General features: G+C 57.3%; 41 protein-coding genes and 1 tRNA gene. 24 read left to right on the forward strand and 18 right to left on the reverse strand.

Going from position 1 to position 56,646, the window contains the following annotated elements; genetic code table 11:
- On the reverse strand, nt 1-1,186 hold a 1,186-nt coding region (locus JJL52_RS21215; protein ID WP_272901701.1), incomplete at its 3' end, for a copper resistance system multicopper oxidase.
- Nucleotides 1,187-1,455: 269 nt separating this feature from the next.
- On the opposite strand from JJL52_RS21215, the gene JJL52_RS03475 reads away from it, so the two are divergent.
- The 4 genes from JJL52_RS03475 (at nt 1,456) to JJL52_RS03490 (ending at nt 5,017) form a co-directional block, all read left to right on the forward strand.
- Entirely contained in the window at nt 1,456-1,854 is a 399-nt protein-coding gene (locus JJL52_RS03475; RefSeq protein WP_202050995.1) for an HvfA family oxazolone/thioamide-modified RiPP metallophore, read from the forward strand.
- Between the two features lie 95 nt (nt 1,855-1,949).
- Nucleotides 1,950-2,798, forward strand: coding sequence for an HvfB family MNIO-type RiPP peptide maturase (locus tag JJL52_RS03480; RefSeq protein ID WP_202050996.1), 849 nt, complete (start codon nt 1,950-1,952; stop codon nt 2,796-2,798).
- Between the two features lie 6 nt (nt 2,799-2,804).
- Nucleotides 2,805-3,575, forward strand: coding sequence for an HvfC family RiPP maturation protein (locus JJL52_RS03485; RefSeq protein WP_202050997.1), 771 nt, complete (start codon nt 2,805-2,807; stop codon nt 3,573-3,575).
- 290 nt (nt 3,576-3,865) lie between these two features.
- The gene (locus JJL52_RS03490; RefSeq protein WP_202050998.1) at nt 3,866-5,017 is read left to right on the forward strand and encodes an ATP-binding protein; all 1,152 of its coding nucleotides are present in this window, start codon (nt 3,866-3,868) and stop codon (nt 5,015-5,017) included.
- 111 nt (nt 5,018-5,128) lie between these two features.
- On the opposite strand, the gene JJL52_RS03495 is transcribed toward JJL52_RS03490, so the two are convergent.
- Entirely contained in the window at nt 5,129-5,671 is a 543-nt protein-coding gene (locus tag JJL52_RS03495; RefSeq protein ID WP_202050999.1) for a hypothetical protein, read from the reverse strand.
- Nucleotides 5,672-5,992: 321 nt separating this feature from the next.
- Nucleotides 5,993-6,775: a TIGR01458 family HAD-type hydrolase gene (locus JJL52_RS03500; protein WP_202051000.1), complete on the reverse strand. Its 783-nt coding sequence runs from the start codon at nt 6,773-6,775 to the stop codon at nt 5,993-5,995.
- 35 nt (nt 6,776-6,810) lie between these two features.
- On the opposite strand from JJL52_RS03500, the gene JJL52_RS03505 reads away from it, so the two are divergent.
- Nucleotides 6,811-7,899: a PA0069 family radical SAM protein gene (locus JJL52_RS03505; RefSeq protein WP_202051001.1), complete on the forward strand. Its 1,089-nt coding sequence runs from the start codon at nt 6,811-6,813 to the stop codon at nt 7,897-7,899.
- A 257-nt stretch (nt 7,900-8,156) separates the two neighbouring features.
- Here JJL52_RS03505 and JJL52_RS03510 read toward each other — a convergent pair whose 3' ends face one another.
- Nucleotides 8,157-8,807, reverse strand: coding sequence for a glutathione S-transferase family protein (locus tag JJL52_RS03510; RefSeq protein WP_202051002.1), 651 nt, complete (start codon nt 8,805-8,807; stop codon nt 8,157-8,159).
- Between the two features lie 113 nt (nt 8,808-8,920).
- Between JJL52_RS03510 and JJL52_RS03515 the strand changes: the two genes are divergently transcribed.
- Together JJL52_RS03515 and JJL52_RS03520 are read left to right on the forward strand one after the other, a co-directional pair.
- Nucleotides 8,921-9,490: a TetR/AcrR family transcriptional regulator gene (locus JJL52_RS03515; protein WP_202051003.1), complete on the forward strand. Its 570-nt coding sequence runs from the start codon at nt 8,921-8,923 to the stop codon at nt 9,488-9,490.
- A 57-nt stretch (nt 9,491-9,547) separates the two neighbouring features.
- The gene (locus JJL52_RS03520; protein WP_202051004.1) at nt 9,548-10,207 is read left to right on the forward strand and encodes a hypothetical protein; all 660 of its coding nucleotides are present in this window, start codon (nt 9,548-9,550) and stop codon (nt 10,205-10,207) included.
- A 15-nt stretch (nt 10,208-10,222) separates the two neighbouring features.
- Here JJL52_RS03520 and JJL52_RS03525 read toward each other — a convergent pair whose 3' ends face one another.
- Entirely contained in the window at nt 10,223-11,566 is a 1,344-nt protein-coding gene (locus JJL52_RS03525; RefSeq protein WP_202051005.1) for an ATP-binding protein, read from the reverse strand.
- A 230-nt stretch (nt 11,567-11,796) separates the two neighbouring features.
- Here JJL52_RS03525 and JJL52_RS03530 point away from each other — a divergent pair, with 230 nt between their 5' ends.
- Nucleotides 11,797-13,839 (forward strand): TonB-dependent receptor, encoded by a 2,043-nt coding sequence (locus JJL52_RS03530; protein ID WP_202051006.1) that lies wholly within the window; start codon nt 11,797-11,799, stop codon nt 13,837-13,839.
- Nucleotides 13,840-13,925: 86 nt separating this feature from the next.
- Here JJL52_RS03530 and JJL52_RS03535 read toward each other — a convergent pair whose 3' ends face one another.
- Both JJL52_RS03535 and JJL52_RS03540 read right to left on the reverse strand, forming a co-directional pair.
- Entirely contained in the window at nt 13,926-14,342 is a 417-nt protein-coding gene (locus tag JJL52_RS03535) for a hypothetical protein (RefSeq protein ID WP_202051007.1), read from the reverse strand.
- 112 nt (nt 14,343-14,454) lie between these two features.
- Entirely contained in the window at nt 14,455-17,892 is a 3,438-nt protein-coding gene (locus tag JJL52_RS03540; protein WP_202051008.1) for a PPi-type phosphoenolpyruvate carboxykinase family protein, read from the reverse strand.
- Between JJL52_RS03540 and JJL52_RS03545 the strand changes: the two genes are divergently transcribed.
- A complete protein-coding gene (locus JJL52_RS03545) occupies nt 17,876-18,193 on the forward strand; it encodes a hypothetical protein (protein ID WP_202051009.1) in 318 nt (105 codons plus the stop codon). The genes JJL52_RS03540 and JJL52_RS03545 overlap by 17 nt on opposite strands.
- A gap of 172 nt (nt 18,194-18,365) precedes the next feature.
- Here JJL52_RS03545 and JJL52_RS03550 read toward each other — a convergent pair whose 3' ends face one another.
- From JJL52_RS03550 to JJL52_RS03560, 3 genes are all read right to left on the reverse strand, one after another.
- Complete coding sequence (locus JJL52_RS03550) at nt 18,366-19,742, reverse strand: sensor histidine kinase (RefSeq protein ID WP_202051010.1); 1,377 nt, start codon at nt 19,740-19,742, stop codon at nt 18,366-18,368.
- Complete coding sequence (locus tag JJL52_RS03555; RefSeq protein WP_202051011.1) at nt 19,739-20,407, reverse strand: response regulator transcription factor; 669 nt, start codon at nt 20,405-20,407, stop codon at nt 19,739-19,741. The genes JJL52_RS03550 and JJL52_RS03555 overlap by 4 nt, the downstream gene beginning before the upstream one ends.
- 66 nt (nt 20,408-20,473) lie before the next feature.
- The gene (locus tag JJL52_RS03560) at nt 20,474-20,821 is read right to left on the reverse strand and encodes a PepSY domain-containing protein (protein WP_202051012.1); all 348 of its coding nucleotides are present in this window, start codon (nt 20,819-20,821) and stop codon (nt 20,474-20,476) included.
- A 611-nt stretch (nt 20,822-21,432) separates the two neighbouring features.
- Here JJL52_RS03560 and hisC point away from each other — a divergent pair.
- From hisC to JJL52_RS21720, 9 genes are all read left to right on the forward strand, one after another.
- Nucleotides 21,433-22,524, forward strand: coding sequence for a histidinol-phosphate transaminase (gene hisC, locus JJL52_RS03565; RefSeq protein WP_202051013.1), 1,092 nt, complete (start codon nt 21,433-21,435; stop codon nt 22,522-22,524).
- Between the two features lie 186 nt (nt 22,525-22,710).
- Nucleotides 22,711-23,310: a ubiquinol-cytochrome c reductase iron-sulfur subunit gene (gene petA / locus JJL52_RS03570; protein WP_202051014.1), complete on the forward strand. Its 600-nt coding sequence runs from the start codon at nt 22,711-22,713 to the stop codon at nt 23,308-23,310.
- Nucleotides 23,307-24,722: a cytochrome b gene (locus JJL52_RS03575; RefSeq protein WP_202051015.1), complete on the forward strand. Its 1,416-nt coding sequence runs from the start codon at nt 23,307-23,309 to the stop codon at nt 24,720-24,722. The genes petA and JJL52_RS03575 overlap by 4 nt, the downstream gene beginning before the upstream one ends.
- Nucleotide 24,723: 1 nt before the next feature.
- The gene (locus tag JJL52_RS03580) at nt 24,724-25,446 is read left to right on the forward strand and encodes a cytochrome c1 (protein ID WP_202051016.1); all 723 of its coding nucleotides are present in this window, start codon (nt 24,724-24,726) and stop codon (nt 25,444-25,446) included.
- 189 nt (nt 25,447-25,635) lie between these two features.
- Nucleotides 25,636-26,211 carry a glutathione S-transferase N-terminal domain-containing protein gene (locus JJL52_RS03585; protein WP_236994017.1) on the forward strand — a complete coding sequence of 192 codons (576 nt, stop codon included), beginning with the start codon at nt 25,636-25,638 and terminating at the stop codon, nt 26,209-26,211.
- A complete protein-coding gene (locus JJL52_RS03590; RefSeq protein ID WP_202051018.1) occupies nt 26,208-26,597 on the forward strand; it encodes a ClpXP protease specificity-enhancing factor in 390 nt (129 codons plus the stop codon). The genes JJL52_RS03585 and JJL52_RS03590 overlap by 4 nt, the downstream gene beginning before the upstream one ends.
- A gap of 74 nt (nt 26,598-26,671) precedes the next feature.
- Nucleotides 26,672-26,747, forward strand: a tRNA-Lys gene (locus JJL52_RS03595).
- 609 nt (nt 26,748-27,356) lie between these two features.
- Nucleotides 27,357-28,160: a hypothetical protein gene (locus tag JJL52_RS03600; RefSeq protein WP_202051019.1), complete on the forward strand. Its 804-nt coding sequence runs from the start codon at nt 27,357-27,359 to the stop codon at nt 28,158-28,160.
- 411 nt (nt 28,161-28,571) lie between these two features.
- A complete protein-coding gene (locus JJL52_RS21720; RefSeq protein ID WP_202051020.1) occupies nt 28,572-28,937 on the forward strand; it encodes a GFA family protein in 366 nt (121 codons plus the stop codon).
- Between the two features lie 204 nt (nt 28,938-29,141).
- Here JJL52_RS21720 and JJL52_RS03610 read toward each other — a convergent pair whose 3' ends face one another.
- Together JJL52_RS03610 and JJL52_RS03615 are read right to left on the reverse strand one after the other, a co-directional pair.
- A complete protein-coding gene (locus JJL52_RS03610; protein ID WP_202051021.1) occupies nt 29,142-31,094 on the reverse strand; it encodes an aconitate hydratase in 1,953 nt (650 codons plus the stop codon).
- Nucleotides 31,095-31,116: 22 nt separating this feature from the next.
- On the reverse strand, nt 31,117-32,220 hold the full coding sequence (locus tag JJL52_RS03615; protein WP_202051022.1) for an AI-2E family transporter: 1,104 nt from the start codon (nt 32,218-32,220) through the stop codon (nt 31,117-31,119).
- Between the two features lie 529 nt (nt 32,221-32,749).
- Between JJL52_RS03615 and JJL52_RS03620 the strand changes: the two genes are divergently transcribed.
- The gene (locus JJL52_RS03620) at nt 32,750-32,968 is read left to right on the forward strand and encodes a Nif11-like leader peptide family natural product precursor (RefSeq protein WP_202051023.1); all 219 of its coding nucleotides are present in this window, start codon (nt 32,750-32,752) and stop codon (nt 32,966-32,968) included.
- 79 nt (nt 32,969-33,047) lie between these two features.
- On the opposite strand, the gene JJL52_RS03625 is transcribed toward JJL52_RS03620, so the two are convergent.
- The 3 genes from JJL52_RS03625 to JJL52_RS03635 form a co-directional block, all read right to left on the reverse strand.
- The gene (locus JJL52_RS03625) at nt 33,048-34,655 is read right to left on the reverse strand and encodes a SagB/ThcOx family dehydrogenase (protein ID WP_202051024.1); all 1,608 of its coding nucleotides are present in this window, start codon (nt 34,653-34,655) and stop codon (nt 33,048-33,050) included.
- A gap of 181 nt (nt 34,656-34,836) precedes the next feature.
- Entirely contained in the window at nt 34,837-36,450 is a 1,614-nt protein-coding gene (locus JJL52_RS03630) for a PKD domain-containing protein (RefSeq protein ID WP_202051025.1), read from the reverse strand.
- Nucleotides 36,451-36,776: 326 nt separating this feature from the next.
- Nucleotides 36,777-37,163 carry a hypothetical protein gene (locus JJL52_RS03635; protein ID WP_202051026.1) on the reverse strand — a complete coding sequence of 129 codons (387 nt, stop codon included), beginning with the start codon at nt 37,161-37,163 and terminating at the stop codon, nt 36,777-36,779.
- Nucleotides 37,164-37,559: 396 nt separating this feature from the next.
- On the opposite strand from JJL52_RS03635, the gene JJL52_RS03640 reads away from it, so the two are divergent.
- Both JJL52_RS03640 and JJL52_RS03645 read left to right on the forward strand, forming a co-directional pair.
- Nucleotides 37,560-39,116 carry an FAD-dependent oxidoreductase gene (locus JJL52_RS03640; RefSeq protein WP_202051027.1) on the forward strand — a complete coding sequence of 519 codons (1,557 nt, stop codon included), beginning with the start codon at nt 37,560-37,562 and terminating at the stop codon, nt 39,114-39,116.
- On the forward strand, nt 39,117-39,881 hold the full coding sequence (locus JJL52_RS03645; protein ID WP_202051028.1) for an SDR family NAD(P)-dependent oxidoreductase: 765 nt from the start codon (nt 39,117-39,119) through the stop codon (nt 39,879-39,881).
- 71 nt (nt 39,882-39,952) lie between these two features.
- Here the strand turns inward: JJL52_RS03645 and JJL52_RS03650 are convergent, their stop codons facing one another.
- Nucleotides 39,953-40,531, reverse strand: a complete 579-nt coding sequence (locus JJL52_RS03650) for a hypothetical protein (RefSeq protein WP_202051029.1) — start codon at nt 40,529-40,531, stop codon at nt 39,953-39,955.
- 584 nt (nt 40,532-41,115) lie between these two features.
- Here JJL52_RS03650 and JJL52_RS03655 point away from each other — a divergent pair.
- Entirely contained in the window at nt 41,116-42,897 is a 1,782-nt protein-coding gene (locus JJL52_RS03655) for a glycoside hydrolase family 15 protein (protein WP_202051030.1), read from the forward strand.
- Nucleotides 42,898-43,094: 197 nt separating this feature from the next.
- On the opposite strand, the gene JJL52_RS03660 is transcribed toward JJL52_RS03655, so the two are convergent.
- Complete coding sequence (locus tag JJL52_RS03660) at nt 43,095-46,340, reverse strand: chemotaxis protein CheB (RefSeq protein ID WP_202051031.1); 3,246 nt, start codon at nt 46,338-46,340, stop codon at nt 43,095-43,097.
- A 287-nt stretch (nt 46,341-46,627) separates the two neighbouring features.
- Nucleotides 46,628-46,819 carry a hypothetical protein gene (locus tag JJL52_RS03665; protein ID WP_202051032.1) on the reverse strand — a complete coding sequence of 64 codons (192 nt, stop codon included), beginning with the start codon at nt 46,817-46,819 and terminating at the stop codon, nt 46,628-46,630.
- A 780-nt stretch (nt 46,820-47,599) separates the two neighbouring features.
- Between JJL52_RS03665 and JJL52_RS03670 the strand changes: the two genes are divergently transcribed.
- On the forward strand, nt 47,600-48,556 hold the full coding sequence (locus JJL52_RS03670; RefSeq protein ID WP_236994018.1) for a sugar transferase: 957 nt from the start codon (nt 47,600-47,602) through the stop codon (nt 48,554-48,556).
- Nucleotides 48,557-48,780: 224 nt separating this feature from the next.
- Nucleotides 48,781-56,646: N,N-dimethylformamidase beta subunit family domain-containing protein (locus JJL52_RS03675; RefSeq protein ID WP_202051033.1), on the forward strand; the 7,866-nt coding region annotated here is incomplete at its 3' end.

The following is a 56,646-nucleotide window of genomic DNA, read 5'->3' on the forward strand; positions in this document are numbered from 1 at the left end:
GGTCCGCATGGTCCGCATGGTCCGCATGGTCCGCATGGTCCGCATGGTCCGCATGCGGCGGCTGATTAGACCCGTTATCGTCCGGCTTAGCCGCCTGATGCTCGGCATGGGCGCCGTGATCGCCGTGCATCGGTCCCATGTCCGCCAGTGTCAACAAGGTACGAGGGCGCATTTTTGGCAGTTCGGCCTGCAAACCGATTTTTGGCGTCAGGGTAGCCGCCGCAAAGCCGCTTCGGTCCATTGCTTCGGCGAAGATCCGGTAAGCCCGGTCCGCTTTCGGTTCGACCAGCACATCATAAGTTTCGGCGACCGCGATCCGGAACTCCCCCACGTCGACCGGCATCACCGGCTGGCCGTCCGCTTCGATTACCCGCATTTTCAAGCCCGGAATCCTGACGTCGAAATGGGTCATCGCGGAAGCGTTGACGATGCGCAGGCGCACCTTTTCGCCGGGGCTAAACAGCGCCGTCCAGTCCATCGCCGGCGTCTGCCCGTTGACCAAATAATGATAAGTGGCGCCGGTCACATCGGCCAGATCGGTCGGCTCCATTCGCATCTGTCCCCAGGCCAGCCTGTCGTTTACCGTTTCGGAAAAGCCGCGTTCGCGAAAGTCCTTAAACAGGTCTGCGACGGTTCTTTTCTGAAAGTTATAGTAATCGCTCTGCTTTTTCAGGCGCGCGAGCGTCCGCTCCGGATCGGCCTCTGGCCAGTCCGAAAGCAGCAGCACATAGTCGCGCTCGGTTTGCCGATGCGGGCGCGCCGGTTCGATCACCAGCGCGCCGAACAGTCCCTGCTGTTCCTGCATGCCGGAATGGCCGTGATACCAGTAGGTTCCGTTCTGTTTGACCCGGAACCGGTAAGTAAAAGTTTTCCCCGGTTCGATCCCCGCAAAGCTGATGCCGGGCACCCCGTCCATCCGGTAAGGCAGGACGATTCCGTGCCAATGGATCGAGGTAGGTTCCTTCAGGCGATTGACTACGTTCAGCGTGACTTCCTCGCCTTCGTGCCAGTGCAGCGTCGGTGCGGGCAGGCTGTTGTTGGCGACCACCGCGGTTTGCGGTTTGCCGGTCAGGTTGATTGTTTTCTCGCCGACCGTCAGGGTATAGGTGTCCGCATAGGCCGCGCCGAAATACAGTTGCAATAGCCATAGCATCAAGATGAAAAAGCGGCGGTAAGAAAGGGTCATGTCAAAGCCGACAGGGAGTTAGAAAGCAAAGCAGTTAGAAAGTGATGGTTATTCAGCGTTCCCATGCCCTTAACTGGAAGAGAAGGAATCTTTCAGCACGAAGACGGGACTAAATTCGCAACTGGCGAAAACGGCGGAAAATCTGTATAGTCGGCGTTTTCGTATCTCTTTTACGACTATATTCATCTCTTATTCAGATGTCTAGCGTAGATTTACAACCGTTCGGCCAGTCCCCTGGCTGAAAATATTTGAGTAAACGAGGAGCCACAATGAAAAAAATGAACAAATCGCCTTTGGCCGCTGCGATGGGTGCTGCGATTATTTCCACTGCGACCGCTACCGCGCATGCGGAAGCCAATCCGTTCGGGATGACCGAGCTGAACAGCGGTTACATGCAGCTGGCGGCCGGCGAGATGGCCTGCGGCGCGAACATGGGCGGCATGGATAAATCGAACATGCAGCCGCCGCAAAACAAAACGGCGGAAGGCGCTTGCGCCGGCCAAAAATCCACTACCGCGCCGGCACCGGCCAAAGCCGCCGAAGGCAAATGCGGTGAAGGCAAATGCGGCGGCATGATGGACGACGGCAAGATGAAAAAAGGCATGGAAAGCGTCTGCGGCGCAATGATGAAAGGCAAGGAAGGTTCTTGCGGCGCGATGAAGAAATAATTCATCCCGAGGAAGCCGGAAGAGCGGCGGACTCGCCGCCGCTCCTTCGAGTTTGCCTCCAACGGATTTCCCCTCTGTTTTAACTCCTCCATTTTATGCCGCACTTTCATGTTCAAGGGGCGGGACTCGGACTGAGGCGTTCATTGCTCGCCGAGATCGCCAATCATCCCCCGCTGCAGGCCGTCGGTTTCTATGAAGTTGCCCCGGAAAACTGGATTACGCTCGGCGGCCAATACGGAAAACAATTCCGCTCCCTAACCGAACGCTTCGATTTCGTCTGCCACGGTCTGTCCTTGTCGCTCGGCAGCAGCGATCCGCTCGACGAAAAGCTGGTGCTGGATATAAAAGCGTTCATGGCCGAACACGGGATCAAGCTGTACAGCGAACATTTGAGCTATTGCAGCCATAACGGCCATCTTTACGATCTGATGCCGATCCCGTTTACCGAGGAGGCGGTCAGGCATGTCGCCGCCCGGATCAAGCGCGTGCAGGAGCTGCTCAAACAGCGCATTGCGATCGAGAACGTGTCGTACTATGCCGCGCCCGGCCAGGAAATGGCCGAGATCGATTTTTTCAATGCGGTCGTCCAGGAAGCCGATTGCGACATTCTGCTCGACATCAACAACATCTACGTGAACAGCGTCAACCACGGCTATGACGCCGAAGCTTTTTTAAGGGCAGTGCCGGGCCAAAGGATCGCTTACGCGCATATCGCCGGGCACTATGTCGAGGCCGAAGATTTTCTGGTCGACACGCATGGCGCGGCAGTCATCGATCCGGTCTGGAAACTGCTCGGTAAGGCCTACGAACTGTACGGCGTGTTCCCGACCCTGCTCGAACGCGATTTCAACCTGCCGCCGCTGGCCGAACTGCTCCGGGAGGTCGAGACGATCAAGGCGATACAGGACGCCTGGCGCAGGGAACACGCGAAACGCTCGGCCTGATTGACGATGGGCGCCGATTTCAAAGCCAGGCAGCAGGCGTTTTCCGCTTATCTGCGCAATCCGGAAAGCCATCCCGCGCCCGCCGACGTGAAGCCAGAACGGATGGCGATGTACCGGGAGCTGTTCTTCAACAACATCGACAACTTTCTGGCCGTCAATTTTCCGGTGCTGCGCAAACTCCTGAGCGATGCGCAATGGCGCGAACTGGTGCAGGACTTTTATGCGCGCCATACCTGCAAAACCCCTTATTTCTCGGAAATCGCCGAGGAGTTTATCGAGTACCTCCAAACCGAGCGCGACAATCCTTCCGACCCGCCGTTCATGCTCGAACTGGCCCACTACGAATGGGCCGAAATGGCGCTGTCGATCGCGAGAGAGGAAGCGCCATTCAATCCGCCTTTTTCCGGCAATTGGTCCGAAGCAACCCTGCAACTCTCGCCGCTCGCCTGGCCTTTGGCCTACCGCTTTCCGGTGCACCGGATATCGCCCGACTACCAGCCGCAGGAGCCTCCCGAACAGCCGACCTTTCTGATCGTGTACCGAGACTCCGAGGATGAGGTCCGCTTCCTCGAAATCACGCCGGTCACCTACCAACTGCTCGCTTTGAGCCAGGAACAGCCGGGCCAAACAGTCGCTGCCTACCTGCACTCAGTGGCCGAACAGCTACAGCATCCGCAGCCCGAGGTCGTTTACGAGGGCGGGCTCAAGATCGTGCAGGATTTAGTTGCCAAAAATATCCTTCTTCTTGATTCTCCAGCGAAGGATAACGAGTTGTAGGGTACGCATCGCGTACCTTTTCGGAACTTAATATCACCAAAACGTTTTGAAAATGGTACGCGATGCGTACCCTACATGGCTGGATGGAGGTGGCGGCGATTTAATGGCACTGATCATCCGATAATAAAGGGCAAGGGAACGACGAGCCTGTTGTCTTTGCGCATCGGACTGGCCTTTGCTTTGCAATTTTTCGTCAAACCCGGCAAAGCTTGCCGTAAGCTTAGGGTCAAAAATGTACTTTGCGCAAAAATCCAGATAAAATCGAAGCCACTTATGTAAGGCCGCACGAAATGAACCTTGATCCACTGATCTCCGCCCTTCTCTTTGAGGCCGAAGGTGCTGAACTCGACTTCAAGCGCGAACAGTATTCATTTGAAGGTGCGGATGACCGCGTGAAATCGGAGTTGCTGAAAGACATATTGGCGTTCGCAAATGCTTGGCGCAGGACCGACGCCTACATTCTCATTGGAGTCCAAGAGGTCAAGGAGGCCGAGTCTGTAGTAGTCGGGATCAGTGAACACATCGACGACGCAAAACTACAGCAGTTTGTGAACTCGAAGACCAATCGGCCGGTGGAATTCTCCTACACGCCCACATCGTTCCGAGGCAAGCAAATCGGGGTTATTCACATCCCTGTACAGGATCGTCCAACCTTCCTCACAAAAGACTATGGTTCACTTCGTCGGAACACCGTCTATCTCCGCCGAGGCTCCTCAACGGACGAGGCGCGCCCAGACGAGATAGCGCGCATGGGTCAGGCGGTAAGCGAGGGTCTGAAGCTACGGCCGTTACTGGTTCCGCGGCTTGCGACTGGCTCTGACTGGTCCAATTTGGTGGAGGCCGCGACTTTCGAAGCAGTGCACCTGAACCCTCTGGAGATAAAGAGCCTTCCCGACTACTCGCCGCCTGCGCCTACCGGCCCCTTCGGAATACAGATCTATTCTCCGCTCGGACACACAAACTCCGACTTCTATCGAGATCGCGCCGAGTATTTGCGCTTTGGCGCGAAACTTCGCCCAATCCGATTCGCTGTACACAATGAAGGAACCGCACTTGCCTCCGGCGTAAAGCTGACGACCCACGTTGCGGATCCCTCGCACTCGCTCGAATTCTCGTTAGGTTCAAATCGACCAAAGAAACCGCGGCGCGAGTGGTCCCCGATAGACCACATTAGGCCAGTTTCCATGAATCAGATGGCGCCAGACATTGAAATTGCCGAGACAAAAGCTGGCTGGACGATCAACGCATACTTCGGAAAGATTCAGGCCAAAGACACTAGACTAACGTCGGAGCAGTTGTTCGTGGGGATGACCCAGAGCGGAACTACAGAATTACCCGTTTCTGTTTTTGCGGATGAGCTCTCCAGTCCGGTCAACTCCTTGCTATCGCTCGATTTCGTAATTACCGAACAAGAGCTCACCTACGACAAGCTCACGAGTTAGCAAAGCACGATAGGATGGGCTGAGGTACGAAGCCCATCAATCGCGAACGATGGGCTTCCTTCGTCAGCCCATCCTACGACCCTGAGATTTAAAAATTACCTAATTGATTTTCTAGAAAGTGATCGCGCTTTTGAGAGCTTCGATAAACCGGCTGATATATAGCTGAGAGCGGTACAGCCGGACTTTAAGCCATGCCTTAACCTGTTTGAGCCTTGCCTCGATTCTCAGGTAAATAGAGCTGGATTTAATCTTTTCGATGATCGACAGGATCAATTCATAAGACCGTTTAAACCAGCCGAACGTCATCAGTTTTTCTTTAGAAATGCGGAACAGCCAGAACGTAAACGCGGCGACCGGAATTTTGCCGGTGTAGAGCATTGTCCCGGCGAGGATCTTCCCCGTGCCGATCAGTTGCAGCGCAAAAAGGCCCAGCAGTTCCACTTGGATGAATAGCACCAGAAACACCGCCAGCAGCACATGGCGGTCCAGTCCGCGGATAAACTCCTCGGGTTTTTTCAGGATTGCCAGTCCGTGGATAAACCGGTAAATTGGCTCGGCAATGTTTTCCCAGACCAGCTCTTCCAGAACGATATAGACGGTCACTAATATTCCCAGAACAATATCGAAGGCTTTGGCGAAGAATTTTTTTATCATGGTTCGATGTTAGGAAATGTTATTGTTAAATGCTTAATTGTAGAGGCTCAATTCGGTCTGGAAGGTTTTAACCATGGGACTGAAGAACTATGCCATTACCCTGAAAATTCACTTAATTGTAGGGTGGATAAGCGCCAGCGCATCCACCAATTTAGGTGTTCAATGGTGGATGCGCTGGCGCTTATCCACCCTACGCATAGCTCTATCATGAAAATACATTTTCATCTGACGGAGTAAAAGCCGATTTTTATGACTGTTAAGTTAAACTGTCATGCCGACCTATCTAACAACATTGTCCTCAGGCTGGCCTTCGCTTCACGTCTACTGTCCCGGCAGAAGGTCGGGCAATGCGGCAACGGAAGGAATGATTAGGCCCGGAACGACCAGGCTGTTTTCCGCGTAATCCTGCCGGTATTTGCCGGTTTTGACCAGGATGCCGGTCAGACCCGCGCGCTGTCCGCCGCCGATGTCGGCATCGATGTCGTCACCGACGATCGCGGCCTGCTCCGGCGGCATTTCCAGTTCGCTCAGGGCCGCTTTGAAAAAATCGGGCGAGGGTTTGCCGATGATCGTCGCCTGTTTCCGGCTGGCGTATTCCAGGCCGCTGACGAAGGCCCCGATGTCCAGCTGCAGGCCGCGCTCGGTCTGCCAGAAACGGTTTTTATGGATCGCGATCAGTTCGGCGCCGCCGATCAGCAGGTTGAAAACCCGGTTCAGCCGCTCGTACGACCAAGCATCGCCGATATCGCCGACGATCACGAAATCGGCCTTGCTGTCGGATTGCCTGAGATGCCGGAAGTCTTGCTTGACGTCGTCAGTGAGCAGCAAATGGCAGACCGGGTCGCCGAATTGCTGGAGGTAGATCAGCGCGGCGCGGGTCGCGCTGACGATTTCGTGTTCGTCGATGTCGAAGCCGAAACCGGCCAGTTTCTTGTGCAGTGAAGCGCGGGACAAGGTGCTGGTATTGGTGACGAAGCGGCAGCGGTAGCCGCGCCGCTTGATTTCGCGGACGGCTTCGATAGCGCCGTTTACAGCCTGGGAGCCGACATACAGGACCCCGTCGAGATCGATAAGGATGCCGCGAATTAACGATAAAGGAGTCATCCGAAATTCCGAAGCCAGTAGTTAAAAGATAAGCGATGAACCACGACGAGCATAATACGCTTCCTCCGCAGGCTCGCAAAGGCCGCGGTGCATTGAGCAACCGGACGGGACGCTTCGAGAGCGCAACGAAAGAGGCGTTCGACGACGGTTGGGGCGGCCTCGATGAGCTGCCGGCGCGCGTTCCGACGACGTTGGGCGTCGATACGGCGAAGACGGTGATCACTTACAACCAGTCGCCGGACGTGCCGTTCGACCGCTCGATCAACCCGTACCGCGGCTGCGAGCACGGCTGCGCCTATTGTTTCGCCCGTCCCAGCCATGCCTATCTGGGATTGTCGCCGGGGCTCGACTTCGAAACCCGGCTGTTTTACAAGCCCGATGCGCCCGAACGGCTGCGCGAAGAGCTCGGCGCCCGCCGCTACCGTGCGGCTCCGATCGCGCTGGGCATCAATACCGACGCCTACCAGCCGGTCGAACGCAGGCTCGGTCTGACTCGGCGAATTCTCGAAGTGCTGCAGGAGACCCGGCATCCGGTTTCGATCGTGACCAAGTCCGCGCTGATCGAGCGCGATCTGGACATTTTAGCGGAGATGGCTGCGGACGGTCTGGCGCAGGTTGCGATCTCGATCACCACGCTGAAAGCCGATCTGGCGCGGCGTCTGGAACCGCGCGCGGCGGCCCCGCACCGGCGTCTGCAAACGGTCGAGCGGCTGGCGGCGGCCGGGATACCGGTGTTGGTGCTGGTCGCCCCTTTGATTCCGATGCTGAACGACGAAGAGCTCGAAAAGATCCTGAGCGAAAGCCGCAAGGCCGGCGCGGTCGATGCGGGCTACGTACTGCTGCGCCTGCCGCTCGAACTCCGCGAGCTGTTCGGCGAATGGCTGTACACACATGAGCCCTTGAAGGCCGAGCGCGTACTGTACCGGATTTTCGAAGTGCGGGGCGGCAAGGCCTACGATTCCACATTCGGGACGCGGATGACCGGCACCGGCGAATACGCCGGCCTGCTCGGCCGGCGTTTTCGCCTTGCCTATAAACGGTTGGCTTTTCCCGGCTCGCCCGGCTTCGATTCGGACCGGTTCCGGCCGCCGCTTCCGGGGGGCCAGACGGACCTGTTCCGGTAAGCACAATGCCGTTAAGTTAAGAGGTTGCGTAGGCCGGATGCGTTTCGCTTATCCGGCCTACGACTTCCCCCTTTGAAAAAGGGGGATTGAGGGGGATTTATTTAAAAAAATCTCTCCCGGCCCCTCGGCAACGCAGGGAGCGGTAGCCGACGGCTGCACGGAGGCAGGAGGTAGGCAATGCAGGAGCTATATTGCCGAGGAGCAAATCTCTGCTCATGCAGTCGTCTTTTTCAAAGAGGAGAGTGACGCAGGCAGCGCTATTTTTGCGCAAAAAAAGCCTGGATCGCCGCATCCCGCCCTTCCGCGACCTGTTTCACGAAAGGCCGGCTTTCCATTTGTTTGAAATAATCTGCGATACCCGGCACATGCGCCGCGACCAGATTCTCGCCGTAAATTTTTTGCGTCGCCATTGCGATCAGGCCCAAATGTAGCCAAGCGACGATGTCGGCCGCGGTAAAGTTTTCGCCGAGCGCGTAGGGCGAAAAACGCGCCAGGCGCATCACGCCTTCGAGGCCCGCCTCGACTTTCTGTCTGACTTCGTCCTTGATTTCCTGCGAAACCGGCGTGCCGAACAGCGCCTCCCCGTAAATGCGGCGCGCGACCAGTTCCACGTTCAGCTCCAGATGCTGGATGAACTCCCGGCATTTGGCGCGTTCAAACGGATTGGAGGGATATAAGGGGCGGTCAGGATAGGTGTCTTCCAGGTATTCGAGGATTGCCTGCGATTCGGACAAGTAACCGCCGTCGGTCTTGATGAACGGGATTTTGCCCAGCGGCGAGCGTTTTAAAACGGCCGCATCCTGGGATGGCCTCACCACCTCTTCGTTGAAAGGAATGCCTTTTTCGAGCAGGGTCAGTTTGGTCTTGTTGTAATAGTTGCTTAGCGCGAAACCGTATAAGGTAATCATGAGGTTCATCTCCAGGTTGAGCGTTGAAAAAGATAGACTGACCGGTAAGTCATTTGCAATGATACAGACCGGTCGGTATAGTTGCAACTTTATTTATGTTTTCATTCTTTATCATGTCCAGCAATCTGAAAGAACGTATCTTGCAAACCGCGTCCGAACTGTTTTATCGCCAGGGCATCCGCGCCACCGGCGTCGATGCGATCGTGAAGGCGGCAGGTACCACCAAAATGAGCCTGTACCATTATTTTCCGTCCAAAAATGATCTGGTGCTGGCGCATCTGCAGAAAACCGCCGAGATAATGCGCGAGAAGATAGTGGACGGCATCGCGGCGCGGGCGTCCGAGCCGAAAGCCCGGCTGCTGGCGGTCTTCGATGTATTCGGCGAATTGCTGGCATCGGACGGCTTCCGCGGCTGCCCGTTCATCAATGCCGCAACCGAATCGGCGGCCGAGGACGAACCGTTCAGGCTGGCGTCCGTCGATTTCTACCTGCAATTCCGCCGCCGGCTGACCGATCTGGCGGAAGAGGCGGAGGCGCGGCAACCCGAGCTGCTGGCCCGGCAGTTGAGCCTGCTGATTTCCGGCGCGATCGTCGCCGAGCAGATGCAGCGTAATTCGGGCGCGATGCGGGCGGCGCGCGATGCGGCGGAAATCCTGATTAACCGCAGCCTCGATGGCGTGTAGCGGAATCGAAGAATTTTTTATAGTCCCTGACCTCCTTCCACTGCCGGAGCCAGAGCCATGTATTTTCTCCAACTCGTCCTTTTTCTATTAACGGCGGTGCCCGGTTATGCGGCACGGGCACAGGAAGCCGCTTTCGACCTCAACCAGCTTCCCCGCGAAGGCCGCACACTCGGCGATTTCACCCCGCGCGGGTGGGCGGCCGCAGACAAGGCGAATGGCGACTTGAACGCCGACGGCATTGCGGATATCGCCGCAATCCTGATTCCGTCCTCCGCCGGGTCGACAGCCGAAGAGGGGCCCCGGGTTTTACTTACGCTGCTCGGCGGCGCCGGCGGAAAGCTTCGGCCCGCCGGGCATAACGACGGCCTCCTCGCGTGTGTGCACTGCGGCGGCCTCAAGGAAAGCGCCGGCATCGAAATCAAAAAAGGCGTGCTGATCGTGCATCAATTAACCGGTTCCCGCGAGTTTACCGATCAAACGTGGCGGTTTCGTTACGATCCGACATTCCGCCGCTTCGTGCTGATCGGGAAAGATCGGATCGACGGCGACGGCGCACTCGGCACCGGCGGTAAAGTCAGTTTCAACTATTTGACCGGCTTCAAGATCAGCGAACGCTACCGCTTCGATCCCAAGCGCGACCGGGAAATCACGCTAACTTCGAAAAAAGACAAAATTCCAAAAACGGCCCCGTCTCTTGAAGATGTCGGGATGGAATGAAGAAGTAAAGAAACTTTAGGGCAAATACACGCTCCAGCTCATCCCGCCCAGCGTCTTGCTCGGCATGCCCTCCAGCTTGCCGCCCAAAAGTTCGATCAGGTCGCTGACCACCGCCATCCCGATGCCGTGCCCGTGAATGTTCTCGTCGGCGCGGACGCCGCGTTTCAGAATCTCGCTGAGCTTCTGCTGCGGAATGCCGGGGCCGTCATCCTCGATCAGCAAGAACACCGAATAATTGCGGCGGTTCTTGCGCTGGTTCAGCGCGACCTGGACCCGGACCGTTTTCCGACACCATTTGCCGGCATTGTCGAGCAGGTTGCCGATGATTTCGTAAAGGTCGCCCTCCTCGTAATACACCGGGCTGGTCTCGGGAATATTCAAGTCGAACGAAATCCCCTTATCCAGGTAAACCTTGGCCAATGAGGCGACCGTTTTTCGGATGATGTCCGAAACGTCTGAGGCGCCGACGGTTTTGGTTTCGCCTTTGGCGGCCGCGCGCTGCAGTTGGTACTCGATGATTTTGTCCATGTAGGTCAACTGTTCGATCACCGCGTCCTGGTTGCCCTGGAACGAATGCGCGCAGCCGTGCAGGATCGCCAGCGGCGTCTTCAGGCTGTGCGCCAGATCGGCCAGGGTGTTGCGGTAGCGCTCCAGATGCGCGCGTTCGCTGCTGATGAACGCGTTCAAATTGTTCGCGAGTCCCTGCAACTCGGTCGCATAGTAATGGTCAAGGCGCGTCCGCTTGCCTTTTTCGATCGATTCCAGATCCCTGACGATCCGGCGCAGCGGCTTCAGGCTCCAGCGCAGCAACGAAAACTGGATGAAGATTAATACCACGCCGATCACCAGCAGCCATGTCCACAGCGTTACCGCAAAGCGCTTGACCTGCTGCTCGACAAAATCGCCGTCTTCGACGACGGTAAACAGGTATTCGCGCTCCATGCCCGCCACAGTCTGCCAGATGACCCGGTAATGGAACGCGTAGCGGTTGCGCTTTTCCCGGGTAAAGGCCGGTTCGCCCGGCGCCATGTCGGGGAGCGGCGGCGGATCGAGGCCGATCGCGGAAGGCGAGCTCCAGACCAGTTTTTTGTTGGTCTGCCGGATGAAACCGTAGAGCCCCGAGCCCGGATTCATGAAGCGCGGGTCTTGCAGATTCTGCGAAACGGACAATTCGCCGTTGTCTTTCAGTTCGGCGGAGGACAAGAGGGAGTACACCTGTACCTGCAAACGCTCCTTCAACGCTTCTTCGGCGCTTTCGCGGAAACCCTGTTCGAGCACCACGGCGACCAGCGCGAAAAAGGCCGCCAGCACCAGGCCTTCGGAGGTCAGTAATCTAAAACTTAAGGATTTGGTACGCATTGCATTTTTTGTCGGATGGCGATTGAGAATTAAAGACTGATCGGTTTGTCATAGAGCTGTCGTCAGCGGGAATTATATTTTAATCAAAATCGCGTCACGGCTTTCGTTCGCGATCATGGGAGTGTTCAAGCGATGCTGCGCTTTGCATGATCGAGCGATTGAAAAAATGGCAGTGCAGGGAGAATTTTTTATATGTTATAATATAACATCACAACGGATGAGATGATTTGATGCAAAGACCGATTTATCCTTATATGGTCGCCTGCCTGTTTTTGCCGGCTGGGGGCGCGCAAGCCGAGGAACCGGGTAACACCACGCTGGGCGAAGTCGTCGTCACAGCACCTGCGCCGAAAGAAAAAGAGAATCCTGCACAGCCTGCGGTAGTATTGAGCGAGGATGCGTTGCGGATGAAAACCGGCCGCAGCATCGGCGAGACGCTGAAGGACGAACTGGGCATCGCCAGCCAGTCGTTCGGCCCCGGCGTCGGCACGCCGGTGATCCGGGGACAGGCGGGGCCGCGGGTGCGGGTCTTGAGTAACGGCATCGGCAGCAACGATGCGTCATCCTTCAGCCCGGACCATGCCGCCAGCGTCGAGCCGCTGCTGGCCGAACGGGTCGAAGTGTTGCGCGGGCCGGCCACGCTGCTATACGGCAGCGGCGCGATCGGCGGCATCGTCAACGTGATCGACAGCCGCATTCCGGACAAAATGCCCGACAAACCGATCGGCGGGGCGCTCGAGCAGCGCTTCGATTCGACCAGCGACGAAACCAGTACCGTGATGAAGATCGACGGCGGCCGGGACCACATCGCCTACCATTTGGACGGCTTTTACCGCCACCGCGATAATCTTTCGATCGGCGGCAGCGCGATCGATACGGCCAAGGCTTCGATCACCGACCCTTCGCTCGACATCGTCGATAACCCCAAAGGCCATCTGAACAATACCGGCGCGGAAGCGATCAGCGGTTCGGCAGGCCTGTCCTGGATCGGCGAGCCGGGCTTCGCGGGCGCCTCGATCAACCACCTCGAAAACAATTACGGAATTGCCCCGGACGGGACCGGCGAAGAAACCGTGCGTATCGCTCTCCGGCAGGACAAGTATGACTTCAAAAGCGAACTGATCGATCCGTTCCGCTTTGCGAAAAGCCTGCGCGCCCGCTTGGGTTATACCGATTACCAACATACCGAAATTGCGAACGGCGAGCCGGGCGCGTTTTTCGCGAACCGGACCTACGAAAGCCGTCTGGAAATGGATCATCAGGACATCGGTCCCGTGCGCGGCACTGTCGGTTTTCAGGTGCAGTCCAGCAATTTCACCGCGATCGAGAAGCTGACCGGTGAGCCGATCGTACCGCATTCGCTGATCGACAGTTACAGCATTTTTGCCCTCGAATCGTTCGATGCCGGTCCCGTCACCTACCAGTTCGGGATGCGCATCGATCAAACCGACATTCAGCCGGACGGCATGAAAGGGCTTGACTATACGCCGGTCAGTGCGTCCGTGTCCGCCGCCTGGAAAATCGACAAACAACACCAACTGAACCTGGCGCTCACCCGTTCCTCGCGCGCGCCGCAAGTGCAGGAGCTGTTGGCTGATGGTTTCCATGACGCGACCCGCAGCTTCGAGCGGGGCAATGTGAACCTTAAGGAAGAAACCTCCTACAACCTCGACTTGGGCTACCGCTTCAAGTCGGACTGGCTGCGCGCCGAGTTCGACCTGTTCCACAACTGGGCCGGCGACTACATCTACCAGCAGCGCAGCGGCGAATTTGTGGATGAAGAAGGTAATCCCTGCACAATCGACTGCAAGCCGGTTCTGGTCACGAGCCAGCAGGACGCGATCTTCAAAGGCTATGAAGCCAAGCTGATCTTTCCGGTGATGGAGAACCGCTACGGGTTGCTGGATCTGACCCTGTTCAGCGACTATACGCGCGGCGAATTCGTGAACGGCGGCGACGTGCCGCGGATGCCGCCGCTGCGCTATGGACTGCAGCTCGATTACAATCAGGATAAACTGTCGAGCTATTTGCGCTTCACCCGCGCCGACGATCAGCCGCATGCCGGCGACTTCGAAACGTCCACCGCCGGCTATTTCTTGCTCAACGTTGGCGTCAATTATCAACTGAAGGCTTACAAAGACGCCGAATTGATGCTGTTTGCGAAGGGTAATAATCTACTCGATCAAAACAACCGCAATTCCACCTCGTATTTGCGCAATTTTGCGCCGGAAGCGGGACGGGGGGCCGAGATCGGTTTTCGGTTGAGTTATTGAATACGCGAAATCACAACGAGTCGCTCCGGCTAGCGATAGCGTAATCGGAGGAAGGTTGCCGTTTTCCAGATGTGCGATTACGGCACCTACGGCTCTGGTGTATTGTTCTTATCGGGCAAAAAGTCCAGGTATGGAGCAGGGGCCGGGTTATGGTTATATTTTCCATCGTGAGACGCATCGCCAGAGCGAGGCGGCGATCCTGGTTTTGGCGGGCGAGGATTAATGAAAATGATCGGTTCAATGTGGTTGCGCAAAGAATAATTATCAGAATCCTCTTGCCTATTTTCGTCCTTTGAGCCGTTCGGATGGCCGGCATTTGAAATCTGTGTTGTCGTCCTTTTAACTATGGTTCCGTCGCTAAGTTCAACCTCGGTAATTTCCGCATAACTAAATTTAGAGAATGCGAATGAGAGCAAGCCTAAAACAATCGTTCTTCTAATCATTCTTTCACCTCTGATACCGGCGATAAAAGAAGCAGCGTTGTTGCGTGCATAGGATGACATAGTGAGTCAAAGGTGTCTGTTCGCGTAGGGCGGAATAGCGAAGCGTATTCCGCCGGATGCTTGTACTTCATACGGCGCAATAGGCAATAGCCATATTGCGACCTCCAGCTCTTCAGCGATGCACCCAGTCCGCTCCCAAAGTCCCGGACAAATTTTTGAGATAACTCGGTTCGCCCACTTCGGCCAGCATCCGTTCGGCGGTTTTGAGCTTTTCAGTCAAAACCCGGTGCCACGCTTCGCCCGGTTCGGTTTCGTCCAAACGTTGCCGGATGTATTCGCAGTGCCGCAGCCGGAGTGCGTATTCCCGCTGTTGCTTGATCAGCAGCCTTTCGCGGTACCAGTCGCTTTCGAGCAGCGCCTCGCGGGTGAACATCGCACGAATGGATGGATCGTCTACCGTTTTGCCTTCGTAATGCCCGTAGGCCATCACATGCAGCAGCGCTTTGAGCGGCGGGCAGGCGTCGTCGATCGAGCCATCCTTGAAATAAAGTAAGGCGACCCGTTGCTGCGCCTGGTACACGTTGTCGACGCCGTCGACGAAGTCCGTCAGACTCTGGGTTTCCGGCTTCAGCATCGCTTCGTCGAACACGGCGGTCGGATAATCGAAGACCTTGCCGAAATTGGTATGCACGAAGCGTTCGGTAATCCGATAACCCAGGCGGCTCGCGTACACGGTCCGACCTTCGTATTCGAAATCTTCGAGTTTTTCGAGATGGCCCTCTGCGATCATATAGCGGGAATCGCGCTGGTCGGCCGGCAGGCGCGACCAGATCTCCGGTATCAACAGGCTGATGTCGTGATCGATTCGCCGCTCCGAACCGATATAACCGGCCGCGGTCGAGAAGCCGTCGTAGCCGCAGAGGATGAAAGACACCAGCGCGGTGTTCAAATCGGCCGTCGCGCAGACCGCGTTGAACGGGCCTTTGGTCAGCGCGCCTTCCGAGCCCGCGCCGGTCGTGGATGGCGATTTTCCGGTCAGGCTGCAGATGAAATCCATGAACAGTTCGGGTAGTTCCTGGTAATGGATTGGGTTGTAAATCGCCAGCGGCTTGATGCCGGCCGCGCTGTCCCGCGGGTTGTTGCGGCGTCCGGGCAGGACTGCATTGACCGGAAAATGCACCGGTTGATCGACGCGCAGGCCGCGCGCCAGCCGGGTCGACAGTTCCGCCAGATAGCGCGGACGTGGGTCGATGAGGTCGGGCCGCTGCTGCAGGTAGCGCACGTTCTGGCTCGGTTTGCCGTCGACCAGGCGCGGATGGGCCGAGGAGACGAAAAATTCACCTTCCGGGGCCTCGGCGGCGCGCGCGATCAGGTTGCGCATCGGTTCGCTGTACTGATCGAAATGCACGACGTCGTCCCGGATTTCGCGGGCGTCGCCCGGCGTCAGCGGTTCGAAATTCGAAATGAAATTGTTGCCGCCGGAGAGGTCGGCTTCGGTTTGCAGGTCGGTGCCGCGGTGGACCGCGTCGTCCGGCCGCTGGAAAAAACTCATTTCGCAGTTTTCGACCAGTTTGACGCTCGGATTCGGCGTGTTCGGACTCAATTCTGGCAAGAGTCCGGCCGGGACGACGGTCGAGGCGGTAATGTCGTCTTCGAACTGGACTTTGTCCGAGGCGATGAAATCCTGCCGCAGTTTGAACACCCGCCAGGCGCCATTGCTGTCGTAGCCGACGCGCAGATAACAGGCGATCAGTTTGCGGCCGTGAAATTTCAATTCGTTGCCCGGATAACCGTTCACGACGTCGACCGAAAAATGTTCGCGCCAATTCTCGCCCCACGCCGGGTTGAAAAAGCGCTTGATGATCAGCACCAGCGCCCAGATGTGCTGCGGAAATTGTGTCAGCCATTGGTTGTAGGCGTCGGAATATTCGCCTTGCGAAGGGGTTAAGAGTTTGATCACCGAGCCAAGCGTGCGCTGGTTGCTGAGCAGCGGACGCTGATCGATGCCGTTGCGCGCCGGATCGCGAAAACGCTGCGAATAGTCGTAGGCGAAAATTTCGGTGACGGTGTCCATGTCTTTGTTGAAATCTTCGATGAAGATGGAGCCGAAAAGGATCGCGCCGGCGATCGACTTCGAAATTTCCGACTTGCCGCCCCCGGACACCGTGCTCGGCTTGTGACACAGGGTGCTTTCCGGAAAGGTGCCGATCAGCCGCCAGCTCGGTGCGTGCGGGTGGCGCTCCATGTGCACGCGGAAACCGTTCGGGTACACGTAGGTCCGGTCGGCCAGCAGTTTCAGCGTCTGCGTCGCGCCGTTTCGGCCCCAACTGACTTGCTGTCGCTGAATGTTGATTTCGGCCGTTTCGGGAATGAAAACGATGCCCGGATGGATTTTATCGGTCGCATAGCCTTCGGGATGCAGGTCGATCGTATCGCCCAACAGGCGCGGAATTTGTTCGAACGTGACGTTTTTGATGTTTTCCGGGCTCGCCAGATAAATGTCCCCCAGGCTGGCCCGGACGAACGCGAGCGCTCCGCCGGCATGTTCTTCTTCGCAGCCGCCGTACAGATTGGCCGAGTAGCTGATCTGCGATTTGATCTCTTTTTTGCTGTAGCCGAAATAATTGTCGGCGATAATCGTGACGATGACGCCGTGCATGTTTCGGCACACCAGTTTGAAAGGCTTGCCGTCGTTGTAGAGTTCGTCTTCGCTTTGCCAGCACATGCCGTCTTGGCGCTGCCGTTCGCTCGCTTCCTCGATAGGCGGCAAACCCAGGTCCTTTTTGCGGCAATGCACCAGATGCGGCGCCAGGATGATACAGCCGGTATGGCCGGTCCAGTGCTCGATGTCCAACGCGGCATCGTTTTCGGGCAGAAAGGGGTTGCCGGCATTGTCGAAGATCGATTCGACGAAGTCCAGATTGGCGACCAGGCCGCCCGGCACAAAAAAACGCGTTTCCATCGTTTTCGGCGGCGCTACGCCTGCAATGCCGGGGACCACGAGCGGCCGGATCAGCATCGACAGCCAGAGTTTCGCCGGATTTTGTTGCCGGCTCGTATAAGGCAGGCGCAGCAGGTCGTCGGGCGGGGTCAGGGCCCGGCGCAGGATTTCCGCATAAGCGCGAACCGGCACTTCGCTTTTGTCCGCTGGCACCGGCAAGCCGCCGGCCGCGATGTGGAACACGCCTTTGGTGGTGCGCCGGTCGTTTTTCGGATTGTGCAGAACGCCTTGCCGAACCCGGTACGAGTCGATGTAAGGGGAATGGTATTCGTTCGACTGGAACGGCAGCGACAGTTCCCGGGCCAGCCCTTCTTCGAGGATGAACGTTTCGCCGGGCAGCAGAATCTCGCCCTCGACGCCGTTTTCGCGCAGGTAAGTGTTCAGGAAATTCTGAATGCGCTGATCGGCGGGACACCGGTAGCGGGACAAGAGACGGCGTTGCCGGGAATAATTTTTTAACAAGCCGTCCGCGATCTTCAGATAACTTTGATCGTGTTCGACTTCGCAGGTCGGCTGCCCCAAGGCGGCTAAATGCAGATTGATCAGATGCAATTGTTCCCGTTGTTGTCCGGGTAAATCGGTAGGAGGCGAGATGACGGATGTATTCATGGTGGTAACTGTAACGAGCGTTGGTTTAGCTTGGTTTATTATTGGTAACGCCTTCGTGAAACTGACGGCTTTGATTAAAAAACGTTTTTCAACATCCTGCGCCGGGCTCTCCGTTTGGCAAAGCGTTTGCCGCTGCAAACAGAAAAATTTCTCCGCGCCGATTTCTTTGCGTAATTCGATGTTCGGGCCGTCCAGCGTACCGATAGTTTACGCGTCGTTCAAGCAAAATTTCATGTGCCCGGTTCATGGGACTTCTTCACCAGATCTACAAATTGGCATCGAAAATCCGCCGCCGGATTAATTTTTCTGGCCGGTTTTGACGATGAAATTCACTGCGAACACGGCATTGATCAGGTCGTGCTCGGAAGGGGCGTTGTCGATCATTTTGTCGATGTCGATCATCAGCTTGCGTCATGCTTAGGCATGGAGAGCGAACGGCGGCACCGAACCGAAAACTCGATCCTGAGGTAGGGTCAATCGGGTGCGGAGTTGCGTTTATGTGGTATGCCGAAGACGACTTTGAGCCCCGGTCCGTTGTCAGACAGTGTGAGCGTTCCGCCATGAAGATCGGTGATCGCTGCGACGATACTGAGCCCCAGGCCGTTGCCTTGGGTAGTACGGCTTTGTTCGAGCCGGAAAAAGCGCCGGAGCACCTTCTCCCGGTACGCTTCCGGGATACCCGGCCCGCGGTCGGCCACGGTGAATTCGAGCCGGTCGTCCGTTGCGTGCAGCGCGGCATCGATGCCCGTGCGTTCCGGCGTATGGACGATCGCGTTTTCGAGCAGGTTGAAGACCAGTTGGGTCAGCAACTCTTTGTCGCCGATCAGCATGACGTTTTTTTCGACAGCCGTGCGAATGGCTTTGCCTCGCTCTTCGGCGACCGGGCCAAGCGCATCGATCACGGACAGGACGACCGCGCCGAGATCTACCGGCTTGAAGCCGCTGCGCCGCGATCCCGATTCGATCTGCGAGATGCGGAGCAGGGCGGAAAACGTGCCGAGAATCCCGTCGATTTCCTGAATGGCATAGGCGATGCTTTCTTTGTACTGTGCCGGCGAAAGGTCTCTTGCGGCCGCGTCTTCGAGCCTGAATTGCAAATGGCTGATCGGCGTACGCAGGTCGTGGGCGATGTCGTTGGAGACCTGTTGCACGTTTTCGAGCAGTGCGCCGATCTTATCGAGCATCAGGTTCAGCAGCGACGCGAGATTGTCCAGTTCGTCACGGTTTTTCGAAACCGGCAGGCGGTGCTGCAGATCGCCGGCGATGATCGCCTCGGTCGACGACGTAATGCGCCGGATTTTGTTCAGGAAGGACCGGCTGATATAAACGCCGCCGCCCGCGCCCAACAGTATCACCAGGACAATGCCCCATAAAAACGCCCGAATGACGGCGTCGCCGGCTTTTCCGATATAGCCGCCGTCGCGGCCGACGCCCAGCCAGTATCGCCCCGGCAGCGGTACGACCTTCATATAGAGCAGCTCGCTTTCTACCTGATGAGGCGATTGGCTTGAAACCGGCCGGACAATCGTTTGCCAGCCTTCGATGGGGTGGAAGCCGCCGAAGTTGCCGCCGATCAGCCGGCCGTTCCGGTCCAGGATGCCGTAAGTATGCGACGCCAGACAATCGTCTTCGTCGATCTCTTCCTTTAATTCCTCCAGCCCGTCGGAATCGTATTCGGCTTGCAGGCGGTTGGCGTCGGCCTCGATGCCGCTTTTCAGCTGTTGTTCCAGCGTGTGCGTCGTCAGCCAATACACCGTCATGCCGATGGACAGGAAAGAAATCAGGAACAGGGCTAAATATAAAGCCGACAGTTTGAAACTGGTTGTATCGACTATCTCGGGCAGCTTCATGGGATCATATACCCCGCGCCGCGCACGGTTTGGATGATATCCGGCCGGCCGCCGGCATTCAGCTTGCTGCGCAGCCGGCTGACGTGGGTTTCGACGATATTGGTTTTGGGATCGAAATGAAAATCCCAGACGTTTTCCAGCAGCATGGTACGGGTGACGACCTGGCCGGCATGGCGGGCCAGGTATTCGAGCAGGCGGAATTCCGTCGGCTGCAGTTCGATCGTTTGGCCTGAACGCCTAACCTGCCGCTTCAGCAAATCGATTTCGAGATCCTGGACCTGCAGGATTTTCGGTTCCGACGTTTGCCGCGGGCGGCGCAGCAGAGCATTCACGCGCGCGGCCAGCTCGCTGAACGCGAACGGTTTGACCAAGTAATCGTCCGCGCCGGCATTGAGTCCTTCGACGCGGTCGTCGATGCCGCAGAGTGTGGTCAGAAACAGGACGGGGATGCCGCATTCGGCGCTGCGCAAAGTTTTTACCAGCGTCAAGCCGTCAAGGTGAGGCAGCATGCGGTCGATGATGAGCAGATCGTAATGTCCGTCCTTGGCGCACAGCAGGCCTTCGTAGCCGTCTTTCGCCAGATCGACGTGGTGGCCCGCCTCTTTCAGGCCGGTTGCCACGTAATTGCCGGTTTCGCGGTCGTCCTCGATCAATAAAATATTCATGATGTCCTAAAAAATCCGGAAAACGGCCCCGGCTAGCGAGGCCGCCTTCAATCCCGAAGCGGAGCTTCAGTCGGAGTCGTTTTCGTCGGAGTTGTTTTCCAAGGAGACTTTGAGTACTGCGCCGGTTTTGCCGTCGACCAGGACTTCATGAATCCGGCCGTCTTTGACGACCTCCACCTCGAATTGGGGCGTGCTCGAATCGTCATCCAACTCCGCTTCCAGGACTTTGCCGCCGGTTTTTTGTTCCGCCGCTTTGATTGCGTCGGACAAGGAGATGGCGGCCTGGTTGAAAAGATGCAGCTCTTTGGCTTCCTCGCCCCGAGAGTCCTCCGCTTGCGCTTCGGCCCCGATTGCGGCTACTGCCAAGATGGCCGCTGTTACACTGATCAAAAGATGGTTTCGTTTCATGTTCATGTTGTTACCCTCGTTCGCACCGGACCCGATTGTCCGATTGCGGGAAAAGCATAACCTGCCCCACATTGCACGAAAGCTTCCGAAACTATACGGTTTTGTAATGTAACTCAATTTTAGCGCGGGCAGGTCTGCAGCAGCTAGCGATCTTGACGGTAAAAAAGCAGATTTTTATGCCTTTGGGGACAATACCGTTACGTTAAAGAAGGAGTCGTCCTCTCCTGCTGGAGAGGGCGGGGTGAGGAGGATCATAAGGAAAATACTCTATTTATTCCCCATCCCCGCCTTCTCTCGGAGGTAGAAAGGGCAAAGCTTCTTGACTTAACGGCATTGGGAGACACGGATACTGCGTGGTTCTTTATTTGTCATTGCACCGCGAATGGCCTTAATGAACCCGGCGGGTATTTTTCCCGCATCATATCGGAAGTTTGAATCATGTCTTCAAAACGTCCCCAATTCGTCTTCTTATCCTCGGAATGACGCACCGAAAAAAGCCGACAGGAGCGCGGAGACCGGTTTCGGATGGAGCGAGTGAAACTCCGGCAAGACATCGGCTGAGGAATCTGGGACAATGTGGCCGAAACTCAACCGCAGCGATACCGACTTTTATAATGATGAATGTGAACGACCTGGCGGCCGGCGTTTTCCGAAAGGAAGTGCTGGCCATGTCCGCCTACCACGTTGCCGATGCGGAGGGCTTGATTAAGCTGGATGCGATGGAAAATCCCTACGAGTGGCCCGAAGACCTCAAAACCCGTTGGCTCGAAACCCTGCGTGCCTGCCCGTTGAACCGCTACCCCGATCCCGGCGCGCGCCGTCTCGCCGCGGCGATCAAACGCTCTGCCGGCCTGGATGACGATGCGCCGCTGCTGCTCGGCAACGGTTCCGACGAAATCATTCAGCTCTTGTTGATGGCGCTGCCGCAGGATTCCGCCGTGCTGTCGCCGGAGCCGGGATTCGTGATGTACCGGCAGCTCAGCCGCTGCCTGGGTCTGGATTACGTTGGCGTGCCTCTGCGTGCGGAGGATCTCGATCTCGATCTGCCGGCGATGCTGGCCGCGATCGAACGGCATCAGCCGAAGCTGATCTTCCTGGCCTATCCGAACAACCCGACCGGCAACCTGTTTGATCGGGCCGCGATCGAGGCGATCGTCGAAAACGCACCGGGCCTGGTCGTGATCGACGAGGCTTACGAACCGTTTGCCGGCGCCAGTTACCTGGGCATGCTCGGCCGCTATCCGAATCTTCTGGTGATGCGCACGGTGTCCAAGCTGGGACTGGCCGGTTTGCGGCTCGGCTACCTGGCCGGCAGCGCCGAACTGCTCGGGCAGTTGGATAAAATCCGCCTTCCGTACAACATCAACGTGCTGACCCAGGCCAGCGCCGAGTTCGCGTTGAACCACAAAACCCTGTTCGATCAGCAGACCCGGCTGATCTGCGCCGAGCGGGCGCGCGTTTTCGTCGCGCTGACCGCTATCAGCGGCCTCATGCCTTACCCGAGCGCCGCCAATTTCATTCTGTTCAGAACGCCGCCGGGCCGCGCGAACGGGATATTCGCCGGACTGAAGGAGCGGGGGGTGCTGATCAAGAACCTGAGCCCGCAGGGCGGCATTTTGGCCGACTGCCTGCGCGTGACGATCGGCAAGCCCGATGAAAACCAAGCCTTTCTTTCCGCGCTGAATCAAAGTTTTATATCCAGTCAGTGAGTCTTCTTTCGACGAGGGGAAAGCGGCAGAGAAAAAGATGCCGGTTTTCCCCTTTTTTCTCGCCGTATTTTGTTATCTCACGGTAAACAAATCGATCGAAGCACTTCAAATCGACTAGGTTCTAGTGGTATATTGCGCCGGTTAACGCGTTAGTCACGGCATAGACCGGAACAGGAGAGTTAGATAATGAATAATAAAGGCGTCGATAAGTCTAAGCGCCAGTTTTTAACCTCGGCGCTGACCGTAGTGGGGGCGGTCGGCACGGGTTATTTAGCGGTACCCTTTCTTGCCCAGATGCAGCCCAGCGTAAAGGCGATGGCAGCGGGGGCGCCTGTCGAGGTGGACATCAGCAAGATGGAGCCCGGCCAACTGCTCCGTGTGGCCTGGCGAGGCAAGCCGGTCTGGATCCTGAAGCGCACGCCCGAGGTGTTGGCGACGCTGAAAACGCTGGACAACGAGCTGCGCGATCCGATGTCCGAGGAGTCGATTCAGCCTGACTACAGCAAAAATCTCTACCGCTCCCTGAAGCCCGAAATATTCGTCGCGATCGGTATCTGTACCCACCTGGGCTGCTCTCCGACGTTCAGGCCCGAAATTGCGCCCGCCGACCTTGGCGATAAATGGAAAGGCGGTTTCTTCTGTCCTTGCCACGGTTCCTGGTTCGATCTGGCCGGCCGCGTTTACCGCGGTGTGCCTGCGCCGACCAATCTGGAGATTCCTCCCTACCGGTATGTGACCGAAAACCAACTGATCATTGGTGAATCCAGCCAAGGAGCAAGCGCATGAAACCTTCACGTCTGTCTTTGTTCGGCGAGTGGATCCTCGAACGCTTTCCGATCACTAAGATCTGGGAAGAGCACATGGCGCATTACTATGCGCCGAAAAACTTCAATTTCTGGTATTTCTTCGGATCGCTGGCGCTTCTGGTATTAGTCAACCAGATCATTACCGGCATCCTGCTGACGATGAACTACAAGCCGGATGCGGAACTGGCATTCGATTCGGTCGAATACATCATGCGCGAGGTGAACTGGGGCTGGCTGATCCGCTACATGCACTCGACCGGCGCCTCCGCGTTCTTTATCGTGGTTTACCTGCACATGTTCCGGGGGATCATCTACGGCTCGTTCAAGCATCCGCGCGAGCTGATCTGGATCTTCGGCATGTTCATTTTCGTCGCCCTGATGGCCGAGGCCTTCATGGGCTATCTGCTGCCGTGGGGCCAAATGTCCTACTGGGGCGCGCAGGTGATCATTTCGCTGTTCAGCGCGATTCCGGTGATCGGCGAGGACCTGTCGCTGTGGATTCGCGGCGATTACGTGATCTCCGATGCGACCCTGAACCGCTTTTTCGCGTTCCACGTGATCGCGGTGCCGCTGGTGCTGGTGATGCTGGTGTTCCTGCACATCGTTGCGCTGCATGAAGTCGGCTCGAACAATCCGGACGGCGTCGAAATCAAGAAACAGAAAGATGCCAAGGGCATTCCGCTCGACGGGATTCCGTTTCATCCTTACTATACGGTCAAAGACATCGTCGGCGTGGCGGCGTTTTTGATCTTCTTTTCGGTGGTGATCTTCTACATGCCGGAATTGAACGGCTTTTTCCTGGAGCATGCGAACTTTATCCCGGCCGATCCGATGAAGACGCCGGAACATATCGCGCCGGTCTGGTATTTCACGCCGTTCTATTCGATTTTGCGTGCGATCCCGGACAAATTCGCCGGCGTGATCGGCATGGGCGGCGCGATCGTCGTGCTGTTTTTTCTGCCCTGGCTCGATCGCGGCAGGGTCAAATCGGTCCGCTACCGTGGAGGCATTTATAAAAAAGCGCTGTTCCTGTTTGTGGTCAGCTTTCTGACGCTCGGCTATCTGGGCACCCAGCCGCCGACCCCCGTCGCAAGCATCATCGCACGGATCTGTACCGCGATCTATTTCGGCTTCTTCCTGCTGATGCCGATCTATACGCGCTGGGAAAAATTGAAGCCGGTGCCGACGCGGGTCACTTCTCAGCCGAGTCTTGACGACCGCCTTCAGGCGCTGAAGAAAGTCTATGAAGAGGTCACTTTTGTGGCGCCGTTGTCCAAACCGGTTGCATCGCCGCTGGTTAAATGTACCTTTTTGAGAAGACGGCTGAATCCTGCCGGCGTTCGCAGTGTCGCCAAGCGCTTTGTCAAAACCCTCAAAACGAGCCTCGATTGATATGAGAAGAATAATAACATTACTGCTGTTTTGCGCGTTGTCGGTTAATGGATACGCGTCGGAAGGCGTCGAACTGCAAGCGGCAAGTATCGATCTGTCAGATAAGCAATCCCTGCAGCGCGGCGCAAAAACCTTTGTGACTTACTGCCTCGGATGCCATTCGCTCAAATATATGCGCTACAAACGCCTGGCGCAGGATTTCGGGCTCGACGAAAAGAAGATGCTCACCCAGATCGCGCCGCAGAATGCCAGCATCTACGACAAGATGTTCACCGCGATGAACAAGCATGACGCGGAAAAATGGTTCGGCATCCAGCCGCCCGATTTATCGCTGATCGCCCGCTCGCGTGGCACCGACTGGCTGTACAGCTATCTGAAAGGCTTCTATGTCGATAAAAGCAAGGCTTTGGGCGTTAATAACGCGGTGTTTCCCGATGTCGGCATGCCGAATGTATTCTGGCAACTGCAAGGCCAGCAGCAAGCGGTAGTCAACATGGTCGAAGGCAAACAGATCGTCGAAGGCCTGGTGCTCGACAAGCCCGGCACTTTGTCCGAAAAAGAGTTTGATGACCTGGTGAACGATCTTGTAAATTTTCTGGCATATGTCGGGGAACCCATGCAACTGGAGCGAGTCAGTCTAGGCAAGTATGTGCTGCTTTACCTGTTCATGTTCCTGGGTATCGCCTATGTGCTCAAAAAGGAGTACTGGAAGGACGTGCATTAAGCGAGCGACTCGGCATAGCGGTCCCGCATACTCTGGGCGATTCGAGTTCCGCGTCGCCCAAAGCCGCGTCCTTGAATGTTATAATGCCTCATTTCAGCGTTTAGTACGTTCAAAAGAGGTTCTTGATTAGTGACCAATTTATTTAGTAATAAATCTGTGATGACTCTATTCTCTTCTCCAACATGCGCAATGAGCCATTCCGTTCGCTTTGTATTACACGAGAAAGCGATCGTCGCAGACATCGAATACTATGATCCAGCCAATCCGCCCGAGGATTTGCTCGAACTGAACCCGACCGGCGTGTCGCCGACTTTGGTGGAACGCGATCTGGTACTTTACGATTCACGGATCATCATGGAATACCTGGACGAGCGTTTTCCGCATCCGCCCTTGCACCAGATGGACCCGGTATCCCGCGCCAACGCAAGAATGCTGATCAAACGAATCGATCAGGACTGGTATCAGCTGCTCGATGAAATTTTGTACTCCGGCGAGAAAAAATCCGCCCGCGCGAAAAAAATGCTCAAGGAAAGCCTGCTGGCATCCGCGCCGATCTTTGCGGCCCGGCCGTTCTTCATGAGCGACGAGTTTTCGCTGATCGACTGCGCGCTGGCGCCTCTGTTGTGGCGCCTGCCGATGGTGGGCATTGATGTCTCGACTCCGAACGAGGCGATCACCAATTATGCCGAGCGCATTTTCAGACGCCCTGCATTCAAGCGTAGCCTGAGCGACGCCGAAAAAGACATGGCGCAACTCCCGAAATGACTCCATTGAAGCCTTACCTGATCCGCTCGATCTACGAGTGGATTACCGACAACGGCCTGACACCGTACCTTCTGGTCAATGCCGAACATCCCGGTGCGCTTGTGCCGAACGAATTCGTGGAAGGCGGGAGGATCGTCCTGAACGTGCGTCCGGAGGCGGTCCAGGGTTTGTCGCTCGGCAATGACCAGATCGAGTTCAACGCGCGTTTCGGCGGTATCGCCAAGCACATTTTTGTGCCGGTCCGAGCCGTTCTGGCGATTTATGCCAAAGAAAACGGCAAAGGGATGATCTTCGATCCCGAAGAAGAAATTGAAGACGATACGCCGCCCGAAACGCCGGATACCCGCCCTCCGACAGGCAGGCCGCGACTGAAAGTCGTCAAATAAAGCGGAAAAGATTGGAATTTATTAAAATATCCATTATAATTCCGCTCCTATTCTCTAGTTGATCAATCAACGCGGGGGGGTTAGCTCAGTTGGTAGAGCAGTGGACTCTTAATCCATAGGTCCAGGGTTCGAGTCCCTGACCCCCCACCAATTAAAACAGGATCTTATTTGACTGTCAGGCTCTTCATATGATTGAGGAGGCTGGCATGGCGTCGCTAGACGCTTAGCATCAGCAGCTTGTTCCGATTCTTCCTATTTTCAATCTTCTCTCCCTTCTTCTCCGTCAAGGTCCGGATCTGAGTTTGCCTTTTAAAAATTATCCGAGTCCGATATTGATCGGCAGCAACTAAAGTGCAGCTTATCGTACAGAATGTTTTGAATTAGCAATGCCTGTCCTAAACCGGCTGTATTCAGAGTATACGTTCATCGGCAGGGGATGGCTTACGGTTTGCACTCAGCCTCTTCCGGTCAACCTGAGCTTCAGGTTCGCCTTGCCAGATAAGTCATTTTGTTAAGCTCCCCTGTTACTTTGTGCGCTTCCGCACAGATATTTCCCTTTGTTCAGCCTAAGCTTTGGTTCAATCGCTTTTAAGAGGGTAGGAGAGACAGTTTCACAGACTCAAATCCGGCCAAAACCGGCGATTTTTACTTCATTACCAAACTTATTGAGAGGGATGGCAAGTGAGGTTATGAATCTGGATCAAGGGACAAGTTCATCAATGTCCAAGTATTAATTAGTCACATAAGGAGATCATGGCTATGAACTTTAGAGCAGTGTTACACCTATCATTGGCGATCTGCGGGTTTCTGTCGATTTTTACTTTAAGTGAAGTGCGAGCCAGTTCGGATATGGGGCAGAAATCCGGAGCGACTACGAAAAACCACCCGAGTAAAAAAGTAAAGACGGCCGTTAGTTTTACCGAAAGCTGGAATGAAAAACTCGCTTGTACGGGCTCAAGTGCCCAGGGAGATTTTGATTGTGAAACTTATTCAAATGGGAAGTTCAACGTCAAGGTAATCATTCCTGCAGCGAACTTTGGCAGTGCAATTGATCCCAGCCAGTTTAATGAGGATACGGAATTCGATATAAGATTGGGCAACTATTTGTTTAGCGCTACTTTGGGCAACGCCGACGCCTATGTACCTGGGGCTACGAAGGCTACTTTTACGCTGGCCGATGACCGATGCACTGCTGAAGATATTAACGGCGAACTTGTTTGTCCAACGAAAGCATATGAAACGATTCAAATAAAGATGAAGCCGGAGCAAGTAACTGTCTCCATCTCCGCAATCACGGGGTCGGATGCCAACGGAAATACCTTCGAAGATCCTATCGAGGCCGACATCTACGAGGATGAACCTACCGGAGCCGTGTCGGATACCATACCGTTCGAGATGAATCTGGGCAGTCTCAGCGTATTCACCGATACATTGCCGGTAGCTGGCTCAGTGGTAACCAGGGATGTGACCGACAAAAACGGATTCGAAGATACATTGTCTAAAATTCGTATTAAGGGAAAACTTCCGGCGGCCGATTTGACATCCGCCCCGCCTCTCCAATAAACCGTTTTTTAGAGGGATTTGATAGGGGGCCTCCAATGCCCGTTAAGTTAACGGCATTGAGAGGAGCTCCCTTCAGGCATTCCAGAACCGGAAATTCGGGATTTTCAAACAGTCTCTGAGGCAAAAACGAGTGATCTCTTCTTGAGTCTGAATAGTCCATAAAACAATTCGGGTACGGCAAATTGAGCTTTACCCGTTTGACCACTCACCTTCTAAATGTCCAAGTGCGCGTTTCTTTACAGTCATTCGCCCTGTATGGGGAAATGATCCCGGCTCACTTAGCATGTCTGTAATGTATACTCACCTTGAAAAGAAGTTTGAGCGGCGAACGCCAGCCTTGACAATGCGCTGTTATAAAACGTATGGTAACCGCATCCAGATCATATTGGCTAAACGAAAAGGAGAATCCCCGTGATCGAAGGCGGCTGCTTCTGTCAAAACATACGCTACGCGCTCGACGACGGCAAATATCCGTCGGCGGACTGTCACTGCACCATGTGCAGACGTATTCACTCGGCTCCGTATGTTACTTGGCTTGTGGTTCCGATAGAGAAATTCCGCTATACCGCGGGTACGCCCAAAGCGCTCAAGTCGTCCACCAACGGCACGCGATACTTTTGCCCATCGTGCGGCAGTCATATCGCCTGTGTTAACACCGAACACCCCGACATTATCGATATTCCCGTAGGAAGCCTCGACAATCCGGAAATGGCACCTCCTAGCGGAGAAATATTCGGAGATACCCGTCTACCCTGGCTTCCCCACCCTGCCGCTTAAGGATCGATATCTTCCACCCGCTGTGCAAGCGGACGTTTTTGCGCTCCATGCCCGAGGAGTAGTCCGGGTGCAGCGAAGCAAAATCCGAAAAGGCTCGACAACAAATTAGGGGTCTGCATTTTCAATATAAAGTCGCGGTGCAAAATGCAGAGCCCTACCTTAATAAATAGTAGGGCAGGATCCGGCTTTACCGTCCTCGCTAGGCTATCCCGGACTCGAACTTTTCCGTTTGACCCAATTGATCAGCCCACCCGCCAGCACCATATCGACCACCTTGGGCGCCAATGGATGCTCGGTTTCATAAGCCTCATTTTTGGTCAGATTGATCACCCGGATGCGCTTTCCCTTTTGAATCGTCGCGCGCACGTCGGGAATCGATAGCCGGTCGCCCTGGCCGATTCGTTCCCAGTCTTCCGGATTCGCGAATATCAGCGGCAGGATGCCGAAATTGCTGAGGTTCTGCAGATGAATCCGGGCGAAGCTTTTCGCGATGACCACCTTCAAACCCAGAAAGCGGGGCGCCAGCGCGGCGTGCTCGCGGCTCGAACCCTGCCCGTAATTGGCCCCCCCGACCACGAACGAGCCCTGTTGTTGATATTCCATTGCCCTGTCGTAGTAAGTTTCGTCGACTTGGCTGAACACGAATTTGCTGATGGCCGGGATGTTGCTGCGGTACGGCAGCACCCTGGCACCGGCCGGCATGATTTCGTCGGTCGAAATGTCGTCCCCGACCTTCAGCAGCACCGGTCCTTCGAGCGCCTCGGGCATCGGCTCCAAGTCGGGCAATGGTTTGATATTGGGACCTTTTTCCAGGGAATAAGATTCGGCTTCCGTTTCCGGAGCAGGCGGAACCAGCATCGTGACATTCAATATCACCTCTGCCGGCTCGGTAATGCGGGGGTAAGGCATACCCAGAGTGCGCGGATCGGTGATTACCCCGGTCAGCGCCGAAGCGGCGGCGGTTTCCGGGCTGCATAGATACACCTGGTCTTCCTTGGTGCCCGAACGGCCCGGGAAATTGCGCGGCACGGTGCGCAGGCTGATCCGGCCCGAGGCCGGCGCCTGCCCCATCCCGATACAGCCGCCGCAGCCGGCCTGATGCAGGCGGGCGCCCGCATGGACCAGTTTCGCTAAGATACCCGTCGCGGTCATGTTTTCCAGGATCTGCCGCGAGGTTGGGTTCACGTCGAACGATACGCGGTCGTGCGCCTGTCTGCCGGCGACGATCCCGGCCGCGACCGCGAAGTCGCGAAGGCCCGGGTTGGCGGACGAGCCGATATAGGACTGGTAGATTTCCCGGCCCGCCACCTCGCGCACCGGCACCACGTTGCCGGGGCTGCTCGGCAGCGCGATCAAGGGCTCCAGCGCCGACAGGTCGATTTCTTCGTCTTCGTCGTATGCCGCATTTTCGTCGGCCAGCAGTTCCCGGAAGGCATCTTCACGGCCCTGGCTTCTCAAAAATTCCCTGACCGCCGCGTCGGCCGGAAACACGGTCGTGGTGGCGCCGAGCTCAGCGCCCATGTTGGCGATCACGTGGCGGTCCATCGCGCTCAAGTGTTTCAATCCGGGGCCGTAATATTCGACGATTTTGCCGAGTCCGCCGTCCACGTCGTGCCGGCGCAGCATTTCCAGAATCACGTCCTTCGCGCTGACCCAGTCGGGAAATTCCCCGGTCAGCTTGACGCCCCAGACTTTGGGCATTTTGACGTAAAACGGCTCGCCCGCCATCGCCATGGCGACCTCCAGCCCGCCGGCGCCGATCGCCAGCATGCCGAGCGAGCCGGCCGCACAGGTATGGCTGTCCGAGCCCAGTAAAGTTTTGCCGGGGACGCCGAAGCGCTCCATGTGCACCGGATGGCTGACCCCGTTGCCGGGACGGCTGTACCAGAGGCCGAACTTCTTGCAGGCGCTACGCAGGAACAGATGGTCGTCGGCGTTCTTGAAGTCTTCCTGCAGCAGGTTGTGGTCCACGTACTGGGCGGAAAGCTCGGTTCTGACGCGCGGAATACCGAGCGCTTCGAATTCCAGCATCACCAGCGTGCCGGTCGCGTCCTGGGTCAGCGTCTGGTCGATTTTCAGGCCGATCTCTTCGCCGGCGACCATCCGGCCTTCCGCCAGATGGCTTTCGACCAGCTTCTGCGTTACGTTTTTAGCCATCGCTTGGGCTCCGGTAGGACTATCAGGGCAACTCGACCGGCTCGCCGAGCACGTCGCGCACGTAAAGCATCTGCACCAGCACCATTGTGACCACCGCCAGGGGCGGCGCAAGCAAAAGCCCGAGAATGCCGAAGCCCGCCGCCATGATCAACTGGGCCGTCAGCAGCCAGGCCGGGGCCAGCGAGACGACTTTCTGATGAATGTAAGGAGTGATCCAATAGCTCTCGAGCGCCTGGATCACGGCATAGAGAATGACTACGTACAGCGCCGTCGATCCGCTCTCGGCCCAGCCCACCATTACCGCCGGTATCGCGGAGATCAGCGGCCCGATGATCGGCACGAACGTCAGTACGGCGGCGAGCGAGCCCAGGCTGAAGGCGAAAGGCACCCTTAACATGACCAGTCCGATAAAAGTCAGCACGCCAACGACAAACATCGATGCGAACCGCCCGGCCAGCCACCAGCGCAGCGCCTGCACGATCCTGTCGAAAGCTTCATGCACATGCGCCCGGCGGGGCTGGGGAAACAGGCGGGCGATGCTGTCAAGGTAGATTTGCGGCTCGGCAGCGAAGTAGAGGCCGAGTACGATTACGATCAGGAGACTGGCGACGGCCCCGAACGCGGTCGAAAAAATGCCGGCGATTTTTCCGAGCTGCCGGGGATCGGTCAGCGCATCACCAAGCTGGGATAAGGTATCCAGAAACAGCGGCCCCCAGGCGTATTGGCCGAGAGAAGTACGCAGCCGGTCCAGGGTTGACGGCAATTTCCGGGACAACTGATAAAACCCTTCGGCGATGTCGGGTCCGTACAGCAACAGGATCAGCACAGAGCCGCCCAGCAGCGCCAGCACTACCAGATTTAACGAAACCGTGGCGCTCAAATCCGTGTTTCGGCTGATCCACTCCGCCATTGCGCGTAAGAATACCGCCGACAGAATGCTCGCAAAAATCAGCAGAAGAATCTGGGCGACCTGCCACACCATCAGCAGCAGCGCAATCACCGTGGCGGCAGCGGTCGCCACGATCAACGTTCTTTTGGTCAGCAGGCCGTTCGTGCTGCGGAGCCCGAGCGGTTCCATTTCCATGGACTCGCCGGCCGGCGCCCTGACCTTGTCCCAGAAGCTCATGACACCTTCTCCACGAAGAACAGGGGGAATTTCACTTGCTCTCTCGTTCGCCGCATATCGCAAAAAACACCCTTCCGAGCCCATGGCTTTCCGTCCATAACGCCTCCTTAGCAAACCAAATTTCAACGGGGTTGTACTCGAAAAGACCCTGCCCTTAGATTGATCGTTCCAATTTCTTCGCCTCGATGAAGCGGCGTAAAGCGAAGAAACGTCCGAGCCTGTTGGGGCTGGAGATTCCTCGGCCTCATAGCCGCCTCGCTTCCCCTGGGGCGGATCGAGGCTGGGTGAGCCGCATGCGAAGCCGGTACGGGCTGCAAATAACCTCCTTTTTTCTCTGCCGCTTTCACAATTGTCGGCATCTTTACATTTTACCTGCCGGAATTGTCGCGAAATCGCCGCTGGAGGACGGGCTCTTTTGTTAACTCATTGAAAAAAACGCAATTCCGGCTCTATCGATGTTGGCCGCTATTTTGCTTACTGAAACTGGGATTTTTTTCCCGCTGTGATTTGATTTATTACGGAGTTATCAATGTCAGTCAAGATCATCAAAGATTTTTCCGAAAAGGCCAAAGCCGAGCCCGAACTTGGAGAAAAACTCAAAGCTTGCCTCAAAATCAAGGAATTACTGGCCCTGGCCAAAGAGTTTGGCTTTGAAATAGACGAGGTATCGTTATATCCGCCCAACGAGCCGCAATTTACCGAGGATCAGCTCTCGGAAAGGCTGGTCAAGGCCTTGCTCAGAGCATAGGTTTTACGGATACGAGCTTTTCGGACGGTACCGTTTGAAAAGCGTTGACGGACGCCTTCGATGAAGGGAGCCGGAGGCGTCATTGCAAATGGCCGTAAGGCGGCAAGCTTTGCAGTCTTGCGTCTTCCAGCGCTTCGCCGACGGTAAAGTGATACAGGCTTTGCCAGCGGTCGTCCGTCAATCCCAAAACGCCGTGCACCGCGTCATCGAAGAAACAGCCGATGCCGGTGCCGCGCACGCCGGCGGCCTCGGCTTCCAGGTACAGGATCTGGCCCAGTAGGCCGCATTCCCAAAACAATCGCCGATAGCGCCAGGGCTCCGCGTCGATATTGTCGGCAAACTGCGCCAGCATGCCCAGGCTGAAGGCGCTGTCGCTGGCAATGCTTTGGTGGCAAGACAGGGTCTTGGCGGCTTGCCGGACATTGCCGGCGAACAGCCGGTATAAGGCAAAAGGCGCCGCCACGGTTTCCCAGGCATACTCCTTCGAAAACGCCTGTCGAAATGCGTCTACGTCACCGGTACCGCGAGGCAGGAAATACAGGCCCGGCTCCAGGCTTTCCACCCGGTGCACGAACAGCAGAAAATGTACCTGCGGGGCCCAGTTCCAGGCGGTAAACGGCGGTTTGGCGTTCGGTAGTACGGCCTGTATGATCCGCTGAAAATCGGGCAGCGCCAGCGCTGCGGATCGGGAATCGAAGTGCTGGGCGCTCCGGCGTTGCCGGATCAGGCGGCCGGTCGGCAGGTTGTAGCTGACAGGCGGCAGCGGCCGAACAGGCGCTTGCCAGCGTTCGGCCGGCGTGGCCGGCTTTTGCGCGGCGTGGGCTACGTCATCGATGACGGGCCAGCGGTAAAAATGATACCGGCTCAAACGTTCGGCCTTGCCGAACCATCGGGCATGGCGCAGGCACTCCGACAGTTCGGTGGGCGCAAAACGGTCTGGGCTCGTGCTTGCATGTACGCGGCAGAATAAATCGGGCGCTTCCCGCTCGTGTTCGATGAAGTCTTCCGCTCTATCCAAGCCCAGCCAGCCGGCCAGGTCGGCATCGGCGGTTTCGCCGAGCAGTTCGATCCGCCAGCCCAGGCACGCGGCGGCATAGCTTAAGGCCGCCAGGGCATGGCCGGCGTCGTGCTGGCAATAGCGGAAAGCCCGCTCGCCGTATTTCCAGGCTTCGCGCCAGTGAATCGACGACAGTCCGATGTAGAGCGCCGGCTCGCTCTTTATAGGCTCGAAATGGCAGCGCCGCTCCAGCAAATGATCGTGGCTGAGATAGTGGTACACGCCGGCCGGTAAGGCCGAGGTTCCGGTGAAGATCAGATAAGCCTCGGTCGGATGCAGGTTGCCGCTGGAGGGATTGCAGCGCAGCGCCCAGCGGTCCGGACCGTACTGCTTCCAGGCCGAGAGCCCCAGGGCCAACTCCAGGAATAGGCCCAGCGAGTCCAGGTTCAGCGTCTGGGGTACGATCTTCTCCGGCCGGTCCAGGTCGCCGAACAGGCATTCGACCTCTCGGCCCGGCAGCGGCAACGGGACGGTATCGCAGCCTTCAAAGCGGCGGAAAGGATCGGGCTGATCCTCCCAATCCAGGGACGTCGGTCCTTTGGCATACGCGTCGAGTCGATGTTTGGTCCGCTGGTGGTAATGGAATACGGCTTTGCTTGCCGTAAGGCTGCTGCAGTTTTCGTCGGGCATGGTCGCGGCGGTAAAAGTATCGAACGAGGGAAACAGCTGGATTTTAGCGTTTTTGCAAGATAATCCAAATCCCTCATTCGCTTACGAACTTATTTTCCTAACCGGAAATACCGACGAACCGTTGTTTCTGCATGCCGGACCCACGGACGATGCGATGGATCGCCGCAAGCCCTTTTTCCTTTCAACGGCCCTTGGTTTTAAGCGCGTTGATGCCGGTACCGGTCTTGACCTTGCCAACCCTTATTCCGATGGGTATCGACGTGGCCGCATCGCCTTGTTCGTCGGTCAATCTCGCGACGATCCGATAGACGCCCGGTTTTCTGTAGGCTTTGGTGAAGGTCTTGATCGACGAAGGCGGTGTATCAAATTTGCCGTCGCCGTTCAAATCCCACTCGACCGCCATCTGCGACGCATCCCCGTCGGGATCCAGAGAAGACATGGCGCTCAGTGTCACTTTCTCGCGCACTCTCAACTGGCGTTTGCTGACTGCTACAAAGGGATGCGGCGCCCGGTTCGCCCCCTCTGGGCAGGCAAGCGATACGGCCGTGGAGCGTCCACGGTTCCCTTGCGTGTCGAACGCCTCGATGAGCCATTCGCTGATTTCGCCCGGCCGGTAATCGTAGGTCGCGAGCCTCGCGGTGACCGGATTTCCGGAGAGCGGCTCATCCGCTACCACATGGCCGTCTTTGATCAAAAGTGCCCCCGCCAAAGAAGACTCCGTATCCACAGCGGAAAACTCAATTCCGCACTGGCCGTTGACGATGACCGCCTGGTTTTGCGCCTGGATAGCAACTTGCGGAGGCGTATTGTCGGTAAACGATTTTCCGTTGTTGAAGAATCGGTTGTAATTGAGCTGCAATGCCGAGCCGCTGCTCAAACGCATGTCGTCGTTCGGGTAGGTTTTGGGAAAGAGGATGCCCCGGCTTCCCCGGAAGCCGTTCCCCATTAGATTGCCGTTGAAATTGGTATCGTTGCGGAAATCATGCCAAAGTCCCAGCCCATGCCCCAATTCATGAAGAGCGCCGCCCATCGCGCTGGAGCTGGTCGAACTCAGCGTAGTTTCTTCGAAAGCGGGAAACGATATGCTCTGAACGAGCGGAAAAGGGCCTATCGCGGGAATGATCCGTCCGGCATAGGGCTGATCGTCGGTCAGAAACGTTTCGTTGAATCGGGCCAAGGTTTCCCCGGTGACGAGCCCGATTCCAGAGAACTCCGCGGCGGAACCGCCGAAAAAGGTCGAATCTTCCGTACCGTACAGAAATGAACCGTCCGGATTCTGAATTTGGGTTTCCGAGACGATGAGCACCAGTTCCCGAGGGTTCCAGAGCGTAAAACCGGCGGCGGCGACCGCAGCCAGAATTTTATTCCAGCGCTCCTGATACGGGCCCTGAAAGGCCGTATCGGGTTGCTCGACCCGAACCAGATTGATCCTTGGAATTAAAATGCTGGATTCGGTTTCGTAAATAAAACTTTTCGGGCCGTAGCCAAGGCGGGCCATTTCCTCCCTGAACCAGGCCTGCATCCTGACGATATAGCTTTGCAGCATCCGTTCCGCTCCGGGCTGAATGGACCGGTTCGACGGGACCATATAAACGGCCTTGACCCGGTAGGTACCCCTATTCGGCGGTGATGGCGGTTCAATTGGCGGACGCAGTAGCCGATGCTCGGGATTTTCGCCCAATACTTGAGGGCTGGCGGCTGCCGCGAGCCCGGCAACAGCGAGCAGTCCCGCGATCAGGATGACTCGTAAGACGCAGCCTGGAGCTTGCCTGTAATGTAGTTTATAGATAGTCATCCCTACTCTCCTTGCCTTAGGGTTCATTCTCGCCATTAAGCGCCTAACAATAATAGTCAGGGGAACTGTAATCCGGAAGTCCTTCATTTGCCGGATTTACCAGAGAGAGGTGCTGTTCATGTATGTTACGCGCTTAATTTTCTTATAATCATCCACATCCGAATTTATTAAATTTTTATTAAGACGATATCAGAAACCTTAAATCCTTCTGTGCGCTATGCCTCATAAGGATGGGGCAATCGGAAGACGCGCCGTTGGTATTGATATTACTTAACCGGATAAAATTGCCAGGGCAGAAAATGGGGCGGGAACAAAAACCTGGTTTTTCAGGACCACCGTAGATCGTGAATATCGGGATCCGCTTCGAGAATTTGCCGTAAAGCTTCCGCTACTTGATTGACTTGAGCGCCGGTGGCGATTTTTTTGAACCACCGCCTGACGAATGGCCTGGACGGCTCGATAAAACATAAAAAGTCGTGGGGCTGATCGTATTGGTGGCCGCAGCCGATCCATAGCGGGAATTCGGGATTTTCAAGCTCGACCGTCCAGCCCCAGTCTTCCGCGCCGACCGCGGTTACCTTAAAGCCATGAAGCAGGAGCCGTTCTTGAAGGTACTCAGCCAGTCGCTTTCCCCACAAGCCGGGGTTGATATCGGCTTCTTCGCCAGGATACGGCGGAAATTTGTCCGATTTGAATTCGACCCGTGTTTTCATCGTTGATTGTCCGCTTCAGTGATCGATAACTCGGCGGTCCGCATAGACGGCGCCTAGCCGATAAAGCGCCTGCCGGTCGCCAGAAAGACCTTCGGACCGGCACGCTGGCTGTGTTGCAAGCATTTTCAGAGAAGGACACCGTACGAAGGCTCGGCAGGCTGAAACCGAAGCATAGCATCATCCCGATCAGCGAAAAAGCCGCCGTCGGGGAAGCGTCGATTTCGGAACATTAGGGCATTCCGGCTGTTCGCCCGTTGCATTTTCGAGGTATGCTATGGATTGATTAGCCAGCTTTGCGAGAGGAGAGCGAGACAATGACATCTGCCGGCCAAAGGCCAATTTTTTCTGCCGGGTTTGCGCCCGGAGCCCGCTTTTACCGCGCCGCCGGCCGCCGTCATGATTGACGTCAGCCGGACACACTGGTCCGCCGCGCGCTGGGCCGAGGAAATCGACCGCCGCCTCACGGACGGAGGGCTGGAGCCTTTGGTCAACATCGACCGTGAAGACACGCGGGAGTTCGACGCGATCTTCCTGGGCGGCGGCGCGGCCGGCCGCTTCGGCGCCTCTTATCTCCGGGCGATGGGCGGACGGCCGCTGATCGTCGACCGATGGCCGTTTCTCGGCGGTTCCTGTCCGCACCATGCTTGCGTTCCTCACCACGTTTTTTCGGACGTGGCGGCCCAACTGCTGCTTGAGCGCACCTTTTCCGGGCAGTTATGGTTTCAGGACATGCACGGCAAGACCGTGTCGATTTTGCCGATCGTCGAGATGTTCCGGCGCGGCCGGACCGGGCCGCATGCCTTCATGAATTACCAGAGCAAGGAGCAGCTCGATCTGGAGTTCGTGTTGGGCTCGCCCGCTACGATCGTCGATGCCCATACGGTTTCCGTGGCCGGACAAACTTACCGCGCCAAAAATCTGGTCCTCGCGAGCGGAGCGCGCGCCAAAACCTTGTCCCTCGACGGCTCCCATCTTAAAGGCGTGTTCGACCACGCCACCTTGGTCGATTGCCTCGATTACGAGCCGGGCCCGACCGCGGTGGTCGTCGGCGGCGGCAAGACTGCGATCGAATACGCCTGCTTCTTCAACGCCACCGGGCGGCGGACGATCGTGGTTTCGCGGGACAGGCCCCTGGCGCTGATTCCGGACGGCGATACCCGCGCTTATCTGCTCGACCGGATGCAGGAGCAAGGGATGGAGTTTCTGCCGGGCTCGGAACTGATTGCGCTTGACGGCGACAGCGAAGGCCGCGTCAAATCGGTCAGAGTCCGGACGCCCTCGGGCGAGATTGAGGTCGCCACCGATTTCGTGTTCACCGCAGTGGGCATGGCACCCAATTCCGAAGCGGCGCAGCACGCGCTGGGGATTGACGTGGACGCGAACGGCTTCATCCGGACGGACAGCCGCATGCGGACCTCGGTGCCCGATGTGTACGCGGTCGGCGATCTGGTCGGGTCGCCGATGGAAATGTTCAAGGCGCGCAAGGGCGGCATGTATGCCGCCCGGAACATCATGGGCGAGGAAGCGCATTACCATGTCGGCGACTATCCGGACTTTCTGCATACGCATTTCGAGGTGTGCTGGCTCGGGCTAGGCGAGGAGCAGGCGCGCGAACGCTACGACAACGTGGTTGTGCTGAAGCTGCCGCCCGACAATCCCGACGGGATCCATGTCGCGTTGCCGGCCGGGGACCGCATGATGCTGTATGCGATGATGAAGCCGCATCTGTCCGGCTTTCAAAAGCTCGTGATCGACGGCGCCTCGCGGCGTATCGTCGGCGCGTTCCACGTCGGCAGCGGCGCGAAGGACGGCTTCCAGTATCTGGCGCCGATGGTGCGGCGCGGCCTGACGGTCGACGAACTCGGCGAAATGGACGAACTGTTCCTGAATCCGTCCTATTTTATCCAACTGTGCCGGCTGCGCGCCGGCAGCAAGGTGTTGAGGGGGATGTAAATGGCGGGACGATTAGCCGGGAAAAACGCGATCGTGACCGGCGGCGGGGCCGGCATCGGCCGGGCGATCGCCGAATTGTTCGGGTGCGAAGGGGCGCGTATTGCGATTCTCGACCGGGACTTTGAGCTGGGGAAAACGGTGCAAGCCGCGCTTCGCGCCGAAGGGATCGACGCCGAGGCCTACGGCGCCGACGTGACCGATCCGGAAGGGGTCGCGGCCGCGGTGGCCGCGTTTGCGGACCAGTGCGGCGGCAGGATTCATGTGCTGGTCAATAATGCCGGCATCGCCGAATTCTCCGATTTCGAACAAACGGCGCTCGCTGCCTGGAACCGGGTCATGGCGGTCAATGCGACCGGCACCTTTCTTTGCTCGCAGGCGGTGTTGCCGCTGATGAAACAGCACGGCGGCGCGATCGTCAACATGGCTTCCGTCGCCGGATTGATCGGCATTCCGAAAATGCCCGCCTATTGCGCCTCGAAGGCGGCAGTGATCGGCCTGACCCGGCAGATGGCGGCGGATTACACCGCCCAGGGCATCCGGGTCAACTGCATTTGCCCCGGGCGCATCGCCGGCACCGAATTGGACCGCTGGATCATGGCGATGGATAGCATGGATGCGACCCGCGCCAAAATGGCCAAGTACCCGATCGGCCGTTTCGGCAAGCCGGAAGAAATTGCGCAGGCGGCGCTTTTCCTGGCTTCGGACGAATCCGCTTTTATGTCCGGGGCGGTATTGACCGTCGACGGCGGGATGACCGCGCTCTGAATCCCGTCCTTGAAGCGGTAGGGGTGGCGACTCAGCGTATTCATACCGCCTTTTTCATAAAGCCTTGTCCGTCAAACCGACACCAGCGACACGAGGTAGTGTATGTTGAGATGCAGGATGAAGCGCACCTGCCTTAGGCTGACCGATTGGTCTAGCAGTGCGGCCTGAATTGCTTCTTGCGCGGTGCAGGGGCTGTCCGACACCGGCACGCCCACGTATTCGCCCGTATGTTGGGCGCACAATCGGTCGATGATCCTGCGTATCCCTTGAGAGGACAGCAAGTATCTGTGCCGTTCCACCGGCACGCGCACTCGTTCCGTGAAATAGCGTTCGTCGAGCGCATCTTCCCAAGGATCGAAATCTTCATCCTGGTACCGAACCGTTTTCCAGTCCCGCCTTAACCACTGCGAAATGGGAAGGTTCGTGCGCGTCGCCGAAAGCAGCTGCAGGATCGCGTAAGAGACCACCGAAGAACACGCGAGCAGCTCATTCATCTGGCAGAGCGTTTCTTCGTCCCATTCCAGCGGGATGATCAGCCGGGGCTCGTAAAAGACGCACCCGTTGATTACTTTTCTGTTTCTGGGTTGGTAAAGGCGCGCCGCCCGATGGATTTCGGACGCCGTATATTTAAGAGAAGCAGATGCCGTCATATTTGTCTCCTCTCTTCCGGCTCTGGCGGTATCGTACCGGTGGAACGATACCTGAAAATTCGCCCGTCACTGTGGAATCTGATTACTCAATTGGATGAGCTGCGGCAAACGAGAGTTCGGCAATCCCCCGATTCTTTTTTTACTTCACGCAAGCTGAAAACTTATGGCAGGCGCACCGTCGGCTAAGGATTTGATCGATCACCACTTCCCCCTTGTTCTCCCGCCGCGCATTCATCGTGATACACCCTTTGCCCGGCTTGGGTTATCCCCCAGCTCTGTAGGGTACGCTGCGCGTACCATTGGGGATGAAAAGGTACGCACTCGGCATTTGCTCCTGCATCCCTGCAGCCTCTGTAGGGTACGCTGTGCGTACCATTGAAGGTTGAAAAGGTACGCACAGCGTACCCTACAACTGAAGTTTGAATGAGCAACGGCGGTAATGCTGTGTTTTAACAGGGAATTTTTTGATTTGGCCGGGCTCTTACTTAGGTATCGACCGGTTCGCTTGCGGCGAAAAGCGAAGTCCAAAATCGGTTAAGGAATTTCGGTTGAGATATTCGTAGCTTCGGATGGGGGTATGGACAATGAGTACGCTCGAGCTTGGTGTGGTCGGCAATTGCGGTTTCAGCGCCCTGATAGACCGGCGCGGGCGCGTCGTCTGGTGCTGTATTCCCCGCTTCGACGGCGACCCCGTCTTTTGCAGTCTGATTAACGGCGATAATCCTGACGGCGGTTTCATGGATGTGACGGTCGATAATCTGGACCGCGCCGAACAGCATTACGAAGAGAATACGGCGATTCTGGTGACCCGGCTCTTCGATCGCAACGGTGTGGGCGTCGAGATTACCGACTTTGCCCCCCGCCGCGTCCATTACGACCGCGTCTACCGTCCTACGATGCTGATCCGCCGCTTGCGCCCCCTGAACGGCGCGCCGCGTTTACGCGTCAGGGTCAGGCCCACGCATGATTATGGGGCTGAACGCATGCGCGCGATCCACGGCTCCAATCATATCCGTTTTCTGGCGCCGGATTTGACGTTGCGCCTGACTACCGATCTGCCGATTTCCTACGTTCTGACCGAAACGCCGTTTCTGCTGGAGGGACCGGCCGACCTGCTGCTGGGGCCCGACGTGCCGCTGCGCCATTCCATCACCAGCGCGGCGCGCGAGCAGTACGAGCAGACCCGCAAGTACTGGCTGGAATGGACGCGCAGCCTGTCCATTCCTTATCAATGGCAGGACGCGGTGATCCGTTCTGCGATCACGCTCAAGCTTTGCAGCTTCGAGGAAAGCGGCGCCGTGATCGCCGCGATGACAACCTCCATTCCCGAAGCCCCCTTCTCCACCCGCAATTGGGATTACCGGTTCTGCTGGCTCCGGGATGCCTATTTCGTGATCAATGCCTTGAACCGGCTGGGGGCGACCCGGACGATGGAGAAATATCTGACCTACATCATCAACATCGCCGCCAGCGTCGACAATGTCCAGCTCCAGCCGGTCTACGGCGTGACGCTCGAACATATCCTCCTGGAACGGGAGGTCGAGACTTTGGCAGGCTATCGCGGCGACGGTCCGGTGCGGACGGGCAACCTGGCCTATAAGCAAATCCAGAACGACATCTACGGCAGCATCATCCTGGCCGCAACCCAGAGTTTTTTCGACCGCCGCCTGGTCCATCCGGGCAACCGCGGTTTATTCGACCGCCTGGAGCTGATCGGAGAGCAGTGCAGGCGGCTTTACGACCGGCCGGATGCCGGCATTTGGGAGTTCCGCGGCATCGCGAGGGTACATACGTTTTCTGCGGTAATGTGCTGGGCGGGATGCGATCGGCTGAGCCGCATCGCCGCCCAATTGGGGCTCGACGAACGGGCCGGGTACTGGCGCGGCGAGGCCGAAGCGATCCGCCAATCGATCTTTGCGCACGCCTACGACGGAAAGCGCAACACCTTCGTCGGCAGTTTCGGCGGCAGCGAAATGGATGCCAGCCTTCTGCTTCTGCATGACCTGCAGTTTCTGGCCGCGGACGATCCCAAATTCATCGGCACGGTCGAAGCGGTGGAACGGGCTTTGCGGCGGGGAAACCATATGATGCGCTATGCCGAACAGGACGATTTCGGTTTTCCCGAGCATGCCTTCAATATCTGCACCTTCTGGATGATCGGTGCGCTGGCGGCGATCGGCCGGTGCGGCGACGCCACCGCCATGTTCGAAGAAATGCTGCGCTGCCGCAATCATCTGGGGTTGTTGTCGGAGGATACCGATCCGCAAACCGGCGAACTGTGGGGCAACTTTCCCCAGGCGTATTCGATGGTGGGATTGATCCATTCGGCCAGGGTACTGTCGACGCCTTGGGAGGAAGCCTTCTGAATGTTTTTTCCCGCCCAGGCTCTCTCAACCTCGGCAAGGGAGGCTTCGCTCGAACGCGGCGGTGAACTCTAGAAAACGGTAATCGACCGGTTTGCCGCTCGTGTCGAAAGATCTCTCGATAATGCAAAAAGTCCTCGTCGATCGCGTCGGAAAGCGTCCGGAGCCGTTGTTTATGCTATCCGTCATGCATTCTCTGTTCACCGCCGGCTGATGTCGCGGAAGGTGACGATACCGCCCGTGATGTTTCCCTTTGCATCCCGGATCGGGCCTGCATTGCAGAGCACCGGGACGTGCCGCCCATCCTTGCGGACGATTACCCAAACTTCGTCCCGGACAGTTTCGCCGTTTCGGATCGAGCGCACCAGCGGGAGCTCGTCATCGTCAGGCTGGGTGACCCCATCGGCACGGCAGATGCCCCATTGCTCTGCCAGTTTGCCGTAGGCGACTTTCAGCTGCCTGTCCGGCTTGCCGGTCATCTCCCGACCGGTCCGGCTGATCATCCGGATTTTCGCGTCAGGGGCGTCCGCGATGACGATTCCTTCGGGCAGATATTCCATCAAGGCGGCCAGCATCCGGTCGCCTTGCTCCGCGCTGGCCAAGGTTTGGCGCAACGTCTCTTCGGTGCGTTTGCGGTCGGTGGTTTCCCAGGCGGTCGTGATCAATCCCCAGCCTGCGTCTCCGGGCAGCGCGATCCGGAATACGGACCAGCTGAAGTAAACTTTTTCCCCTGGGCCGTTTTCGGAGCTTTTTACTTTATAAAAGGCATCCGTCACGGAAAACGGTTTTCCGGTTTCCGCGACATTCAGGAAGAGCTTTTCTATCTCCGCTTCCTCCGGCCATACCTCGCGAAGGGTCTTGCCCACCATTTCTCTTTGCGGCGCTAATTCCTGATATTTCGGATTGGCCAGCAAGATGTTCATATCCGAGGCGCGCACGATGTTGACCGCGACCGGCAAATGGTCGAGAACCGTTTTCAGCAGGTTGTGCTGAGCCTGAGCCTCCTCTTCGGCCCGTTTGTGTTCGGTTATGTCGGTGAAGGTAATGGCGACGCCGGCGGTTTTGTCGTTACCGATATGAAAAGGGCCGATCCGGCGCAAATACCAGCGCCCCTCCATATTGCGCACCTCCCCTTCGAGGGGTTCGCCCGCCCGTATCACGGCCTGCACATCGTCAATGAAATGGGGATCGACAAACCGCGGCTCAAGGTCGGTAATCTGCCGGCCGGTATCGCACGGCCGCAACGGAAACAGTTCGCCGATGGCCGGGGTAAACCAGCGTACGCGCAGTTCCTTATCCAGGAACAAGGTCATCACGGCGCCGCTGCTGAGCACGTGGCTCTGTGTTTCCAGTTCCTGGATCTTGTCGCGCAGCTGGGCATTGATGTCGTTGATCTCCTCATTGCCGAGATTGAGCTGGTCATTGACGGCTCGGAGCTCTTCATTCAGCACCTGGAGTTCTTCGCGGGAGGCTGCCAGCTCTTCGATCGTGAGGCTCAGCGTATCGCACCAGCAGGTTGAACCCGGTTCGGTCGCAAAAACGTCCGGCATGGCCTGCCCGGAGCTGTTCCGGGGGGCGAGGGCGCCGGACCCGTTCGAGCGTATGAACGAAACCAATAGGCGGGATGCGCTCTTCTCTTCTCCGGACTGGATCGGCGTAAGCTTGATGCGCAACGTGCACTCGTCCGTTTGGGGGGCCCTCAGGCCGTTCACTGTCACCGGTTGTTGCTCGGCCAGGGCATTTTGAGCCGCAATTCGAATATCGGCAGCCCAGGCGGGGGAAACCATCGCCAACAGGTTCAGGGTCGGCTGTCCCGGCGGCAGCCGCAGGAAAGAAGAGGTATCGCCGTAGATGTGAAGCATGTTGAACTGCAGATCGATCAACACGGACGGAAGATCGAATTCTCCCAATACCGCCGGATGCGCACTTTCAGCGCGGAGGGTGGCGTTTGTGTGTGAGGGCGGGGGCCGCCTCAGGTGTTTCGGAAACCGGACAGGACTATTTTCCAGTGGGGCTACTTTTCGGTAGATGCCCCGGAGCATCGATACGGCTTCGAAACCGCCCTGTTTTAATGGCAGGGATTCGCCACGGCCCAGGAACAGGCAGCCGCCCATCCGCAGCGAGGCATGCAGCAGCGTCACCACCTGCTGCTGTGCGTAGGGTTCCAAATAGATCAGAACGTTTCGGCAAGTGACCAGATCCATATCAGAGAAAGGCGGATCCGCAAGCAGGTGTTGCGGCGCGAACACCAACTTTTCCCTGAGGCTCTTTTTGATCCGGTACTTTCCGTCGTAGGGATAAAAAAAGCGCATCCGGCGTTCCGGTGAAATGCTCTCGACCGCAGCGGCGGAAAATACGCCGTGCCTGGCGCAGGCGACGATATTCGGCGACGCATCGGTCGCAAAAATCCGGAAATCGGCCGGTTCGCCCAGTCGCTCGATCTGTCCGGTCAGCAGCATCGCGACCGAATACGCTTCTTCGCCCGAGGAACAGGCCGGCGTCCAAACCCGTACGGAACGGTCTCCGCGGTGATCCCGTATCAAGGGCGCGATCACTTCGCTTTCAAGCATGTCCCATGCCTCCGGATCGCGGAAGAACTCGGTTACGTGAATCGGTAAGCTCCGGACCAGCGTTTCCAGTTCGGCCGGTTCCTCGCGCAGCAGCGCGGCGTAATCGTGGGGCCGGTCGATGCGCCGCACACGCATACGCTGCTGAATCTGCCAGAACAGCGGGCTGAACTTGTAACCGCTCATATCCGAGCCGATATGGCGGCGGATCAGCATCAGAATCTCCTCCAGCGGTTGCGCGATGTCTTCCGATTCCGTAGCCGCCGGCGGATGCACCGCCGCAACGGAAGTGTGGGCAAGCAATTCACGGGCGATCGCATCTACCGGCAGAATATGATTTGCCGTACCGGTCGCGATCGCGGCACAAGGCATGCCGCCGTGCATTGCTGTAGTCGGGTTCTGTACGAAAACGGTGCCGCCTGCCTGGTGGATCCGGATGGCGCCTTCCGCGCCGTCGCTGCCGGTACCGGAGAGTATCACCGCGATGGCTTTGTTACCGCAGTCTGCGGCCAGGCTTTTGAAGAAAATATTGATAATGTCGATGCAAACCTTGGCGTTGGCGGGAAACGGGCGGCTCCGCAGCCTACCTTGATCCAGGTCCAGCGCTTCGCCCGGGGCGATCGTATAGACGTGATCGGGTTCTACCTGCATGCCGTCCCGGGCTTCGCAGACAGGCAGACGGCACACCTTTCCGAGCAGTTCGGGAAGATGGCTCGTATGGTCGGGCGGCAGATGCTGTATTACCACAAATGCCAGCCCGGTCTGGGGCGGTAGGACGGAAAACAGGTTTTGCAGTGCCTCGATGCCGCCGGCCGATGCGCCGATGCCGACTACCGGAAAGCCCGGCGTTTTTTGTCCATTATTGTCATTAACCGACATTTTTCGCCTCAGGAGAGTATGCGTTTTAAATCAAAGGATTAACTAGACCTTTATTATTCATTACAAAATAAACGATTGCCCGGAATTAGTCGATTGATAGGCAATTTTCATGCCCTTACCTCAGGCTAAGGCTCATACTGTCCTCGAAATGATGAAAATATGGCCATTTGGAGGTTCAGTTAGTTCAATTGCCGAGGAAAATATCTTCGATTTGGGAAAGGCGCCCTGTTTAACTGGCAAGTCACCAAGCGGGGAGTGCTTAGTTTATTCATCGCGTTTAGCACGCGTCAGCATTCAGAATAATAAGGCTGATGACGTTGTCGGGAGGCCGTTATGCCGATCGCCAGCGGATTGGCGAAGAAACGGCTGTTGTACCATGCCGGGGCCGTATTGAGCGAGCAAATCATTGGCTGATGCGCCGGCACCGCAAATTGCGCTCCCGTATGCGGCGACAGGCGGGCGGAAGCGGGCAATGTCATCCCAAAAGCCCGTCTCCGGTGGCGATCATACCGAGTCAGCGTTTATATGATAAGCCGCATGATCATCATGCCAGTAGTGATTGATCCCAGCTTCAACGTTAATACGAAGTATCGCCAGCAAAACTCAGCCTCATTCCGGCTCCAGTCATCCCTTAACTTGAGGTGTTCGCTGATACTCTACCTTGGGAATCAACTTGCGTGGCGCGTTTTGACGGCAAGTTTAGGCGAAAACTCCATTGGTCTTCTTCCTCGAATAGTACGCTTAATATTATATTCTTAATGCCTCTTTATAGTAGAGTATGAGTTTCGATATCAGTATATTCGCATGCTTTTGGTATATAAAGTATATCAAAAACTTATTCAAAATTATTCCAATAATACCTAATGAAAATTTTTATGTGTTGCTCTATCCTACATTCCAACACAAAGGCAAGCCGTGGTTTTGTAAAGAACGCAAGGCAATAATGTATCTTTAATATTTATACGATTGGTATTGTTGATATTCATAGGATTGCCGGCGTGAAAGGAGGGACCGGGCTCATGTCCGGTAAGATGGAGTTTAAAGCTGGAGTTAGACTTCAGGAGGGAAAAGTTATAATGAAAATGAAAGAAAAAAGAGAATCCTTTCAAGTAGAATCCGTGCTCTCTCCCGATATACCGAATAATTCAAAATCTAATACAGTCGATTACAGCGAAATTTTTTATAACTCCTTTTTTATCGATCAGTTGCGCCTTGAAAAACTCCGCGCGCAGCGGGCTAAATCCAAATTATCCATTATTTTGTTAACGCTCGATCAGGAAAAGGAAGACAAATTTATCGACAGGATGGCGCTATTAAATACTGTCCGGGCAAAAACACGGGCTACCGACATTTGCGGTTTGGTCAACGAAAAAAACCTGGGCATATTGCTGCCGGATACGGATGAGAGAGGGGCAAAAGAAATCTGTGAAAAGTTGATTCATGAATATCAGGATTTGCCGGTCTCTTTCACGCTCTCGACTTATCCCGATCACATCTTCGAGAGTCTCGCCAAAGAGGGTTGCATTCGGCCCGATGCTTTTCCTTTTGCGCTGGAGGAGGTCAGCGGTCCTTCCTGGATTGAGCTGTCGTTGAAGCGCGGCCTGGATATCGCAGGATCGATCATCGGCATTCTGGCTTTCATGCCGGTCATGTTGCTTACTGCCTTGGCCGTTAAAGCGACTTCGTCCGGCCCCGTCATTTTCAGGCAGGCGCGCTTGGGTAAACAAGGAATTCCTTTCACGTTTTATAAGTTTCGCTCCATGTATACGCACACGGACGATCAAATCCATCGCGAATACATCCGTGACTTGATCGGCGGCAATCATGAAAAAGTCAATCAGGGAAATGGGGACGAGCCTTTTTTCAAGATCAAATCCGATCCCAGAATAACCCCTGTCGGCAAATTCATCCGGAAAACCAGCATCGACGAATTGCCGCAGTTTTTTAATGTGTTGAAGGGCGATATGAGTCTAGTCGGGCCACGGCCGCCTCTTGCCTATGAAGCCGAAAAATATCAGGCCTGGCATCTCAGACGAATATTGGAAATGAAACCCGGCATTACCGGGCTCTGGCAGGTGGAAGGCCGGAGCAAGACGGATTGGGATGACACCGTGCGGCTTGATATTCGTTACATTCAGAATTGGTCTTTACTGTTCGATTTGAAGCTATTAATCAAAACGATCGGAGAAGTATTGAGAGGCAGAGGCGCCGTATAAGCGGCGCCGAAAGCCTTGAGATTCAGTCGAGACGTCAAACCGGATTTGAAAAATTCAATTGCAATAGGAGTGCACACGTGAAGAAGCCCAAAGTAAAGTATCTCTATTTAAATAGCCTCATTCTGGCTATTTTGTTTTGGACCGTTTATGTTCAAATTCCCGATAGGGACGGACCTATAAGAACCGCCCATGCCGCGAGCGCCGATTCGGCAAGCGGAGCCGCTGTGATTGAGCTTTCCGGACGAGGGCTCGATCCGGTCGCAGCCAGTCCGGACGGTAATATTTGGGCTACCGTGGAAACCGATGGAAAAATCGTCTTGTGGGATACCGCCGCAGGGCAGATGCTTCTGGCGCTGCCGGCCCAGGCCGGAAGTCCGGCTCAAGGCATCCTTTTCGGTCCTGACGGCAAAACGCTGGCCAGCGTCAGCGACGATTCGGTCAGAATTTGGGATACGTTAGCCGGCAACGTGCGCTTAACCCTTTCCCGAACTGTGCCGATGCGGGCGCTGGCCTTCAGTCCGGACGGCAAATGGTTGGCGGCGGTGGACGCGGAGGCTGCCGTGACGCTGATCGATGCCCGGTCCGGCACCGTGGCCCGGCAGCTTGCCACCGGCCAGGATGCGGTCAATGCCGTAGCCTTCAGCCCGGACGGCAAATGGTTGGCGACGGGCGGCCAGGATGACCAGACCAAATTGTGGGATCCTGCGACCGGCGAAGAGGCCGCGGCCCTGCCCGGCAACGGAGCCGTCACCGCGCTGGCCTTCAGTCCGGACGGCAAATGGTTGGCGGCGGTGGACGCGGAGGCTGCCGTGACGCTGATCGATGCCCGGTCCGGCACCGTGGCCCGGCAGCTTGCCACCGGCCAGGATGCGGTCAATGCCGTAGCCTTCAGCCCGGACGGCAAATGGTTGGCGACGGGCGGCCAGGATGACCAGACCAAATTGTGGGATCCTGCGACCGGCGAAGAGGCCGCGGCCCTGCCCGGCAACGGAGCCGTCACCGCGCTGGCCTTCAGCCCGGACGGCAAACGGCTGGCAACCGGCAGCGAAAGTGAACAAGTGCTCCTGTGGAATATGGCCGATAAATTGCCGCAGCTTTTGGCAGGCCACGACGGCGCAGTGATCAAGGTCGCTTTCAGCGCCGATCGGAACCATTTGACCAGCATGGCCAAAACCGGCCAGATGATCGTATGGAACTTGTCGGACGTTTCGAAACAGGCGGTACTGCAGACTTCCTTGCCCGGCGCTGCCTCGACGTTTCAAGGAAGTGTGGCCGCGACTTCGGCCGCCAATTCCTCACTCTCCACGGCCTTGGGCAGATTGAACCCGGCCGGCGGCAATGCGCAAAAAGCCCTGGCGACGGCCGCTAGCCGGAACACTGCTGTTGCTGGCAAAAAGAAAAGTCCTCGTAACTGGAAAGGGGTCGCGGCACTTACCGTAAGCCCGGACGGAAAGCTCGTCGGCGGCAGCGTGGACGGCCAAATCAAGTTGTGGACCGCCGGCGGAAGCGAGCGCTTTACCGTGCCGGCGCATCATGGCGCCGACGTAACCGCTATCGTATTCAGCGCCGACGGCAAGGAACTGGTCAGTGTCGGCCGCGATTCGGAACTGCAGATAAGAAATGCGGACAACGGCCGGCAGATCCAGACTCTGGCGGCGCATGAACACCCGATTAGGGCCGTGGCCGCGAGCCCGAACGGCAAGTTATTCGCCAGCGCCGGCGAAGAAACCCGGATCATGGTCTGGGATGCCGAGGCGCGTAAGCTGAAAAACATTCTCTCCGGCGGCCATAGCGATTTCGTAAATGCCCTATGCTTCAGCGCGGACGGAACCCATCTGGCCAGCGCGGGCGCCGACGGCAGCGTCCTGTGGTGGGAAGTGGAGACGGGACGGCTCGTCCACACACTGCTCGGCCATACGGGCGAGGCGAATGCGGTAGCCTGCAGCCCGGACGGCAGGCAGGTAGCCAGCGGAGGCACGGATAATAAGGTGTATCTGTGGAATGTCGTTACCGGCAGTCAGGCAGCGCGTTTCGATGGACATCAGGCTTCCGTTAGAGCCGTGGCCTTCAATCCGAATGGTCAAGAGCTGGCCAGTACGGGAGAGGATGCCCGAATTCTGATCTGGAACACAGTTGCCAAACAGCTCGATAAGCAAATCCCCGCCGCGGCACAGGCGGTCAATGCGCTGACCTACAGTCCGCTCGGTGATTTGATTGCGGGAGGCGAGGACGGCCAAGTGAGCGAGTGGAACCCCGGCACGAAACAAAAAATTCTGACGATTGACATAAATCTGCCCGCACCGGCCAATAACACCGGCACAGGCCCTGGTGCGGCTGCCTCGGATGTTCTGATTGCCGACCGTATAAAATCGGGTTCCGCACCGTGGGCAGAGGACGGGATCTTCGAACGGGTTTTGAATTGGCTGATCCCGGCGGCCGATGCCGCCATTCCCGATGCGCCGGGCGGCCCCATCCTGATCGTGACCACCACTTTCGACCCTATCGGCAAATATTACGCGGAGATTCTGCGGACCGAAGGCCTCAACGAATTTGCGATGGCCGACATCTCTACGATCAATTCGACCGCGCTGAATGCTTATGACGTGGTGATCCTATCGAAAATGACGTTGAGCGCCAGCCAGGTCACCTTGTTCTCCAACTGGGTCAACGCAGGCGGCAACCTGATCGCGATGCGCCCGGACGCCCAGTTGGCTGCTTTGTTAGGCATCAATACGGCCGGGGGCACGCTGTCGAACGGCTATCTGCAGGTCGATACTTCGAAGGCACCCGGTAACGGAATTGCCAACCAGACGCTCCAGTTTCACGGCACCGCCGACCGCTTTACGCTGGCCGGCGCTTCAAGCTTGGCGACACTGTATTCGAACGCAACGACGGCGACGGCCAACCCCGCTCTGACGCTGCGCAATGTCGGTACTGCAGGCGGACAGGCGGCGGCGTTTACCTACGACTTGGCAACTTCCATCGTTCAGACACGCCAGGGCAATCCCGGCTGGGCGGCGCAGGAACGCGACAGCTTTATCCCCATCCGCCCCGACGACAAGTTTTACGGCGATGCGGTAGGCGACTCGCAGGCGGACTGGATCGATTTCGGCAAGCTGGCGATTCCGCAAGCGGATGAGCAGCAGCGCTTGCTGGCCAACCTGATACTCGAAATGAACCGGGACAGGAAGCCTTTGCCCCGCTTCTGGTATTTCCCGCGCGGCGAAAAAGCGGTCCTGATCATGACCGGCGACGATCACGGCAACAACGGCACGCAGGGCCGTTTCGATTATTTTAAATCGAAGAGCCCATCCGGTTGTTCGGTGGCCGACTGGGAATGCGTACGGGGCACGTCGTATATCTATCCGAATACGCCGCTGACCAATTCGCAGGCTGCAGCTTATAACGCGGACGGCTTTGAAGTGGGGCTGCACCTCAGCACGAACTGCGCGGATTTTACCCCCTCCTCGCTCAGGACTTTTTATACCCAGCAAATTGGCAGCTTCACCAGCAAATATACAAGCCTGCCTGCCCCCATTACGCAGCGCCACCATTGTATCGCCTGGAGCGATTGGGTGACCGGCGCCATCGTCCAATTGGAAAACGGCATCCGCTTGGATACCAGCTATTACTTCTGGCCGCCCGGCTGGGTGCAGAACCGTCCGGGATTTTTCAACGGTTCCGCTATGCCGATGCGATTTGTCGAGACGAACGGCTCGCTGATCGATGTGTACAATGCCACCAGCCAAATGACGGACGAATCAGGGCAGACTTATCCGTTCACGATCAATACATTGCTGGATAAAGCGATCGGGCAGGAGGGGTATTATGGCGCCTATGTCATTAACGCGCATACCGATGTATCGATAACCACAGAAGCAACCGCAGCGGTCGCCTCGGCTCAGGCCCGCAGCGTGCCGATCGTCTCCAGCAAGCAGATGCTGGATTGGCTGGATGGCCGTAACGGCTCGTCTTTCCGATCGCTGTCGTGGAGCGGCAGCAGCCTGAATTTCGAGGTGAGCCGCGGAGCGGGCGCCAACGGCTTGCAAGCAATGGTGCCGGTAACTGCCGTCAACGGCGCACTTTTAACCGGCATCAACGGCCCAAACGGTGCCGTTCCATCCACGACCGCTATCATCAAAGGAGTTGAATACGCTCTGTTTAATGCAACGGCGGGAACCTATAGCGTGACTTACGGCGCAGACTCGATATCGCCGACGGTTACGTCGACCTTTCCCGCCAACGGCGCTACGGGGGTGATTCAACAGCCGGCGGTGACGGCGACTTTCAGCGAACCGGTCGATCCGTCGACAGTCACTACGGCTAATTTTCAATTGCAGGCGGGCAGTAATCCGCCGGTTGCCGTCACGGTCAGTTATGATCCTGGCACTCGCACCGCAACATTGAGGCCTAACACCTTGCTGGCCGAGTCGACGCTCTATACCGCCAAGGTTCTGACCGGCATCAAGGATTTGGCCGGTAATGCTTTAGCCTCTACCTTCACCTGGTCTTTTACGACTCAGGTGCAGCCGTGCGTGTCTTCGCCCTGCACGGCATGGAGCAGTTCGACGACGCCAGGGACGGCGTCGGTAAATGATCTCAATTCCGTCGAACTCGGCGTGAAGTTCAGATCCGACTTGGACGGCACTGTTACCGGGATTCGGTTCTATCAGGCCAATACGGGTACTTATACAGCGGCTTTGTGGAGCAGTACGGGCCAGCAGCTGGCGACAGCTAGCGTCACTGTCACTGCCGCGGGTTGGCAGCAGGCCAATTTCTCGACGCCGGTAGCGATCACCGCCAACACGGTATATGTAGCCTCTTACCATGCTCCGAACGGAAAGTATGCGGGGAACACGCCCTATTTCGCCAATTCAGGAGTGGATAATGTCCCCCTCCATCTGTTGAAGGACGGTGTCAGTGGTGGCAACGGCGTATACATCTACAGCGCCGCCACCACATTTCCGACGAACACGTACCAATCGAGCAACTACTGGGTCGATGTCGCCTTCAGGACGGCTTCGGGTCCGGGTCCTGACACGACGGCGCCGACGGTGACCTCGCGCAGCCCGAGCGCCGGTGCGACCGGGGTGGCGACCGGCACGGCCGTGACCGCGACCTTCAGCGAGGCGATGGACCCGGCCACGCTGACCAGCTCGACCTTCCAACTGCAGGCAGGCAGCAACCCGCCGGTCTCGGCCACGGTCAGCTACGCGGCCAATACCGCGACCTTGACGCCGGCCAGCGCCTTGGCGGCGAACACCGCCTATACGGCGACCGTGAAGGGCGGCAGCACCGGCGTGAAGGACCTGGCCGGCAACCCGCTGGCCGCGGACGCGACCTGGTCGTTTACCACCGGCAGCGGCGGCAGCGTCGCCTGCACCGGCGCCAGCTCGCTCTGGCCCACCAACCCGACCCCGGCGCTGGTGAGCGATCCGGATACCGCTTCGGTCGAACTCGGCGTGAAGTTCAGGTCCAGCGTGAACGGCTTCATCTGCGGCATCCGCTTCTATAAGGGCAGCGCCAACACCGGCACCCACACCGGCAAGTTGTGGAGCAGTACCGGCACCTTGCTTGCCAGTGCTCCGTTCCAGAACGAGACCGCCTCCGGCTGGCAGCAGGTCCGTTTCGCCAGCCCGGTGGCGATCACCGCGAACACGACCTATGTGGCCTCGTACGTGGCCCCGGTAGGCCGTTATGCGGCCGACACCAACTTTTTCACCGCCGCCGTGACCAGCGGGCCGTTGACCGCCCTGAGCAATGCGGAGGCCGGCGGCAATGGCGTGTACCGCTACGGCAGCGGCGGCTTTCCGAACAGCACTTTCCAATCGACCAACTATTGGGTTGACGTGTTGTTTACGACCAGTACCGGTCCTGACGCGACGGCGCCGACGGTGACCTCGCGCAGCCCGAGCGCCGACGCGACCGGGGTGGCGACCGGCACGGCCGTGACCGCGACCTTCAGCGAGGCGATGGACCCGGCCACGCTGACCAGCTCGACCTTCCAACTGCAGGCAGGCAGCAACCCGCCGGTCTCGGCCACGGTCAGCTACGCGGCCAATACCGCGACCTTGACGCCGGCCAGCGCCTTGGCGGCGAACACCGCCTATACGGCGACCGTGAAGGGCGGCAGCACCGGCGTGAAGGACCTGGCCGGCAACCCGCTGGCCGCGGACGCGACCTGGTCGTTTACCACCGGCGCCGATGCCTGTGCACCCGGCAGCAACCCGATCGTGTGCGAGAACGCGAAGGCGGGCAATCCTGCCAGCGAATGGAATATTACCGGGGCTGGGGATGTAACCATCCAGGGTTTCGCCACGGATATCAGTGTCAACAAGGGCGGTACGGTGGGTTTTAAGATCAGTACCCCGGCCTCGGCCTATCGCTTGGATATCTACCGGATGGGCTATTACGGCGGTAACGGTGCGCGGAAGGTGGCTACGGTCAACGGAACGGGGTCGCAAAACCGGGCGGGTGGAAATCCGACGTCCTGCCTGACCAACAACACGGGACTTATCGACTGCGGCAACTGGAGCGTCTCTACCTCCTGGCAGGTTCCGGCCGATGCGGTGTCGGGGATCTATTTTGCAAGGGCGGTACGGACCGATACCGGCGGAGCCAGCCATATCGTCTTCGTGGTGCGTGACGACAGCAGCCATTCCGACCTGCTCTTCCAAACCTCGGATACGACCTGGCAGGCCTACAACAATTACGGAGGCAACAGCTTATATGGAGGTACCGGTCCCGGCACCGGCGGCGGTTCCAACGGGCGCGCCTACAAGGTCAGCTACAACCGGCCGTTCAATACGCGTGCCGTCGATAACGGGCAGGACTGGTTATTCAGCAGCGAATACCCGATGGTGCGCTGGCTGGAAGCCAACGGCTACAACGTCAGTTACTTTACAGGCGTCGACAGCGACCGGCGCGGCAACTTGATCGGCAACCATAAGGTATTCCTGTCGGTCGGCCACGACGAGTACTGGTCGGGGGCGCAGCGCGGTAATATCGAAAATGCCCGGGACGTGGGAGGTGTCAACCTGGCATTCTTCAGCGGCAACGAAATATTCTGGAAGACGCGCTGGGAAAACAGCATCGACGGCTCGAACACCGCCTATCGGACTTTGGTCTCCTACAAGGAAACCCATAATTTCCCTAATAATACCGATCCGGCCGGCACCTGGACCGGCAGTTGGCGCGACCCGCGAGGCGATTCGCTGTCGCCGCCCAAAACCGATGGCGGCCGTCCCGAAAACGCCTTATCGGGAACCATTTTCGAGGTGAACGATGGGGCAACGACCAGCATTCTCGTACCGGAAGCGGATGGCAAGATGCGGTTCTGGCGCAACACCAGCATCGCAACGCTCGCCGCCGGAGCGACCGCTACACTGCCGAACGGTACTCTGGGTTATGAATGGGATGAGGACCTCGATAACGGTTCACGGCCGATCGGTTTAGTACGCCTTTCTTCGACTACCGTATCCAATGCGCCGGTTCTTCAAGATTTCGGTTCCACCTATGGAACCGGTACAGCGAATCACGCATTAACGCTCTACAGAGACGACAACGGAGCGCTTGTCTTCGGTGCCGGCACGATGCAATGGTCATGGGGGCTGGACAGCAATCACGACAGAGCCGGGACACCCGTCGATGTCAGGATGCAGCAAGCAACGGTCAACTTGTTCGCCGATATGGGTGCTCAGCCGGGCGCCTTGCAGCCAGGACTCCAGGCGGCGACGGCGTCGACCGATACCGCATCCCCGACTTCGAGCATCTCATCTCCGTCAGCAGGCGCTACCGTACAGCCGGGCAGTCAGGTAACGATTAGCGGCACTGCGACGGATACCGGCGGCGGCCGGGTCGGCGGTGTCGTAGTCTCGGTCGACGGCGGCTCGACTTGGCATCAGGCCAACGGTCGCGGCAGCTGGACTTATAGCTGGACGGTGCCAAGCACTTCCGGAACGGTGAATATCAAGAGCCGGGCGGTGGACGACAGCGGCAATCTGGAAACGGCCGGCGCAGGCCTTAATGTGAATGTCGGCAGCGGCGGCAGCGTCGCCTGCACCGGCGCCAGCTCGCTCTGGCCCACCAAC

The sequence above is a fragment of the Candidatus Methylomicrobium oryzae genome (assembly GCF_016745425.1).
In the GTDB taxonomy this organism is placed as follows: domain Bacteria; phylum Pseudomonadota; class Gammaproteobacteria; order Methylococcales; family Methylomonadaceae; genus Methylomicrobium; species Methylomicrobium oryzae.

Coding starts and splice junctions, on each gene's coding strand:
- JJL52_RS03475 (WP_202050995.1), top strand. CDS start 1,456: ATGAAAAAAATGAACAAATCGCCTTTGGCCGCTGCGATGGGTGCTGCG.
- JJL52_RS03480 (WP_202050996.1), top strand. CDS start 1,950: ATGCCGCACTTTCATGTTCAAGGGGCGGGACTCGGACTGAGGCGTTCA.
- JJL52_RS03485 (WP_202050997.1), top strand. CDS start 2,805: ATGGGCGCCGATTTCAAAGCCAGGCAGCAGGCGTTTTCCGCTTATCTG.
- JJL52_RS03490 (WP_202050998.1), top strand. CDS start 3,866: ATGAACCTTGATCCACTGATCTCCGCCCTTCTCTTTGAGGCCGAAGGT.
- JJL52_RS03495 (WP_202050999.1), bottom strand. CDS start 5,671: ATGATAAAAAAATTCTTCGCCAAAGCCTTCGATATTGTTCTGGGAATA.
- JJL52_RS03500 (WP_202051000.1), bottom strand. CDS start 6,775: ATGACTCCTTTATCGTTAATTCGCGGCATCCTTATCGATCTCGACGGG.
- JJL52_RS03505 (WP_202051001.1), top strand. CDS start 6,811: ATGAACCACGACGAGCATAATACGCTTCCTCCGCAGGCTCGCAAAGGC.
- JJL52_RS03510 (WP_202051002.1), bottom strand. CDS start 8,807: ATGATTACCTTATACGGTTTCGCGCTAAGCAACTATTACAACAAGACC.
- JJL52_RS03515 (WP_202051003.1), top strand. CDS start 8,921: ATGTCCAGCAATCTGAAAGAACGTATCTTGCAAACCGCGTCCGAACTG.
- JJL52_RS03520 (WP_202051004.1), top strand. CDS start 9,548: ATGTATTTTCTCCAACTCGTCCTTTTTCTATTAACGGCGGTGCCCGGT.
- JJL52_RS03525 (WP_202051005.1), bottom strand. CDS start 11,566: ATGCGTACCAAATCCTTAAGTTTTAGATTACTGACCTCCGAAGGCCTG.
- JJL52_RS03530 (WP_202051006.1), top strand. CDS start 11,797: ATGCAAAGACCGATTTATCCTTATATGGTCGCCTGCCTGTTTTTGCCG.
- JJL52_RS03535 (WP_202051007.1), bottom strand. CDS start 14,342: ATGTCATCCTATGCACGCAACAACGCTGCTTCTTTTATCGCCGGTATC.
- JJL52_RS03545 (WP_202051009.1), top strand. CDS start 17,876: ATGACGGATGTATTCATGGTGGTAACTGTAACGAGCGTTGGTTTAGCT.
- JJL52_RS03540 (WP_202051008.1), bottom strand. CDS start 17,892: ATGAATACATCCGTCATCTCGCCTCCTACCGATTTACCCGGACAACAA.
- JJL52_RS03550 (WP_202051010.1), bottom strand. CDS start 19,742: ATGAAGCTGCCCGAGATAGTCGATACAACCAGTTTCAAACTGTCGGCT.
- JJL52_RS03555 (WP_202051011.1), bottom strand. CDS start 20,407: ATGAATATTTTATTGATCGAGGACGACCGCGAAACCGGCAATTACGTG.
- JJL52_RS03560 (WP_202051012.1), bottom strand. CDS start 20,821: ATGAACATGAAACGAAACCATCTTTTGATCAGTGTAACAGCGGCCATC.
- hisC (WP_202051013.1), top strand. CDS start 21,433: ATGAATGTGAACGACCTGGCGGCCGGCGTTTTCCGAAAGGAAGTGCTG.
- petA (WP_202051014.1), top strand. CDS start 22,711: ATGAATAATAAAGGCGTCGATAAGTCTAAGCGCCAGTTTTTAACCTCG.
- JJL52_RS03575 (WP_202051015.1), top strand. CDS start 23,307: ATGAAACCTTCACGTCTGTCTTTGTTCGGCGAGTGGATCCTCGAACGC.
- JJL52_RS03580 (WP_202051016.1), top strand. CDS start 24,724: ATGAGAAGAATAATAACATTACTGCTGTTTTGCGCGTTGTCGGTTAAT.
- JJL52_RS03585 (WP_236994017.1), top strand. CDS start 25,636: ATGAGCCATTCCGTTCGCTTTGTATTACACGAGAAAGCGATCGTCGCA.
- JJL52_RS03590 (WP_202051018.1), top strand. CDS start 26,208: ATGACTCCATTGAAGCCTTACCTGATCCGCTCGATCTACGAGTGGATT.
- JJL52_RS03600 (WP_202051019.1), top strand. CDS start 27,357: ATGAACTTTAGAGCAGTGTTACACCTATCATTGGCGATCTGCGGGTTT.
- JJL52_RS03610 (WP_202051021.1), bottom strand. CDS start 31,094: ATGGCTAAAAACGTAACGCAGAAGCTGGTCGAAAGCCATCTGGCGGAA.
- JJL52_RS03615 (WP_202051022.1), bottom strand. CDS start 32,220: ATGAGCTTCTGGGACAAGGTCAGGGCGCCGGCCGGCGAGTCCATGGAA.
- JJL52_RS03620 (WP_202051023.1), top strand. CDS start 32,750: ATGTCAGTCAAGATCATCAAAGATTTTTCCGAAAAGGCCAAAGCCGAG.
- JJL52_RS03625 (WP_202051024.1), bottom strand. CDS start 34,655: ATGCCCGACGAAAACTGCAGCAGCCTTACGGCAAGCAAAGCCGTATTC.
- JJL52_RS03630 (WP_202051025.1), bottom strand. CDS start 36,450: ATGACTATCTATAAACTACATTACAGGCAAGCTCCAGGCTGCGTCTTA.
- JJL52_RS03635 (WP_202051026.1), bottom strand. CDS start 37,163: ATGAAAACACGGGTCGAATTCAAATCGGACAAATTTCCGCCGTATCCT.
- JJL52_RS03640 (WP_202051027.1), top strand. CDS start 37,560: ATGATTGACGTCAGCCGGACACACTGGTCCGCCGCGCGCTGGGCCGAG.
- JJL52_RS03645 (WP_202051028.1), top strand. CDS start 39,117: ATGGCGGGACGATTAGCCGGGAAAAACGCGATCGTGACCGGCGGCGGG.
- JJL52_RS03650 (WP_202051029.1), bottom strand. CDS start 40,531: ATGACGGCATCTGCTTCTCTTAAATATACGGCGTCCGAAATCCATCGG.
- JJL52_RS03655 (WP_202051030.1), top strand. CDS start 41,116: ATGAGTACGCTCGAGCTTGGTGTGGTCGGCAATTGCGGTTTCAGCGCC.
- JJL52_RS03660 (WP_202051031.1), bottom strand. CDS start 46,340: ATGTCGGTTAATGACAATAATGGACAAAAAACGCCGGGCTTTCCGGTA.
- JJL52_RS03665 (WP_202051032.1), bottom strand. CDS start 46,819: ATGACATTGCCCGCTTCCGCCCGCCTGTCGCCGCATACGGGAGCGCAA.